We start from the raw sequence: 57,017 nt of genomic DNA on the forward strand, positions 1-57,017 counted from the left end.
TGGCGCGCCTGGCCGATCACATCGTGCTGCTCAGCGACGGCAAGGCCTTGGCCAGCGGTCCCATCGGCGACACGCTGGCACGCCTGGACCTGCCCCTGGCGCGTGGCGATGAAGCGGGTGTGGTGATCGACGGCGTGGTCACTGCCTACGATGCGCACTACCAATTACTCACGTTGCAGTTGCCGGGCAGCGCCTCGACCATGCGCGTGGCCCACGCACCGCTGGGCGTCGGCCAGGCCCTGCGGGTCAAGGTGCAGGCTCGTGACGTGAGCCTCAGCCTGCAGGCCGAAGAACACAGCAGCATCCTCAACCGTTTGCCAGTGACCGTTACCGAGGAAATCGCCGCGGACAATAGCGCCCATGTACTGGTGCGCCTGGACGCCGGTGGCACACCGTTACTGGCGCGCATCACACGGTTTTCCCGCGATCAGTTGCAATTGCATCCCGGCCAGGCTCTGTGGGCGCAGATCAAGGCCGTGGCGGTGCTGGCCTAGCAAACCTTTTGGCACGACCGCACACAGCTGCGGTCCATCAGACATACCGGCCTGATTTTGTTGCCAAGGAACCTGACCCATGCCCGACTCCGCGCTGCCCGCCGACCTGCCTCGCGACTTGCATTACGTTGATGACACCCAACCGGGCATTCGCCGCAAGAAAGTGCGCGGCAAATTCCAGTACTTCGACCCCAAGGGCGAACGCATCACCGATGCCGAAGAGATCCATCGTCTCAACGCCCTGGCAGTGCCACCGGCCTACACCGACGTGTGGATCTGCGCCGACCCGCGCGGCCACCTGCAAGCCACCGGCCGCGACGCCCGTGGGCGCAAGCAATACCGCTACCACACGCGCTGGCGCGAAGTGCGCGACACCGACAAGTACGCGCGCTTGCAAGCCTTCGGCAATGCCCTGCCAAAACTGCGCAAGCAGCTGGAAGCACAACTGGCCGAGCCCGGTTTCACCCGCGAGAAAGTCCTGGCTACCGTGGTGATGTTGCTGGACGCCACCCTGATCCGCGTCGGCAATACCCAATACGCCCGCGACAACAAATCCTATGGCTTGACCACCCTGCGCAACCGTCATGTGGACGTCAAAGGCAGCGAAATCCAATTCCAGTTTCGCGGCAAGAGCGGCGTCGAGCACCAGCTCAGCGTGAAGGACCGCCGCCTGGCAAATGTGGTGAAACGCTGCATGGAATTGCCGGGACAGAACCTGTTCCAGTACTTGGACGAGAACGGCGAGCGCCACACGGTCAGCTCTCATGATGTGAATGCCTATCTGCACAGCCTCACCGGCGAAGACTTCACCGCCAAGGACTACCGCACCTGGGCCGGCACCGCCATGGCGTTGGCGGTGCTGCGCGAGTTGGAGTGGCAGCCCGAATCCGATGCCAAGCGCCATGTGGTGTCGATGGTCAAGGATGTCGCCAAACAGCTGGGCAATACTCCGGCGGTGTGCCGCAAGTGTTACATCCACCCGGCGGTGCTGGAGCATTTCAGCCTTGGCGAGTTGTCGAAATTGCCCAAGCCGCGAGTGCGCAAAGGCTTGAAAGCCGAGGAAGTTGCACTGGCGATGTTCCTGGAACGACTGGCGGCCGACTTGCCGCAAAAGGCCAAGGCAGGGTAGGCTCTGCCGCCCTCCTGTTCTCTAGGACGACCGCCGACGTGAACCACTAAGCCTTCCAAAATGTATCCGCAACCAGCGCCACGCGCGCTAGTTGGCCTGTCCGACATTTTTTTGGAGGTGCTGATGACTCTCGTCAAACGGCTGCCCGCAATGATTTCCCTGCAACACGTTACCTTCCAGTTCGCCAATGGCGAAACCTTGCTGGCTGACGTGAACCTGTCCATCGATCACACCTCCACCGGTATTGTGGGACGCAATGGCCGTGGCAAAAGCGTGCTCGCGCAATTGATCGCCGGGGTGCTTGTGCCTTCATCCGGCTCGATCTCCCGCTCGGCCAGCGCGGTCTATGTGCCGCAACGGGTGGTGGTCAATCCGGGAATGAGCGTTGCCGATCTTAGCGGCACTGCCAACGTGCTGGCAGCGCTGGAACGCATGGCTGCGGGCGCGGCGCACATCGACGATTTTGACCTGATCGACAATCGCTGGGATCTGCCCGAACGTCTGCGCGCGGCCCTGGATGAAGCCGGTCTGGCGTCACTGGCGGCGGATTCATCGGCCGAACAACTCAGTGGCGGCCAACTGGCGCGGGTAGTGCTGATCGGCGCCCTGTTGGCGTCGCCACAGGTGCTGGTACTCGACGAGCCCACCAACCACCTCGACAGCGATGGCCGCGCCTGGCTGATGCGAGCGCTGGGCCAGTGGCGCGGCGGCTTGGTGGTGGTCAGTCACGATCGGCCATTGCTCGATAGCCTGGGGCGCATCGTCGAAGTGTCGCCCCTCGGTCTTCACGTCTATGGCGGTAATTACGAGACTTATCGCCGGCAACGCGACGCCGAGCAACAGGCCGCCGTCGCGGCATTGGAACAGGCGCGCCTGGAGCGCAGTCGCGAACGCCGTCGCCTACAAAAGGACCACGATACACTGCAACGCAATGCCGCCCGTGCTCACCAGCACGCACAAACCGCGAATGTGGACCGGTTTACCCAGGCGCGCTGGAAGCGCACCGCCAGCGAAGTGGTCAGCAGCGTGCGCAGTGAGCAATACGCGCGTAAACAACAACTGGATACTCAAGTCCGCCAAGCCCATGAGCGCGTGGAGGAACAGTCGCCGACATTGATCCCCTTGCCGGCGTCGACGGTGCCTAAGGGGCGGCTGGTGCTGAGGTTGGTGGATGCATGCCTACCATGGTTGCATACACCCGCACTGACGCTCAGTTTGACGGGCCCCGTGCGAGTAATCGTGCAGGGCCCTAACGGTTGCGGCAAATCCACCTTGCTCAAAGTGCTGGCGGGCGATTCCCACCCGGTCAGCGGTGAGTGTTGTGTGCCGGTGCCCACCGCGTACATCGATCAGCAACTGGCCTTTCTGGAGGACCGACGCTCGGTTATCGAGCACCTCAATCTGCTCGAAACGCCGCTGGCCGAAGGCGAGCTGCGTACTCGCCTGGCTTTGCTGCAACTGAACGCCGTGCGTGTGACTCAGCCGGTCGCGCAGCTCAGCGGTGGCGAGCGTTTGAAGGCCGCGATGGCGATTGCCCTGTGGCGTGAAATCCCGGCGCAATTATTGTTGCTGGACGAACCGACCAACCACTTGGACCTGGAGTCGGTGCTTGCCTTCGAACACGCGTTGCAAGGGTTTGCGGGCGCATTGGTGGTGGTATCCCATGACGAGGCGTTTGTCCGGGCCATCGGCCCGACCCATCGGTTGCAGTGGACATCCACAGGATGGTGCCTGGAAGCTGTCTGAGATCATTGCGCGTAAGGTCAAAGCGTCCTACCGTAGTGGCCGGATAATCTCACCGAGGAACCCGCGTCCATGCTGCCTCCGCCCCGCAAACCGTACGCCAACGCTGCACTGGCTCATCGACGCTTATGGCGAGGCCGCATCGGCATGATGCTGGTGGGCAGCTTATCGGTGCTGGCGGGTATGACGGATGCCATTGGCTTTATGGCCAGCGGCGACTTCGTTTCGTTCATGAGCGGTAACACCACCCGCCTGGCGGTGGCTATCGGCGCTGGCGACCACAGCCTGACTCTACGACTACTGTTGCTGGTCGCCACCTTTGTTCTGGGGAACGCGCTGGGGATCGTGGTCAGCCGATTCAGCCGGCGCCACGCCCTGCCGCTGCTGCTGTATATCGCTGCGCTGCTGTGCTGCGGCGCCTTTTGGCCATTCGAAGACATGTTGCCCGCGCTACTGGCTGCCATCGTGGCCATGGGCATGCTTAACGCGGCGGTCGAGGAAGTGAATGGTCTGCCGGTGGGCCTGACCTATGTGACCGGCGCACTTTCGCGTTTCGGTCGCGGGGTGGGCCGTTGGCTGCTGGGCGAACGTCGCAGCGGTTGGAGGGTGCAACTGATTCCATGGGGCGGCATGTTTGTCGGCGCCGTGATCGGTGCAGTGTTGCAGCAGCACATGGGCCTGCGCGCGCTGTGGGTCAGCGCTGCATTGGCGGCGGTGTTGGGGTTGGTGTCGTTGAAGATTCCGCGGCGTTGGCACTTGGGTTACATGCCGCGCTGATCAAGGGAGGATGCTCGCCCGGCGCGACGGCCTTGACGTCCGTGTACTGGTAAAGAGCCATCACCCCGGGCGAGCGAGGTGAATCATAAGCCAATGCCCAACGCCTGTCCCGCCGGGCGTTTCCGAATATGACTAAGGCAAGGGACTACAGACAGGTCGCCAGCGCGGCCAAGCGACGCTTGGCGGGCATCGTGTTTTCGGCGGCGTAGTACTTGACGCTGGAACCTGCGCCTACGCTCTGAATGTCGACGAAGTAATCGCCGCCAGTGGTGTACACGGTGAAACCACCCGCCTCGCTCGGTTCCTTGAAGCCACCGGCGTCCACGCCGAACACACTTTCATCCTGCCAGCCGAACTGAATGCACTCGGCAACCACCAGTGTGGCCTTGTCCGATGCCAGGGTTTTGTAGGGTGCGCCGGTGCGCGCCTCGTTCATCTTCGAACCCGCGCAACCGCTCAGTACCGCCAGTGCCAATGCGCCCAATACCACGTTCCGCATGCCATCGCTTCCTTGGAAAAAACGCGACTCTACCATTTACGGGCACCCGCCAAAGACTATTACGTGGCTCTGGTGGTGCCTGATCGAGGTTGGAGTGGCATCGGCATAAACATGGCACTATGATGCCGCGGTCGGCTTCACTGAAGAGGTCGACCGGTTATTTTCTACAAGGAAGCGTCATGAAAGATTTCGTTATCAGCGTTAACAACACGGTTTTGTACATCGCCCTGGCCTTCGTCTGGTTGATCGGTCTGGTGTCGATGTTCAGCGCCAGCTTCCTGTCGGGCCTGGCGGTGCTGGTCGGGGGAACGTTGACGTGGTGCATCATTTCCGGCTTCTGGTTCGTCCAGTCGGCCACCTACGAAGAGCTGCGCAAGCTCAACGCAAAAAACTGATGCCCTGAAGCGGCCCCGATTGGGGCCGCTTTGCTTTGGCAGGATAAATTTACCTTCACTGTGATACGCGCCGTAGCCACCTACACTGGCCGGGCTCATTTTTATGAAGTCTTCCTTCTGCCCGCTCTCCCGCGGGCTTTTTTTCGCCTGGGTTTTAAAGCCACCAGCGCAGCAAATAGAACACCGCCATGCTCAGCAACACGGTGAGCAGCACATTGCGCGTCCAGACCATCAACCCCACCGCGCAGAGGCCGGCGAGCCAATACGGATTGGTCGGGCTCAAGTTGAGGTGATGGTCGGCCAGGAAAATAATCGGCCCGCAGATCGCCGTCAGCATGCCCGGCACCGCAAACCCTAGAAACTCTCGCGCACCGCGATTAAGGCGCACCGGCAGACGCGGCTCAATAAACAGATAGCGGTTGAAGAACACCACCAGGCCCATGGCCACAATCATCAGGTAAATCATCGTTGCCCTACCCCCAGTCGCTTACAGGCAAACCCGGCGCTCATGCCCAGCAAACCCGACACCACCACGGCCGACTCCCACTGCAAAAAACTCAGCCAGACCGAGCACAGCAACGCCACCGCCACGCACACCACCGTCGGTACATCGCGCACCACCGGGGTTATCAACGCGATGAAGGTCGCGGCAATCGAAAATTCGAGCCCTAGCTGGTCCAGGCCCGGAATGCTCTTGCCCAGCACAATGCCGGCCAGGGTGAACAGGTTCCAGATGATATAGAAGGTCAGCCCCACGCCCAGGGCGTACCAGCGATTGAAGGTCTGGCGGTCGTAGTGGCTGACCAACGCGAAGAACTCATCGGTCAGCAAGAACCCCAGGCTGATACGCCAGCGGGTACTTAAAGGAGAAAGCACTGGCCGCAGGTGCATGCCGTAGAGCAAATGCTGAGAGGTCAGCAGCAAGGTGGTCAGTACGATCGATATCAGGCTGGCGCCACTTTTGACCATACCGATGGCCACCAACTGCGCAGCGCCGGCGAACACGATGGTCGACAGCCCCTGGGCTTGCAACGGGGTGAATTGCGCATCGATGGCCATGGAGCCGGCGAGCAGCCCCCACGGCGCGCAGGCCAGGGATAACGGAATAACGGCGATCGCACCGCGCGCGAACGCATAACGGGGTAAGGCAGCAGGCATAAAAACGGCTCATCGACGGACAGTCGCCAAGCATGCCAGCGCGCCGAGGCGCCTGTCTTGAACGATATTGCTCAGGCGAGTTTCACGGACACTTGTTCCACCGAATCCCGCGCTTCGCGCAACTCGTAGGCATCTTGGTTGAGCCGGTGAATGGTGTTGAGCAAGCGTTGACGCAACACCTCGTCGCCGAGTTTTTCCACGGCGCGCATCAGATCGAACGCCGCGGTTTCGTTATTTTCCGCGACGGAATCCAGGGTTTTGCGCAGGTTGCGAGTGGCTCGGGTCACGCGGGGTCTTCCTTCATCTGCAATGGGGAGGCACTCTAAGACATGAGTGTTTCATTTTAATTTCAAACACTTGTGGTTGATCTTCACGAACTTGATCCACATCAATCGAAACAAGATTTGACCGAAACATATGGAAATACGTATATTCGAATAAACGTATATGCGGATGGAACCATGTCAGACCTCCTGTCTCCTCCCGAACTGTTCAAATGCCTGGCCGACGCTACCCGTGCCCGCCTGACGTTGTTGATCCTGCGCGAAGGCGAACTTTGCGTGTGCGAACTGATCCATGCTCTGGGCGACAGTCAGCCGAAAATTTCCCGCCACCTTGCGCAATTGCGCAGCGGCGGGTTGCTGGTGGACCGTCGCCAAGGCCAGTGGATCTACTACCGTCTCAATCCGGCGCTGCCCGACTGGGTGCATCAGGTGCTGACCACTACGTTGCAAGCCAACCAGCCATGGTTGCACGACGACGCGCAGCGTCTGGGTGCAATGGGCGACAGACCACAACGGGCCAGCAACTGCTGCTGAGCCATCGGAGCGTTAATTCATGCTTGTCGCAATCGCCATTTTTCTGTTCACCATCGTGCTGGTTATCTGGCAACCCAAAGGCCTCGGCGTCGGCTGGAGCGCCAGCCTCGGTGCGATCCTGGCCTTGGCCTGCGGTGTCATCAGCCTGGCGGATATCCCGGTGGTGTGGCACATCATCTGGAACGCCACCGGTACCTTTGTTGCGTTGATCATCATCAGCCTGTTGCTCGATGAGGCCGGCTTCTTCGCCTGGGCCGCCTTGCATGTAGCGCGGTGGGGCCGTGGGCGCGGCCGACGTCTGTTTGCGTATATGGTGCTGCTCGGTGCGCTGGTGTCGGCGCTGTTCGCCAACGACGGCGCGGCGCTGATCCTTACGCCCATCGTGATGTCGATGCTGTTGGCACTGCGCTTTTCGCCGGCGGCGACCCTGGCGTTCGTGATGGGCGCGGGCTTTATTGCCGACACCGCGAGCCTGCCGTTGGTGGTATCGAACCTGGTGAATATCGTTTCGGCCGACTACTTCAAGATCGGTTTCAACCAATACGCGGCGGTGATGGTGCCGGTCAACCTGGTCAGCGTCGCGGCTACGCTGGTGGTGCTGCTGTGGTTTTTCCGCCGGGATATTCCCCAGAGCTACGACCCGGCCGACCTGGATGAGCCCGTCAGCGCGATCCACGACCGCGCCACGTTTCGCGCCGGCTGGTGGGTGCTGGGCATTCTGCTGGTCGGCTGTTTTGCCCTGGAACCGTTGGGCATTCCCATCAGCGCGATTTCCGCCGTGTGCGCCGTGCTCCTGCTGGTAATCGCCGCAAAGGGCCACAAAATCTCCACACGCAAAGTGCTCAAAGAAGCACCGTGGCAGATCGTGATTTTTTCCCTGGGCATGTATCTGGTGGTCTATGGCCTGCGCAATGCCGGTCTCACTACTTACCTGGCCACCTGGCTCGATACCTTCGCCACCTATGGCGTGTGGGGTGCGGCCATGGGCACGGGGGTACTGACGGCACTGCTGTCATCGGCGATGAATAACCTGCCGACGGTGCTGATCGGCGCGCTGTCCATCGAGTCCAGCCATGCGGTGGGCGTGGTCAAGGACGCGATGGTCTACGCCAACGTGATCGGCAGCGATCTCGGCCCGAAAATCACCCCAATCGGCAGCCTGGCCACGTTGCTGTGGCTGCATATCCTGGCGCGCAAAGGCATCACCATCACCTGGGGTTACTACTTCAAAGTCGGCATTGTGCTGACCTTGCCAGTGCTGCTGATCACCCTCGCCGCCCTCGCCTTGCGCTTGAGTGTCTGAAGGAGCCGTTTCATGAAAGTCCTGTTTATGTGTACCGCCAACAGCTGTCGCAGCATCTTGTCCGAAGCCGTGTTCAACCACCTGGCGCCGGCAGGTTTCCAAGCGGTCAGTTCCGGCAGCTTTCCCAAAGGCCAAGTGCTGCCCCGCAGCCTGAGCACGCTGCAAGCAGCCGGTATCAGCACCGAGGGTTTGTACAGCAAGGGCAACGACGCCTTCGAAGACAGCCCGCCGGACCTGGTGATCACCGTGTGCGACAAGGCCGCTGGCGAAGCCTGCCCGGTGTACTTCGGTCCGGTAATGAAAACCCATTGGGGGTTGGAGGACCCGTCCGACGTCGACGGTGATGACGCACGCCTCGATGCCGCCTTCCAGGCCACCCTGGAAACCATCGAAAGCCGTTGCCGGGCCTTTTTTGCATTGCCGTTCGAGCGTTTGTGCCCGGCAGAACTGAAGGCTGAACTGGAGCGCATTGCGCAACTGTGACAGGAGCAAACAATGAGCACGCTGCCGAATCTCGATGCAGGCCTTTCCCCCCTCTTCACACTGGGCCGACCCCCGCGCCGCGTATCTTGCTGCTCTATGGCTCGACGCGGCCACGCTCGTTCAGCCGCTTGCTGGTGGAGGAAGCTGCACGCTTGCTGGAGCATTTCGGCGCTGAGACCCGGATATTCAACCCCAGCGGTTTGCCGCTGCCGGACGATGCTCCCAGCGACCACCCCAAGGTCCAGGAATTGCTGACGCTGATGCAGTGGTCCGAGGGCCAGGTATGGTGCTCGCCCGAGCGGCACGGTTCGATGAGCGCGGTATTCAAGGCGCAAATCGACTGGGTTCCCCTGGCACTGGGCGCCGTGCGCCCCACCCAGGGCAAGACTCTGGCGGTGATGCAAGTGTCCGGCGGTTCGCAGTCGTTCAACACCGTCAACCAACTGCGCGTCCTGGGCCGCTGGATGCGCATGTTCACCATCCCCAATCAATCCTCGGTGCCCAAGGCGTTTCTGGAATTCGATGAACACGACCGCATGAAGCCTTCGGCGTTGTATGACCGCGTTGTGGATGTGATGGAGGAACTGGTGAAGTTCACGGTGCTGCTGCGCGATCGCCCGGACCTCGTCGACCGCTATTCAGAACGCAAGGAAAGTGCCGACGAGTTATCGCAGCGGGTCAATCAACGGTCGATCTGAATGACCGGGCCCGGTTATGCTCAGAAGCTTGCGTTTTCTACCGAGTCGATTGAATGAACGACATGCACCACGCCTGGCTGGGCAGCTACGAAATCAGCAGTACGCACTGCACGGGCTTGAACTTCGCCCGCCACAGCCACGACGAGTGCGTGATCGGCGTGAATCTTATCGGCGAGGAAAACGTGTGGCTCGACCGGCGTGAGTTTGTCGCCGGACCGGGCAGCATCACTCTGTACAACCCCGGACAAATCCAGGGCGGCGGCGCGGCTGACGGTGCGCCTTGGCAATTTGTCAGTCTGTATGCCACGGCGGATCAGCTGGCCCACGACCTGGGGCTGGCGTACGTGGAATTCGATCGCGCCGTGTGCTTTCAGCCAGCCCTTGCCCAGCGCCTGGCGGCTGCGGTGCACGGCGCCTTGAGTACCGATGCGCTGATACGGGAATTGAACGAGGACGCCCTGGTCCTGGCGCTCGCCGAGGTGGTCAGCCTCAGCGGCGTGCGCCTGCCCAGCGCCACGGCCCCCGGTAACAGCCTGATCAGCCGTGCACAGGAATTGCTCGCCGAGCAGTTGCATCAGTCGCTGCCGCTGGAACAGTTGGGCGATGAGCTGGGGCTGTCCAAATTCCATCTGCTGCGCACCTTCCAGAAAGAAACGGGCCTCAGCCCGCGCCAATGGGCCATGCAACTGCGCACCCGTCGTGCCAAAGGTTTACTGCGCAACGGTGTATCGGCCGGCCAGGTCGCCCATGACCTGGGCTTCGCCGATCAGAGCCACCTCAATCGGCATTTTCGCGCCGCCTATGGCATCACGCCGGGGCGCTATCAAAACGTGCTGCAGCGCTGAACAACGCAATCTGATCCAAGACACCTGTGCGACGCGGCGGCACACTGCCGACCATCACTGGATGGGAACGCGGGCATGCTGACGATTTTTCTTTACGCACTGGTATTCGGTTTTGTCTTTTGCCTCTCTCCCGGTGCGGTGCTGGCCGAGACCCTGCGCCGTGGCTTGCTGCACGGATTCACCCCGGCGTTGCTGGTGCAAGTCGGCTCGCTGGTGGGCGATGCGGTATGGGCAGTGATCGGTCTAACCGGCATTGCGCTGTTGATCCAGCATGATGCCGTGCGTGTGCCCCTGACGGTGATCTGCGCGTTGTACCTGGCCTGGCTCGGCGTGCGCAGCCTGCTGGATGCCTGGCGCTTGCCGGCCATGGACAATGCCCCGGCCGGCTCCGGGCAGAGTGCGCTGGCAGTGGGCGCGGCGATCTCGCTGGCCAACCCGAAAAACATTGTGTACTGGGGCGCGCTGGGCAGCGCCTTGTCTGGCATCGTCGGCGCCACGCCGAGCCATGGGCAGACGCTGATGTTCTTTGCCGGGTTTATGCTCGCCTCGGTGTTGTCGTGTTTCTTGACCGCCGCGCTGGTCAACCTGATGCGCAAGCATGCCTCGGCGCGATGGCACCGCATCAGTTATGCCACGTGCGGGCTGGTTTTGATCTATCTGGCCGTACTCGCTGCGCAGGGTATTTGAAGCGGTTGCGTCCAAGCGTCCGATGATGCGGGCACGCTGCTCAAGCACTATGATGGCTCGGTCCTCCACCCCCGGGCATGGCACATGAACCGCATCGAACATTTCACACTCTTGGCCACCTACAACCAGTGGATGAACCGCAAGGTCTACGCCGCCGCCGGCAGGCTGAGCGACGCTGACTTACGCATGGACCGTCACGCGTTCTTCGGTTCGATCTTCGGCACCCTCAACCACCTGATCCTGGGCGACACCGTGTGGCTCAAACGCTTTGCCGAGCACCCTGCCGACTACCCGGCGCTGGCCCCATTGAGCAGCGTCGCCCTGCCCCCGGACCTCAAACAACTGGCCTTCGCCGACCTGCATGAATTGTCCGCACGGCGCGCCTGGCTGGACCAGATGATTATCGACTGGGCTCACAGCCTGACCGAGAGCGACCTCGATCAGCGCCTGCACTACCACAATATGCGCGGCGTTGGCGCCAACAAACCATTCGCCAGTCTCATCGTGCATTTTTTCAATCACCAGACCCACCACCGAGGCCAGGTAACCACCCTGCTGACCCAGGCGGGCCAGGATGTGGGCGACACCGACCTGCTGGCGCTGATCGACTGAGATCAGTGCGAGGTCAGCTCGGCATAGGCCTGCATCAAGCGTGGAAAGTCCTCGGGCGCGGGCAATTGCGCGAAGCTTTCGACCGCCGGCGTGAGCGCCCACGGCAGCTTTTCACAGGTCCAGGTCTCCATGAACGGCGCAAAATCGGCCGCGCTGTCCAACATCGTTGCCCGCACGTTAACGAAGCCGTCGATGCCATGGGGGCGCGTAAATAACCAACTCATACAGTGGGGGCAGCAGTAATGGCGGTCCGCGCCGTGCAGGCCACCGATCACCGGGGAACCTTGGGTGACGGTAAACGCATCCGCGGTGAATAGCGCACTCAAAGAGAACGCACTGGCGCTCATCTTTTGGCAGCCGGTGCAATGACAGGCCATGGTCATCACCGGTGCATGGGCCACGCGCAAACGCACGCGATTACAGCGGCAACCGCCTTCTCGTGGCAGGTCTTCGATACGCATCACACTCTCCTGTTTATGATGGGACGCGCCAGCGTAGCGGTATTCGCGCCACTCTGCAGCCTCGGGTGCGGCGCCCAACCTGGCTGAGTACCGTATACGCAAATAATCCCGCGTCTCCATCATTCCTCCATAAAACCTCCCATGAAAGCGCACGCATGTGATGCACAGTAGGCTTCGTCGCCCCCTGGTAATTGGCCATACTGCGACCATCGAACCGCACCACCGAGCCGACCATGACTGAATCGCACCTGACTTCGACACCAGCGGACTTCGCCACTCAATCCCAGGCTCTGGTATTGATCGCCGAAGACGAGCCGCAAATCGCCGACATCCTCGCCGCTTACCTCAAGCGCAGTGGCTTTCAGACCGTCCATGCCCTGGATGGGCGGCGCGCGCTGGAACTGCATCAAGCCCTCAAGCCCGACCTGGTGCTGCTGGACGTGTTGATGCCACAACTGGATGGCTGGATGGTACTGGCCGAGATCCGCCACCGTGGCAACACCCCGGTGATCATGCTGACCGCACAGGACCAGGACATGGACAAGTTGATGGGGCTACGCATCGGCGCCGACGACTACATCGTCAAACCCTTCAACCCCGCCGAGGTGGTGGCCAGGACCCAGGCAGTCCTGCGCCGCTCCCGCGACCAGGGCTATGGCAGCGGCCAGCGCGTGTTACGGGTGGAGGGTTTTGAAATCGACGTCGACAGCCATGAAGTCAGCGTGCGAATCGGCACACGACAGCACGCATTAAGCCTGACCGCGACGGAATTCCGCTTGTTGGCGCAGTTGGCCAAAGCCCCCAGGCGCGTATTCAGTCGCGCCGAGTTGCTTGCGCTGTGCTCGCCCGAGAGCGATAGCCTGGAGCGTACGGTGGACAGCCATATCAGCAAATTGCGCCGCAAGATCGAAGACCTGGGCCTGCAAGGTGTGCCGGCGAGCATCCGTGGGGTGGGTTACCGGTTCGGGAGCCACCCATGAGGACCGCCAATAGCTTGAGCCGGCAGATTATTCTGTCGATGTCTGCCGTGGTGCTCTGCGTGATCGCCCTCGCGGTCGTCGGCTCCTATGTGTTTTACGCGCTGCTCTGGATGTTCTGGCCACCCACGGATATCGATGTGGACGAGTGGCTGCCAACCGGTGTCGAGTGGCTCTGGATGGGATTGGTTACCGCGATCAGCCTGGCAGTGGGGGCGGTGGTGGCGATCAAATTGTCCCGGCGCATTCTGATGCCGTTGAACTCGGTGGCGGCCAGCCTTCGCCGCCTTGCCGACGGCGACCTGGATGCCCGGGCGACGACGTCCGATCGCGCATTGGCCGAGGCCAGCGTGCTAGTGGATGACTTCAACAGCATGGCCGCACGTTTGAAGCGCATGGCCCAAGAGCAGTCATTCTGGAATGCCGCGATTGCCCATGAACTGCGCACCCCGCTGACCATCCTGCGCGGTCGCCTGCAAGGGTTGGCCGAAGGGGTCTTTCCTCCGGACCAAGCACAGTTCTACAGCCTGCTGGGTCAGGTCGAGGGCCTGACCCGACTGATCGAAGACTTGCGCGTCGTGGGCCTGGCAGACAATGGTTACCTGGATGTGCATATCCAACGGGCCGACTTGGCCGACGAGATCGAGGCTGACGCGCGTCTGTTCGAACCGGGCCTGCAAGCCTGCGGATTCACCCTGCATATGGACCTGCTCAAGCAACCGGTGCATTGCGACCCCGCACGCATACGTCAGGCCCTGCTAGCCATGCTCGACAACCTCAAGCGGCACGCCACTCCAGGCACCGTCACGGTGAGCCTCGGCAGCCTGGACGGCGTCAATACCTTGAGCGTCGCGGATGCAGGGCCGGGCATCGACGAAGCGTTCGCCGCGCATATCTTCGAGCCATTCCAGCGTGGGGAAAGCTCTCGCTCCCGCGCCCAGGGCGGCAGCGGCCTGGGGCTGGCGGTGGTGCGCGCCATTGCCATGGCCCACGAGGGCCGCGTGACCTGCCGCAATCTGGAGAGTGGCGGCAGCCTGTTCGAACTGACGTGGCCAGAACGTCCGGTCGCTATCTGAAACCCAATCTCCCCAGGTGCAGGCATGTGTTTTTTTGTCCTCGGATTCAAGGGCGTTGAACGCTATCGCCATTTCGCCTTGCTGGACACACAAGGACGCTGTATCGCTTTTAAAAGCTGCGAAGGAACGCCCCAGAACGGCAAATGGGTGCAAGTCAAACATATCAATCTGGCCTGGCTGAACCGCGTGTTGCCTGCGCAGGCGCTGACCGGTCCACCTACACCACCGTTGTAATTCACCCACGGATTGCATCCATGTCTAACTCTATTCGCGACCGGACCACGCTTGACCTGACGCAACTGGAAGACTCTATAAAGTGCTGCAGCGCTAAGCTCAGGAAGCTACAGCGCTTCTGGATTCCCCTGCAAAAACACGCGCCGCGCCTGGTGCTCTCGCTTTGGATCATCGGGGTTGTGGCCTCGTTGTTTACCCAGTGCTACTACCACTGGCTGCTGCTGGCGCCGGCCATTTGCATCTTGATCATCCTGGAGATGGTGATCGAAGAAGTGCAAACCGACCTGTTATTGATGACAGCAGAGACGCGCTACCTGCTCGACATCACGCGCGGTCTGTATGCCGGTACATCCCTGCCTCAACCCCGTACGTTACGCACACCAGGTGCCCCATGCCGTCCGTCACACCGCCATTACTGAACGAACCCAGCCGCCAGATCGGCCAACAATCGGCCAGCCAGACGCTCAAAGCCATCGCCAAAGCCTACCCCGGCAAGTTGTTCTGCACCCTGTCCCTGGTGGCGCTGGAAAATGCCTTACTGCTGGCTTACCCCTTGTTCGCGGGGTTTGCCGTGGACGCCATTATTCGTGGCGATGGCAAGAGCGCACTGCTCTATGCCGCCGTGGTCCTGGGTTTCTGGGTAGTCGGCGCGGCGAGACGCGCATTGGATACGCGAACATTTACCCGCATCTATGCTGACCTCGCGGTGCCGGTGATCCTCAATCAGCGCCTGCAACGCCACAGCACCTCCAAGTCTGCCGCGAGGGTGGTACTGGCACGGGAATTTGTGGACTTCTTTGAGAAGCACGTGCCCACGATTGCCACCGCATTGGTCTCCATCGTTGGCGCCGCCGCCATGCTGCTGGCGATCGAACCCTGGGTCGGGCTGGCATGCCTTGGAGCGCTGGGGCTGTGTTTGATGGTGGTGCCAGGCTTTGCGCGGCGCAATCAACGACTGCATGAGCGCCTGAACAACCGACTGGAAAAGGAAATCAGCCTAGTGGAGCAAGTCGGCGCTCATACGCTACGCCGTCATTACCGGGTGCTGTCGCGATTGCGCATTCGCTTGTCAGACCGTGAGGCCGTCGCCTTTCTCACCATCGGGCTGTTGGCGGCCTTGCTGTTCGTGGTCGCGATTACCCAGCTGGCGCTCTCCCCTGCGGTGAAGGCCGGGCATGTGTATGCGGTGATGACTTATCTGTGGACCTTCGTCAGTTGCCTGGACGAAGCGCCCAGCGTAGTAGACCAACTGGCGCGCCTCAAGGATATCGGCGAGCGCGTGGACCCCGGTTTGGGTGAAACGGCGCCTTGACTGCTCTCACGTCGACGCCATGGCGATTGGGTATTTTCAGACTACCCTCATCCCTACCAGTCGTCCGCTGCTGCCCGTGGGTATTCAATTTTGCGGCGTCTGGCCGATAGCTTGTAAGAACTGCTCGCTTTCCTCCTTATGAGTACGCCCCATGCGCCTGAGAAACCTGAACCTTGCCCCCCGTGCCACGTTGTTTTTTTCCGCGATCATCGCCTTAGTGCTGGTACTCGGCGTAATTGCCATTTTGCAAATGGGCAAGTTGCGTGACTCGGAAAAGGATGTGGAACTCAATTGGATGGCGAGCATCCGCCAAACCGCTCTGATGAACTCGACGGTATTGCGCCTGCGCCTGGAAACCCAGCGGGCCGTGGCCGACCCTGAAACGATTCAGAAGACGCTGGCGGATTTTCCGGGCTATCGCAAAGCATTCAGCGATGCGGTATCCAACTATGAACCACTTATTGCAAGCGATCAGGAACGTGCCCTGTTCACCGCCGTGAAAACCTCGGCTGACGGTTATTCCAAACAGCTGGACGCGCTGGAGCCGCTGCTTAAGCAGGGTGACACCGCTGGCGTCGTCAAATTGGTCGCCAGCGGCATCCGCCCGCTGACCAATGCCATGGAAGGCCAGATCAAGGCCCTGACCGACTTCAACAACGAAGGTGCAGCGAAAGCCGGCCAAGTCGCCACGGACACCTTCAACGCCGGCACCTGGCTGGTAATTGGCTTGATCGTACTGGTGATGGCGATGACCGCCGGCCTGGCGTTCCTGTTGACCCGCAGCATCACCTCGCCCATTGGCGATGCTCTGTCGGTGGCCGAACGTATTGCTAACAGTGACCTGTCCAAAGAAGTCAGTGTGCATGGCACGGATGAAGCCGGTCGACTGTTGAAAGCGCTGGCGCAGATGCAGACCAACCTGCGCAACACCATCCTGCAGATTTCCGACTCGTCCGCACAACTGGCCGCGGCCTCCGAAGAAATGACCGCCGTCACCGAACAGTCCAGCCGTGGCCTGGTATCGCAAAACGATGAAGTGAATCAGGCGGCCACCGCTGTTACCGAAATGAGCGCGGCCGTGGATGAAGTGGCGCGCAATGCCGAGTCCGCCGCCCAGGAATCCAAACGCAGCCAGGGCTTCACCGAAGTGGGCCTGGAGCGCGTCACGCAGACGCTGCGCTCCATCGAAAAACTGTCGGGTAATGTGGAAAACACCAGCGAGCAGATCCAGGGCCTGTCCAACCGCGCCCAGAGCATCAGTAAAGTGGTGGAAGTAATCCGCGCCATTGCCGAACAGACCAACCTGCTGGCCCTCAACGCCGCCATCGAAGCCGCGCGTGCCGGTGAGCAAGGCCGTGGTTTCGCGGTGGTTGCCGATGAGGTCCGCGCGCTGGCGCACCGTACCCAGGTGTCGACCCAGGAGATCGAGCAGATGATCGCCGCAATCCAGAACGAATCCGACGACGCGGTCAAGGCCATGGGCACCAGCAAGGAACTGGCCACCGAATCCCTCGGGGTGGCCCAGGAAGCCAGCAGTTCGCTGGATCAGATTGCAGCGGCGATTATCCAGATCAACGAACGCAATATGCTGATCGCCACCGCTTCGGAAGAACAATCCCATGTCGCGCGTGAAGTGGACCGCAACCTGGTGAGCATCCGCGAACTGGCCACCCAAAGCGCCGCCGGTGCCAGCCAGACGGCCAGCGCCTGTGGGGAGATGTCGAAGCTGGCGGCGAACCTGAACCAGTTGGTCAATCGCTTCGTGGTCTGATGCCCTCCGGAAGACCCCATCGGCCCGGCGCCTGCGGGCCCATTGGGCGTTTTTTGTGGTGAGCGGGAATGTGGGAAGGGGCTTGCCCCCGATAGCGCTGGGTCAGTCAGCCTCTCTGCCACTGACACACCGCCATCGGGGGCAAGCTCCCTCCCACTTTTAATACCCATTGCCCGGGCTGGATCAACTGAGCCTTAGCTGACTGGCATTAGGGCTTGCCCCGCACTGAGACGCGAAGCGGCCCTCTCCCCTACATCGGCGTGCTGCTCACCACCCGCAACGCCAGGCCCTCGTAAGCATCCAGAGTGATGGTAAAGGCCCCGTCTTCGGTCAGGTCGCCTTCGACCCGCTCATTAATAATGTCCACCACCGGGCCCGGCGCAATGTTGGGCAGGTGCAAGGTTTCGGTGATGGGCGTGGCGCCGAAGTTCAGCGCGGTGATTTGCGTGCCCTTACCCGCCGGCAGTTCGTGGACCATGATCAGCAACCCTGGATGCTCCACATCCGGGACCAGAGTCTGGCGGCTGGCGGCAATGTCATAAGCGCGGCGCACGGCGAGAATTTTCTGCAGTTGCGAGGCGAACGACTGCGGGTCTTGCAATTGCTGGTTCAGGCTGCCGTATAGACTCTTTGAGCGCGGCATCAGGCCGGCGGACAGTTCCGCTTCCGGGTTCAAGTCCACCAGGTCGTAGGCGCCGCGATGAATCCAGCGCGTGTCGCCGTCCTGCATCAGGTGCGCCACCTCATCCGCCGCCAGCGGCAGCGCCCCCACCAAATCCCAACCGGACAATGCAAACACCCCAGGCTGCATGGCGTTGTACATGACCAGCAACAGGTGGATCTGCTGGATCTGCTGAATATCGGCCGCCGTGATGGCCTCCAGGTCACGAATACCCAGCGCCGCCGTGATGATACTGACGGTGGTGCAGGACACGCCGTTGGTCACGAATTTGAGGTTGTACGGCGCATGTTCGCCGGTCAGGCGCTCGTACATCTGCTCGCGGATGTGCTCGCGCAGGATGTTGCCGGGGAAGGTCTGGCCCTGATAGAGGAAGCTGTCATGGGCATGCAGGGTCCAGAAGTGCACCAGCTCCAGGGTCAGTTCATCGTGGTTTTGCAGGGCGTGGATCAGTGAGCCGGGGTCGATGCCCTGGCGATGCATTTCGCGCAGCATCAAGCGCAGGAATTCGGCATCCCCCATCAACAGGGCGTGCTGGTACGCCGGCCGGGTGATGAAGTCATAGGACAGGTCGGCGCCGCCGTGGGACATGGAGGCGATATCATCCACGGTGAGGTTCAATTCCTGGAAGCTGAAACCGCCGGCCTTGCGAATCGCGCCACCAATCAGTTGGTTACCGGTGATCGACAGCGGGTGGCTTTCGGACCATGCGCCGCCCTCAAGCTTGCGCTCCACACCGAGAAAACCGTTGGCGTCCAGGCGCAGAATCTTCGCGCCCATCACGTCGATGGCATGCAGCGCATCACCGATGATCATTTGCTGCGCGGCAAACGAAGGGTCGAGCCAGTTGAGCGATGGCTGGCCTTCCTTGAAGTAATGCAGGTACACCCAGCGGCGCGGCTTGCCGTCGACGCCGACCACCACCGGGGTGGCGCTCCAATCGGTTTCCTTGACGCCAGGCTCGAAGAAGATCACTCGCTGTAACTGGCCGACGATGTAGTGCTTGTCGCGCAGGGCGTCCACCTGCAATGGGCTGAGGTTCTGCGCGTCGCGCCCCCCGGCAACGTCGGGCAGCAATGGCCAGTCGTCCTCGCGGATTTCCACCATGTGGTAGAGGCCGGGGTAATCCTCATAAGCCATCTCGGCCAGGCGGAAGTCCGCGCCTTTGCCGGTGTGGGACGGGATCACGTCATCGATAATCACCGCGTTGTGGGCAGCGGCCATGCGTGTCAGCGCCTGCAATTGCGCCTCGGTGCCCAGTTGTGGGTCGATCTCGAAACTGATGCGGTCGAAATTGCCGTCGATGGTCGGCGTGTGCCGCGTGCCGTTCAGGCCACCGGACTTTTTCAGCGGGCCGTTATGAATGCCCTGGATACCGATTTTCGACAAGGCGTGCCACAGGCTTTCATCCCCCAGCGCCTCCAGGACCGTGCCGCCGTCGCGGGTCACGATGGACGCCGGGTACGCGGTAAACCACACCGAAGACAGCGCCGACGCATCCCGCGGCCGCGTCTGCGCGTACGGCTGCTGCCACATCCGACCCTGCCCCGAATAGAGCTTGGCGCGCTGACGCGCCGCGTGCAGCATCGATTGTTCCACCAGCCAGTTCACATGGGTGTTGTCCGCCGCCGTCATAAGCTTGATACCTGTCGTCGTAAAAAGTGACTCGTAAGCATATGAGGGGCACGGGCGCCATTCGTTGCATTGCAATCACGCCAACGCGGGCCCTCCCCCCGTCGCCTGCCGGTACTGGCGCGGCGTAAACCCCGTGGACGCCTTGAACTGCCGGGTAAACGCGCTGTGGTCGGTATAGCCGCACTGCAAGGCGACCTCGGTGATCGGCAGTTCGCTGTGCAGCAAGCGGTGGGCGTGCTCCAAGCGTACTTTCTGGATCATTTGGCGCGGCGTCAGGTTGAAGACGCGCTTGCAGTAACGCTCCAACTGCGCCACGGAAATGCCGGCGATGTGCGTCAGCTCACCGAGGGTGACGCGGCGGTTGAAGTGGCGGCGAATATGCTCATCGACGGCGGCCAGGCGCTGATAGGCCGGGTGGGTTTCGCTGGCCGATTGCAGGTCCACCGAGATACCGGCCAGGCCGATAATCGCGCCCCCACGGTTGTACAGCGGCCATTTGTGGGTCAAGCACCACCCCGGTTCGCGGCTGCCGTACAGGTGCAGTTCGAGTTGATCTGCCAGCACCAAGCCCTCCTCCAGCACCCGTCGATCCTGCTCGGTATAGCCCGGCCCCAGTTGGGCGGGGAACACCTCGGCGCTGGTCTTGCCCAGCAGCGGTTGCAGCTGTTTGAGGCCGCAGCGCTGCACCAACGTGCGGTTGGCCAGGGCGTAGCGAGCTTGCATATCCTTGATGAAAATCGCGGCGTTGGGGATCACATCCAACATCGGCAGCAACTGCGCGACGGCGCTTACCAGCTGTTCGAGACTGTCGGGGCGAGCGGCTGCCTCACCCTGGCAAAGGCCCGCAAATACACTGTGCAGCATGATCGTCTCCCCGGTTGAGCCTTTTCGCGTAGCAGATTGCATGATGCCCGCCGCACTGTCGAGCCAGGTAAAACTGTGCCGATTTCGTCATCGATGGCCGCGTAAACCATCAATCGCCTGCGCGCCGGTGAGTTCACTGTAGGGCCGTGGATGGCGCTCCAGTAACTCACAGCGCACCGACCTGATTGCGTTGACTTCTCGGCGCTACTGTCCACCGCCCACTACGTGCTGCTGGGAACCGCGTTCTTTCGGCGGCAACTGATCCCGGCCACTCATTGATTGGAGCGTCTGATGAAACGATTGCATGTGATCGACTCCCACACCGGCGGCGAACCCACGCGCCTGATCCTCAGCGGCTTCCCGGCCCTGAGCGGCGGCAGCATTGCCGAGCAACTGGATGGCTTGCGCAACGAACACGATCAGTGGCGCCGCGCCTGCCTGTTGGAGCCCCGTGGCAACGACGTACTGGTCGGCGCGCTGTACTGCGAGCCGGTCACAGCGGGCGCCACCTGCGGGGTGATCTTCTTCAATAACGCTGGCTACCTGGGCATGTGTGGTCACGGCACCATCGGCTTGGTCGCCTCGCTGCATCATTTGGGGCATATCGCACCGGGAGTGCACATGATTGACACGCCGGTGGGTCCGGTGGCCGCGACGCTGCACGAGGACGGCGCGGTCACCCTGCGCAACGTACCGGCCTACCGCTTTCGCCACCAGGTGGCGGTGGATGTGCCCGGCCACGGCGTGGTCAAGGGCGATATCGCTTGGGGCGGTAACTGGTTTTTCCTGGTCTCCGAGCATGGCAAGTCGTTGGAGATGAACAACGTCGACGCCCTCACCGAGTACACCTGGGCGATGCTCAAGGCCCTGGAAAACCAGGGTGTCCATGGCGCCGATGGCGCGCTGATCGACCATATCGAACTGTTCGCCACCGATCCCGACGCCGATAGCCGCAACTTCGTGATGTGCCCCGGCAAAGCCTACGACCGCTCGCCCTGCGGCACTGGCACCAGCGCCAAACTCGCGTGCCTGGCCGCCGATGGGGCACTCGCTCCCGGCCAGACATGGACCCAGGCCAGCATCACCGGCAGCCAGTTCACGGGCCATTACGAATGGGACGGCGAGCGGGTCATCCCCTTCATTACCGGCCGCGCCTATATGACCGCCGACAGCGTGCTGCTGATCGACGAGCAAGACCCTTTCGCCTGGGGCATTTAAGCCCACCCTCATTTGACTTGAAGGAGTACGACCATGAGCGACAGCGTTTTCGCCGGCTGCATCCCGGCCCTGATGACCCCTTGCACCGCCCAGCGCCAACCGGACTTCGATGCGCTGGTCGCCAAGGGCCGCGAACTGATCGAAGCCGGCATGAGCGCGGTGGTGTACTGCGGTTCCATGGGCGACTGGCCGTTGCTCACCGAAGCCCAACGCCAGGAAGGCGTGGCGCGGTTGGTAGCGGCTGGGGTGCCGACCATTGTCGGTACGGGGGCGGTCAATAGCCGTGAAGCGGTGTCCCACGCCGCCCATGCTGCCAAGGTCGGCGCCCATGGCCTGATGGTGATTCCTCGCGTGCTGTCCCGTGGTGCGTCCGTCACCGCACAAAAAGCGCACTTCGCGGCCATCCTCAATGCCGCGCCGGAGCTGCCGGCGGTGATCTACAACAGCCCCTACTACGGCTTCGCCACCCGCGCCGAGCTGTTCTTCGAACTGCGCCGCGAGCACCCGAATCTCATCGGCTTCAAGGAGTTCGGCGGTGGCGCCGACCTGCGCTACGCCGCCGAACACATCACCTCCCAGGACGATAGCGTGACCCTGATGGTGGGTGTGGACACCCAGGTGGTGCACGGTTTCGTCAACTGCAACGCCACCGGCGCCATCACCGGTGTGGGCAATGCCCTGCCGCGGGAAGTGCTGCACTTGGTGACGCTGAGCCAGCAGGCGGCCAAGGGCGATGCCAAGGCGCGACGCCTGGCCCGCGAACTGGAAAGCGCGCTGGCGGTGTTGTCATCATTCGATGAAGGCTGCGACCTGGTGCTGTACTACAAATACTTGATGGTGCTCAACGGCGACAAAGGCTACGACCTGCACTTCAATGCGACCGACGTGCTCAGTGACGCCCAGCGGCGTTATGCCGAGCAGCAGTTCGCGTTGTTCCGCCAGTGGTACGCCAACTGGTCGGCGGAGCAGCATTGTGCCTGAGTGCGTACGCGCCGCCGTGATCGCCGCGATGGTCAACCGGCGCAACGTGAAAGCCTTGGCCGACGCACAGAGAGAGGCATAGCCGATGAGCCGTAGGGATATCGTGGTGGTCGGCGCCGGTATTATCGGCGTGGCTTGCGCGTTGCAGCTGGCGCGCCAGGGCCGCCAGGTGGTGGTCATCGATCCGCAAGCCCCGGGCATGGGCGCCTCCTATGGCAACGCCGGGCACCTGGCCACCGAGCAGGTATTCCCGATTGCCGACTATTCGATTCTCAAGCGCCTGCCCGCCATGCTGATGGACCCCATGGGCCCGCTACGCCTGGACTGGCGCTACCTGCCCCGCGCCCTGCCCTGGTTTACGCGTCTGCTGCTCAACCTGCGCGCGGCGCCTTACCAGCGCACGGTGGCCGGCCTTCGTGCGCTTAACGAGCAAAGCCTGGGCGCCTGGCAACGCTTGCTGGCCAGCCTGGATCGGCCGCAGCTGATGCGCCAGAACGGCTCACTCCTGGTGTTCGAACGGGCCGAGTCGCGGGCGGATATCCAGAGGTTGCAGCACCGCATGCAGCAGCAAAACGTGCCGGTGGAGTACTGGTCTGCCGAGGCGATTCGCGCGGCAGCGCCGCAGTTGAGCGAACGCCTACAAGGGGGGCTGTTCTTCCCGGCCACCGGGCACTTTGTCGACCCGTTCCACGTGGTGGGCGAACTGGTCTGCGCCGCTGAAGCTGCGGGCGTGCAGTTTCTTCGGCGTCGTGTGGTCAGCGGGCAACCCGATGCGGAGGGCGTCTGCCTGTTCACCGACCACGCGCCGCTACTGGCGCGTCAGGTGCTGATCGCCTGCGGCGCGCATTCGGCGGCACTGACAGCGACCCTGACCGGTAAAGCCATCCCGCTGGACACCGAACGCGGCTACCACCTGATGCTGCCCCATGAGCACCAGCGCCTGCCGTTCGCCGTAACCTCCCTGGAGCGCAAATTCATCATGACCCCCATGACCGGCGGCCTGCGCCTGGCTGGTACGGTGGAGTTCGCCGGGCTCGGACGCCCCGCCAATATGCAGCGCGCGTGGCAGTTGCAGCGGTTAAGCCATGGGCTGTTCCGCGAAGAACTGGACGCCAGGGACGCCACGCCGTGGATGGGCTTTCGACCGTCGCTACCCGACTCGCTACCGATCATCGATCGGGTGGCCGACGGCAAGGTATTCCTGGCCTTCGGACATCAGCACCTGGGCTTGACCCAGGCAGCGATCACGGCAGAGATGGTCGCCGGGTTGGCGGCAGACGGGCCAATGCCAGCAGGGTTGCCGGCACTGGCGCCTTATCGGCTGGAGCGTTTTTAGCGACGTGTGTCAGGCGGCATGACCTGCGGCGTTGAACAATCCGTCGGCCATCCCCTGGATCTCATCCACCATCCATAACCGTCCCAGCCATTCGGAGGGAATCGCCGCTGCCCCGTAATAAGCACCGGCCAATTGACCGACTATGGCGGCGGTGGTGTCGGCGTCATCGCCCAGGTTGGCCGCCGCCAGTACCGCATCGGCAAAGCTATCGGTGTGATCAAAGCACCACAGCGCAGCTTCCAGAGAGGCCACCGAATAGCCCGAGCCGACAATCTCGGCGCAGGGTTTGTCACGGTACCCGCCTGCCGCAATGGGCTTCACCTTGGGTGCCATCAACGGTACATCGGCCAACTCCAGCACTTGCGCTTTCGACGCGCCGCCGAGGGCATTACAGATGGCCTGTGCCAGCACCAGGCAGCAGTCAATGGCTTCCTGGGCGGCGTGGGTGGTGCGGGAACTGTCGACGCTGAAGGTGCGGACGTTTTGCAGGTCCGGGTAATAAAACAACACCACGGGCGCCAGGCGCATCATCGAGCCGTTGCCGGCCGAATAGGGATCGGTTGAGCCGGCGAACGGGTTGTCGGTGTTCTGGAACAGCGTCAGCGCCTCGCGCACGGTCATGCCGATATCGAAACAGTCGCCGGTCGAACTCAAATAGCCCCACTGCCACCAGTTGAGGTAGCGCCCCATCTGGTCACGGGCATCGAACCCACCTTTTTGCAGCAGGCTCTCGGCCAGGCACAGAGCCATGGATGTATCGTCCGTCCACTGCCCCGGCTTGAGATTGAACGGCCCGCCGCCGACCATATCGGTGATCGGCGCAAAACTGCCCCGGCGCTTGAATTCCAGGGTTGTCCCCACAGCATCGCCGCAGGCCAGGCCCAGCAAGCTGCCACGGTAACGGTCCTTCAAGGTGATCGACATCGGCACTCCTCGGAAAAATTCCAGACGGTGCCCATGCTACTTGACCAGGCGCTTCTCTTTCGAGGGGCGGTAGCCGAAGTAGGCGCTGTAGCACTTGCTGAAATGGCTCGGCGATACGAACCCGCAGGCCACCAGCACCTCCACTTGGGACAGCTCGGTGTGCTGTAGCAGTCGGCGCGCTTCGGTCACACGCAGCTCCATGTAATAGCGCTGCGGCGTGGTGCCCAGTTGCTCCTTGAACAGGCGCTCCAACTGCCGCCGCGAGCGGCCGGCGTAGACCGCCAACTGGTCGAGTTCCAGCGGTTCTTCGAGGTTGGCGTCCATCAGCTTGACCACTTCCCGCAGCGGGGCGCTGACGCTGATGTTTTCAGTCGGTTTGATACGCCGGTAGCGTGATTCCTCAAATGCGAGGATGTCTTCGATGCCTTCCACCAACGCCTTGCCATGCAGGCTCTTGATCCAGTCCAACGCCATATGGAACGCGCCCGAGGGACTCGATGCAGTCAGGCGGTCGCGGTCAATCACAAAGGGTTCGCTGGTGACCTTGGCGGCCTTGGACACCTCGGCCAGGGCCGGGCGATGTTCCGGGTGAATGGCGCACTGATAGCCCTGCAACAACCCGGCCCGCCCAAGAAACCAAGACCCATTCCACAACCCGGCCAAGCCCACGCCCATCTCGGCGGCGCTGCGCAACAGGTGGATGAAGTCTTCGCTGGCCTTGAGCTCAGTGCGAAAGCCACCGCAGATCACCAGCAGGTCCAGTTCGTGCAGCACGGACGCGTCCAAGCATGCGTCAGGGCGAATCACCAGGCCCAGGTCACTGATAACCTCGCCATCGTCACAGCCAAAGGTGCGCGTGGCGAACAGCTCGGGGCGCAGCAGGTTGGCGGTGACCAGGGTGTCGAGGGTTTGGGTGAAAGCCGGCAAGGAGAAATGTTCGAGCAACAGAAAACCGACGCGGGTGACCGACGCCAGTTGCTGGGAGGTTTCGTTAAGGTAGCGCAGGTTCTTGCCCTTCATGCCACCGCTGAATTGACGTCTTTCCATCGAGGGTTGGCCCACTCTTATTGTGTTGATGCCGTGGGCGCCATCTTAGGGGCAAAAGCGTCGTCTGTCTCAAGCACTGATCTGGAAAAACCCGACGCCCTGCAAAGCCCGGTGCAGAAGCGCGACTGGTGCATCTGATACGGTTTTTTCTTTGTTATCTGCGTCTGTACCGAAAACCTGCCCGGGCGGACAATGGCCAGCGTTCCCACTCCCCTTCCCTTCGGAGGTCCAATGACCAAGATGGCACTCTTTCTGTTCGGTTTTCTGGTACTGACCATCGGCATTGGCCTGTTGGCGACCATCTCGCCGGTCTGAACGCCTACCCTGCCAAGAACATCGGGTACAGCGACAACACCAACAAACCGGCCATCACCCCGTTGAACACACGCACCCAACGCGGTTCACGCAACAAGTTGCGCAGCCCCGTGCCGCAGCCCAACCAGACACACACGCTGGGCAGGTTGACCACGGCGAACACCAATGCAATCACCAGCACGTTGGTCACATAGCCTTCGGCGGGGGTATAGGTGGTGATCGCGCCCAACGCCATGATCCAGGCCTTGGGGTTCACCCACTGGAACGCGGCGGCAGCGAGGAACGTCATGGGTTTGCCGCGCTCGTCCATGCTGTCGGACATGCCGCCTGCCGTGGCGATCTTCCACGCCAAATACAGCAGATACGTCGCTCCCACGTAGCGCAGCAGGGTGTAGGCCCAGGGCAATAGTTTGAACACCTCGCCCAACCCCAACCCGACTGAAATCACCAGCAGCATAAAGCCGATGCTGATGCCCAGCGCATGGGGTATGGAGCGGCGAAAACCAAAATTCACCCCCGAAGCCAGCAACATCGTGTTATTCGGGCCGGGGGTGATCGAAGAGACAAAGGCAAACAGCACAAAGGCTGACAACAAACTGCTAGACATGACCATCGCGAGGTATCCGGACAAAGGTGGGGCAAGCCTGGAACACTAGTGTTTTTCCCGGCGAATGCCCCGTACAGCCAGGCGCGGATCGAGGCATACACTTTTGGCGCACATTGCCATGCAGTTTCACAAACCTTTCACAGATGATCGCCTAAGGTGAATCCAGCAGCTCCTAATGAACATCCCTTTTAGCCCGCACTCCCCATCGCGGGCTTTTCTTTGCCTGAGTTTTACCGACGGTTTAATGCGCAACAGCGGAGAAGCAGATGGCGGAATTAATAAATGATCTGGATGGCCCTCGAACCGCTCAGCAGGAACTGTTCTATGACCTGGAAGATGCAGCGGCGGTGATCGGCTGGTCGGTAGTGGAGCTAGCGACGCTGGCGGCAGATGGCGCATTGCCTAAACAGGCAGCGGCGCTGAAGAAGGTCTGTGAGTTGCTCGCGGCCCAGCAGGGCAAGCTCACGGGTTATGCGCAGGAGGTGAAACAGGATCGCATCAGCCGGTCCGAAGTCAAATCCAAACTGTGAAATCGATCACATTTAGAGAGGCCCAGCGTTGAAGCTCAAAATTTGAGCAAATAGTATTTCGCCGCACCTGGGCGCTCATCTATAGGGAAATTGCCATGCGCCAGCCCGGGGCCACTGACCTGCGCAGGCAATCAAACATTGAGGTTTGCCATGCGCCTGTCCACTCTCGCACCTACCGCCGTTCTGCTCAGCCTGTTCACCCTGCCCGCCCACGCCGCAGACTTATCGGCCCTCACCGGCGCCCTGTCGACCGCACTGGGTGGCGCAAATAACAGCAACGCCGGCAACACCAACAACGCCGCCTCCTGCCAGCAACAAATCCGCGACCTTCAAGCCAACATCAACGCCGCCAACGCCAAAGGCGACACCCTGCGCGCGACCGCTTACCAAGCGGCACTGACCCAAACCAATAAAAGCTGCACCAACTCCACCTACAACACCCAAGCTCAAGTGGACACCAGCTCACAACGCCAGCAGAACGTGAACAAGGCGGCGGACGCGATCAATGCGATTGGTGGGTTGTTTAAATAACGGAGGCAGACGCATTAGCGGTTTTGCCAGGGAACCCAGCCTGAGGCGGCCGCGCTCCACACCGGTCCACGAAAGAAAATTGGGGTCAGATCACCATTGTTTAAATGTGGTCTCACCCCATTATTTTTTCCCTATTTGGTCAGGGCAAGACCGAAAACGTCTCCGTCTTCGCTTGGAGGATGGCAGAATCAAATCCGTTATCGATGGAACGGCGCACGAGAGAAGGCAGCAATCAAAGCGTCAGCTGATGATGGTCCCTTGCTGGCAACGAGCATTCGCCAGTTCCATTCAAGGGCATGCGGCCCAAAGCTGCTAGCGAGATCGAGCTAACGCACGCGAGCCGCCTACTAGGTCACTCCACAGAGGAAATGACCAAGAAGGTATATCGACGAGTCGGTGAAATTGTGAAGCCTACGAAATGACCCGTTGCCAATTGTAAGATAGGCAGAAATCGGCCAAAAGCGGACCGCCAGCGCGGTTCTGATTCAGCCCGATAGTCGAAGCTCACAGCATGCGACTGCATATCTAAAGTCATTCTGGCTTATTGCTTACACCCATATCCCTATTGGCTCCCTCTCGCCGTCCAGTTTACTGGGGGGGATTGAAGACCCTCTAAGCCCAGCGGGAGCATGCTCCCTCGCCACAGGGGAACATTAAAGTCATAAGACTTGTATTGGCCACTGGGTAATTGGCATAGTGCTGCCACTCCCCAACTGACCCTGCGCCAAGGACTAAATCAGCCAGAAGCTGACGGAAGTTCAGGGCCTTGCCAGGTTGCTTGTTCCAAGGATATGGACATTTACCCCATGAAAACATACGCAGCGCTGGCCCTTGCGCTCACCACTCTGTGCAGCACCGTCCACGCGGCGAGCTGGCAGATTTGCCGGCTGGACTTACAGATCGTCAACGTCTTGAAACAACCGTACCCACAGCTGCAGGGGCGGATCCTCAAGGTCACCCCGACCTCAACCACCACGCAATGTCCCCAGCAAGGCTCGACGGTCACCTTCACCCCGGAAACCACCGATTACCAGAACACCCTCCCGCGTCGGCAATGGCCTCGAAAAGGCCAGTCCGTGCAGATTGACTACCGGTATCTGGATGGGGTTTGCAAGGGCGACGGCCACCCGCATCCGTGTCTCATCGACCACTACCCACTCATGGGACGCTAATCGGGCGTCACTCGCTCACGCAACTTCGCAGCAACCCATCGCATGGATATGCCCAGCACGCCTTCGCGCGAAATGCGTGGCGCTGTAGCATCATGAATTCTGCCAGCAATCCAGCCCTAAGGGCGATTGATGGCTATTAACTTTGAACCCAAGATAGGGCAGATCTTGGAGTGTAATTATGGCGGCTACCAGTACGATGAGAACGCATGGCTATCATTAGAGGGACTCAAGCGTACTAGCTGCCTATCAGCCATTCCAGCTCGGCCTTTCCACTTAGAAAGTCAGTTATTGGCCGATTTCTGCCCGTCACCAGCGCAGAAATCGGCCAATTGCAGACCTTGGATGTGTCTGAAAAACTGAGGGCGATTCACCTTGCGCAAGGTGTTGCCACAGGAACGCCATCGCAGAAGACACTAAAGTGAGGGCCTTACTCGGAGTATTTCCCCACATGGTTTTTCCACGGTAAGTAGTCCACGAAAACCACGCGATGGGTTACCCCGTTTTCCCCTACACGAAACCCAGGCATTTGTTGCAAATCCAGCTGCAAGCACTGAGTTGCAAGTACCTTTTGTAACGCAGGATCCGGATGAAAATATTCAGGACGGAAATAGTGTTTTTTAAGCGTCACATCGCAACTTGCGACTTGGCCCTTTACGTTGGCAGTGAATTCGAAGCGAGCTCTGCCGAACGCATTTATTGATTGCTTGGCCACCACGTTGTCCCAGAAAAAACGGCTTTCAGCATCAGTTCTCTGGTGCCCCCGTTCGTAATCAGAAATAGGTGAGGTATTACCAGAAGCTATCAAAGGTGCGATGACCTCGAGCGTGCCATCAGCTGGATTCTGGAGACCTTCCGGGATGCTATTCCAGCTACTGCTCCAGCACACATCCATGACGAGATTCGTAAAGCCTGGTGGAGCTCCAGCGTCACTTGGCTGCGCCTCGCAGAGCAATACGTCACCTTGCTGATTGAGCTTCATCCGCAACTTCACGCTGCCTTGCATCCCCTCGCCATTTGCCCAGAACACACTTCGAGCCAAGGTAGAGCGCAAAACCCTGAGATAACGTCTTGCTTCGAGACGTTTAATTTCTTCTGGGGTTAGGTAACTTGGAGCGGATTTACCATCGCTATCGATCCAGGAATCTATTCGCTGCTCAGGTGTTAACTGGCGGCAACCAGAGAGAGCCACTAAGCCTGTTAATAACAGCAGCGCGGAGGTTAGCCGACAATCGGCCCGGGATGTCATTTTAATGGTCGACACTCTTTCGTTCCTTGATATGACAAAAATCGCCATTTTACCTTGCATGCCAGACCACCGGACATTGCAACTCGATTTTTCGCCGGCAGATTGCTGCCTGTCGTGAAAGGCTCCATTCGACCCATTGCAGTCCATCGCGATCAGCGGCAGTTGGATCACGAGTCGAACGGTGAAACTGAACAACGCTATTTTTTACAACCGGCTGAGTTGCCCGCTTGAAGTATCAGAGCTCTGAGCCGCTGAATTTTCCTGATGCAATACATTCTAAAAAAATTCTTTGTTCTGGTTTAAGAAGTTTGCGTGGCGTATAGACGTGCTCATCAGGCTCCCTTAGCCACCTTGCCAAACCTCGGCTCGCGGATTCCTTGAGATTGTCCGCACGGATTGAGTCATAAAGGGAAAAGGTCTGGACTGATGGGAAAGCCCTCATCCTACGCCCGCATGGCCCCTACTGACAGCAATCGGCCCAGAGTGTGTAAAATCGCTTCGCCAAAATTGAAGTGTGCGCGTCTACGTTAAATCTGAAATTTATCAGCACATCTGTAGATATGGATTTCGCGTAGAAACGCGATTTGCGGTGCGGTTTGGAGTACCTGACGCGCTCAAAAACGTTTTTACACAGCCTGGGCCAGAAGCGGACGCTCGCCCGAGCCTTCTCTGCAAGGACCTGGTGGTCAGAATGAGTGGAAGCTATAACAAGTAGATATATGATCTTCCTACAAAATGAGATTCGATTCAGACCTATGATTCTTCAATATCCACCGGTGTGACCAGAGTACGGAAAGATGATAAGTGATTCAGATTTGGCCGAAATGGTTCCTTCAGCGCTAACGGGTGTAACTGTCGGGATCGGTTCGCAGATCCTGCTTTTTGGTGATATGGCTAGCGGGTTAATTCAGTGTCCATTCGTCAGTGATATGCTCTCGCCGGTACCTTCAATGCAGGCTACCTAGCTTATGATTTGGAGTCACTTAATCACCGCTCATTTAATCGCTGAAACAAGAGAACTTTCAGCGTCACCGCGTTGGCAAAATCCAGACGCCCCTGGATCCGCGCAAGTAGTAGAGTTGAGCACGCGCCTTAGTTCTCCAAAGGAGTACAGTGCCTTCCGAGATACCCCTGAAGGCGACTATTTGCTGTATGTAATCGAGGCATACGAGGATGCCATGAATAATGATTGGCTTCCTTATGAAATCATCGGCCTTCCACTTGAGCGGGCACGGGAATTTATCACGCAAGTCGCAAGTGAGTTGGCGTCGGGCCCGACACCTCACTTCATTCCAAACATTAGGGCAGTTTATTCAATACTCTCTGCTCTCTAAATCGACGCGACATATCTGATCTAAAGAGCTGCTTCTGGCCGATTTATGCCGTTCGTGACGGGCAGCAACCGGCCAAAAGCGGTCTCTCGCGGGCAATGACGCTTACACCAGCAGAGGCGAGATACACGTTGGTAACGACTTCGTAACCTTCAGTCTACTGCCGCCGCTTTTTTCTCAGCCCATTACCTACAGCTATGCGCCCGTAAGCATACAGGTACAGGCGGCGTAATACCTGAGGACAGCAGCTTGCTCAAGGAGTTGGGCAATGTCTTTCACCGGTGATACGACCATGCACAGCTGTTATGGCAATGGTGCGCAAGCCTGTGCAAGGTATTGGCCGCAAGGCAAGCCGGTACTGGTGCCTGTCAGCCCGAGAAAATAAGGAGATTGATCATGTGGCTTAAACCTGTGGCATTGGCGCTGCTGCTTGCTCCCCTCGTCACCGCCTGTTTCAGCGAGCCCTTTCAGCCCCCGGCGGCTGACGCGGACTTATGGGAGAAACCCGGCGCGAGCAGCAAGGATGTCTTGGCCTCCATGTTGGCTTGCGGTGAGAAGAATGGCTCCGGCATCGATCCCAATGCCAGCTTCCAGGAGCGGGCGCAGCGCTTTGTGTGTATGAAGGCGCGGGCTACACCCGGCGTGATGGTTTTGACGTCTGTGCATTGCGCACCCAAAAACCGTTGAAGGCTTGCGAGTCGGCGCAATGAAACTCCAAAAGAACCGTCCTGTTTTTAAGGGCTCGTCACTCAACACGATAGGGACATCACCTGTGAAATATGCAATCTGCGCCACCTTGCTGCTGTCGCTCAGCGGCTGCCTGACCATGTCGGGTGAATACACCGTGACGGCTCAGGACGCCTCCGGCGCCCCGTTAACCAAGCTTGGCACCTTCACCGCCGAGGGCCATAACATCTACCCCATACGCAATGCGTTCTGCCTCAATGCGCCGGAGGCGACGGTCATCATTCGCGATGCCCGCACCGGCGAGGAACTGCGCAGCGAAAGCCCTTATCACTGCCGTTAAGCCTCAAAAAAAGGATTTCCATGAGAGCATTTCTGATCGCAGGCCTGGCTCTGGCCGTGAGTGGCTGCGGCAATATTTCCAATATCCGTGCTTACAATACGGCCTATGTTGAACCCACATCCGGGGATACCGCACGCTTGCGTGTGATCACCAATGGCATGGCGCGCGGCGTGCCGGGCCGTGACTGCATCGACTGGCGTGTGCCTGGCGCCGGGGTGATGGCCGTGTCCGAATCTGGCTTTGCGGGTCAGAATAATGGCCGCAGCCTGGGCATGCCCGAGAGCAACCGCCGGGTGGAGGCGCAAGGCTCGGCGCGTAGCGAACTGAAGGTGCCGGCGAACAAGCCTTTTGCCATGAACTTCCAGAGTGAGGGTTATGTTTCCGGCGGCAATTCCTATAGCTGCAGGCAAAGCTTTCACTTCACCCCCAAGGCCGGGCAAGATTACGAACTGATCCTGCTGGACGGTGGCCAGTGCCTGGTCGCGTTGCAGCGCTTAAACCCAGCTGGAAAACCTGAAAACGAGCCTGTTGAGAAGGCAGGGCTGTGTAGAGCATTGGATGCCTTTTAGCTTGGCGTATTCAGAATTCCAGCGATAGGTGGCTATCCGGACATTGCGGATAGTTCAAACCTAAACGTGAGCCGAATCAATGCGCATCGGGGGCGTGGCCTTTAGCCGACTTGACATACCAGCCGTATCCAAGAGGCAGAGAAGTGAGCCAGCTTGCACTTGCGGAGGAGGCAAGCTGGGCGAAACCAGAACCGAGTTGGTCGTCCGCTTTTGAGGTAGACATCCAGACAAAGGCCAAGCGTTTTCTTGCGCTGTCACGAGATGGAGATAGATGGCATCACCGACCACAATTTTTCTGACATGTCCGCTTATGGCCGATTGTGTTGAAAAAGTCAGTTTTCCCAAAACACTCGAATATTAATGTATGAAAACACCTCTGTTGCCCGCTGCTACGTGAGCTCCGAGTACTGAACCTTCTGCCAAAAATTCAGATTTCAATCTCAGGCGCGTACTTTTCTGGCGTGGAATTCGAAGCCGACTGTTTTCAACAGAATCGGCCAAAAGCGGTCCTGTGGGGGCTCAAGTCGAACCTACTTCGAAAGCCCGTTTGCGCCGTCGTCGACCTCCCACAAAATTCTCTCGAGCTCAGGCCGCGTCCACCTCTCCCAAGGAAATACGTCCCGGTCGTCGTCGCTGTGCCAATACTCGCCTGCATCAAATGCCTGGTAGATAGAGAATGCCGGCTGGGGCATATCCGCATGCATGGACAAGCCGACGATATCGCTGACGACAGTATTCATCACCTCATCACAGTAATGAAAATCGCGGGTGCCTGTAAAAAACAGTCTTGCTACTGAGATCGCCAACTGATTCAAAAGATCGCGACTGTCGATCTGTAGGTGCTCACACATCACACCTAACTCGGTGTTTGGGGCACTTTCAATAACCGCAAGTACGTAATTAAGGTTGGCATCACTCAGACCTTTGTCCATGGGATGAAAGTACTCTTCAATTCAGTTACTCGATGGATTCAGCGCAGGCCTGTTAGAAAACATATTGCCAGGTGTGCTGCCGAGCGTCCGCCTTTTGTAATCCCCTTTTGTACGATCACCTAGCGATGTCACGTGGTATGGAGGGGCATTTGAATTGCATTTTCACCCCAGCACACCGCCGAACCGAGGCCTGCTCCAATCCCTGTCATGAGTGATGTCTGTTTGATATCATAGGTTATCCGTCAATCCGGGGGCCGCTATCGCGGTTACCGCCGGTATGCGGACGATCTTTTATCATTCATTTGTTGGCAGGAGAAAGACGTTGAGTGAAGGAAATGGGAGCGGAAAGGCGCCATTGTCGAAGGGAGTCATCATCACTCGGTCATCGGTTTGGGCTACGTATGAGGTGCTTCTGACGTTGATGCCTGTGCTTATTTGGCTTTTCATCATCTATTTTTCGAAGCCCGAGTTTGAGATTTCCCTGCAGTTTCCGGCGTTCTCTTTTTTCTGTGTTTCTATCTGGGCGGCTTGCATTAGGGAAATTCCGAGAACACTCGTCGGGGGGGATCCGGTTCAAGACAAATTTGAACGGGAGTGCTCGTTGGCCATTGCGATTCTAGGATTCGTGATTTCGCTTTTGTGTCTCGTCTTCGCTGCGCTCAGGAGCACCGGCAGCATTCCTAATATTTGGGGGGCTTTTTCCGTGGTTGTGGCGACTGCCGGAGGGCTCGGTATCCTCATGCTTTTCGTGATGATCTCGATAAAAATCCAGCGAGTGGAATATGGGCGCTACAACATCCGTCCTGCGATCAAAGAAAAGTGGACTGATTTAGTTTCTGAGAAATAAATCAGTCCCTTTTTTTTCCAAAGCTCGTGTTTATGCACGTTGTTGTGCGGCAAAGGCATTTTTATTTCCGTTTTAGGTGTTGCTTGCAGCACAATTTGAATTTTTAGAACCTCTGGAGGGATGCAGTGGTTACTTATACACAGAGTGTAAAAGAAAAAAGCAGAGTAGAAGTATGGACTAGGGCTGTTAGAAAACTGACTACTGACAGGGAAAAACATAGGGTTTTAAAGCCGAATTATATAAGACGCCTTTGGGATTACGCTTTTGACGAAGTTCTACAAGATGAGAGTCCTAACGAGGATTTTATTGAGTCCTGGACTAGATTTTCAAACAATCTTTACGAGACCAAGCAACCGCAAAACTTGAAAATTGCATACTTTTGCGGGCCGGAGCCTGAAAATGATTTGCGAATTATAGTGGCGCTAGGTGTTCAGATTGAGAATGTTTGGGCTATTGAGTCAGATAGAAAAATGTACTCTTCAGCACTGATTAAGGCACAAAAAAAATATCCAACCTTAAAGATATTCAATGGTGCAATATCTGAGCTCATGCGGGTCACTTCTTTTAAGTTTGATATAATTTACCTTGATTTCACTGGTCCTCTTTTTAGTCAGCAGTCAAAGCCGCTTCTCACTATAAATGCTGTCTTTGAAAACAGCTCTCTGAGTGATTTGGGGATTCTGGTAATAAATAGCTCTCTCCCCGAAAAAACCGAAGAAAATATTGAGTTCTTGTCTTCTTATTTTCGTAGTCATCCATTTCTAGAGAACTGTATCCGTTCAGGTGACCCTAAAGATACTGGCTTTTGGGAAGGGGTCGATTGCTATGGGTTTGTTGACAAGGCCTACCAAGAGGAGCTTAAGGCGCTCGGCGAGCCTTGCGAGCAACGTTTGTTTGAGGACTTGATAAGCTCGCACTTCGACTCTGCATACAGTGCATTTTCAACGCATTATCCAACAATCTTTGCTAGCTACATAAGTCCGATGCTTAAGGTTGGTAGTAGCCCAGCCTTAAAACGCATGTTTTTGAAAATGGATGAAGCTCAAATAAAATCCATTATTAAAAAAATGTCTACCCCCAAAAACTATGATTTCGAAGATGGACAGGTTGATGAGGCCACCCTCGAAGATTTGGATTTGTCAGGAGGTGAAATTTTCGAGCCGCATGAAGACTTTCCAATTTGGAATTTCTTGCTAAGGCTGAAGGAGTCTAAAAGTAAGCTGGGTCAGTACTGGTACGAGCAGTTTTCAAAAAAGAATGGGGCTCTGTCATATCTAGATAGCGTGCAACTTTATGATTTGCTTAGATACGCACAGTACTCATATAAAAGCACTCTGTCGGAAAGCTTGTCTCGGTCGATAAAGGAAATAATTAAATCTCTTCCTGATCCGCGCGGAGGCGTTTTTTGTGATGTACCGATGCCGCATTTATGGATAGAGCTTGCTTTAAATCACCTTGGGAATACGCACCACATAAACACGGACGCGCATTGGCGAGCTAGGTATAAAGCAAAAGAGCGGGAGATGTATCTTGATATGTTTGTTTTTGATAACTGCAGATCCCTGTATGACTGGCTTCCGATGGTGGATCTTTATGGAAAAGACACTGCGACCATAGAGAGGCAGATAATTATTCGTGCTTGCATGGATGCTATCACTAAGCAGAACCATTATTCGTCATTTTTTAGCTACTATGGCGCCAATCTAATTGGAGTCAATACAAAGAGATGGTCAGATTTTGGTGAGCTGAAAGAGCGATTTGATTTGAATGACTAGTATTGAAGCTAAGCATCAGAAAAATTATGGCCGAAAGCCGCCAATTATGAGCAGCAGCTTTCGGCCAGAAACCGATTTTGAATGAGTCGAGGAAACTAGTGGCGATTCACTCAGTTCAGTAAAGCTCAATCAGTTGAGATTCAATTTTTGCATCTGGCATCATCTGCTGAAGTCCTCTACTCAGCTCATCCCCAGCAGCCCTTAAGGCATCCATGGGCATTTCTGGAAGACTCTCCAGAATGAACCACATCCGCTTTGCGTTTGAGTACAGACGCGTTCGGGTGCCCTGGCGCCAGTTCCATCGCCGGCAGGTCACACCTTGTTCATCTCGCCAAATGACTTCTCCTTTTTCTGGGGACTCATTAGCTGCATCGCCATCTTTAGTGGTGTCGAACAGTTCAGTGCCATCAGCGATGGTCAAGCGTGGCACACCTATGTAAGCGTCAAAATTTTCTCCGCCAACCGGTATGGCGTACTTGATGCTAATTGCGTTGTACAAGTCGACAATGGGATCGATATTGGGAAGACTCCCATCTCGTAACACCCGCTTACGCAACGCTTCGGCTGAGCAAGGGGTGCGCTGTGGTTTAGCGCCGAATAGCCTGAACGTATTGGCCCACGCAGCCAAGTGGCTCTGAGCCCAAGCCGGAGTTTCAGCGCCTAATGAATCGCAAGCCTTTTTAAGAGCGTCTGTAGAAACCTGAGGGTGCTCAATCAGCGAAGCTTTCACGCTGATACTCAGCGCTCGGAAACCTGGTGCAATCTCAGCTATTTGGGGGTCAAGGAACGGAGCAACAAACGACATGCTGTCCTCCATGGCGACTAATACTGAAGGTTTCTCATGGTGTAGCTATCCGATGCCAAGCTAAGGATATTAAGGGTGTGGACGAGCAATTTCAGTTTAGATTTCAACGTAGCTATCTCCGTGAAGGTGATCAATGAATGGAGTTTTAACCCGCTCTGCTGATTAGATCTAATGATTTACCATCATGGCGTATAAGCTTTCCTTATTCGGAAGATCAACGAACGCGAACGCACAGACACGCACGATGAAATGTGAAGAGAGATACTCTTTGGGCGGATCTGAATCGACACTAGATTCGTAGTCACCTTGGGAATGACCGCTTCTGGCCGTTAGTGGACATTTAGACCCCTTAGTCTCGAGCACAATCCCACGTTCCATCAAGGAGAGCCGTACCGATAACGGCCTCTTAAGCTTCCCGAAAAAGGTAGAGTTGCGGAAACGATCCCAAATCGCAGGCAATAAAAAACCCCGTAGACGTTAATCTACGGGGTTTTTAAGAGTGGAGGCCGAGGTCGGAATCGAACCGGCGTAGGCGGATTTGCAATCCGCTGCATAACCATTTTGCTACTCGGCCTCAGACGATCAATGCCCTGATTGCTGGCACTCACCGTATGATAACTTGAGTGGGCTGTGTAAAGCCTGCCTCTACTCTAACTCATTGAATACATTGAAGTTTTTAAAGCTTCGATGCGTTCGATGGGCGCCATTATGTACTCATTTGCCGGGGCCTGCAACCCCTTGATTTCAAAAATATTTCGCATTGGCATCAAGGGCTTGCAGGTTGGGTTCACTCCTTGATGACTTGCTGGCGGTAGTGTGGGTCGGCCTGGATTTGGTCGTCTGTGAACGGGAGCGGGCTGAGTGTTTTCTTGGAAAACGCTTGGGTTTGGTCCTTGGAATAGGGGGAGGCAGGGTTGCTGGATTGGGAGAATGCCAACACACCTTCAGCATGGGGGCCGTGGTCGTCGAAGGTGACGATCTGCAGGTAACTGCTGCCGCTGATCACTTCGCGTTTAGCATCGCTGCGGGGCACGCTTTGCATGGCGTTGTAGATGCCCAGTTCTTGAGGGCCGCCGTGGATCGGGGTTTGGCCGGATACTTGAACATCCCCCCAAGTACTTGTGGACGTCAGCCCGCGCTTGGCAACGTCGGCGGCGGAGGCCAGCATCGCTTCGCGCACAGCCTTAGCTACCGCTGGACGCTCGATAGCCACGCCCCGTGGGGTGGTCAGGGGTTGGCTCGGATCGAAGGCGACGCGCCAGGCATCGGGGATTTGTTGCAGGTGCTCCATCAGATTGATGAAGTGCACCAGGCCCACGCCGCTGTCGAGGTTGGCGTGGCGGTCCCAGGTTTTAAGGCTGTCGCACAGCGGTTGCAGGGTCTGCGCGTCAGTCGCGAGGTGGTTGGCGCAGAATTCCAGCAGGTCCGGCATGACCTGCCCGGCCAGGTACACCTCGTTATCCATCACCATATTGCGTAAGTCAGCGGCGTTGATCGGCCGGCTGCCGAGGCTGTGCAAGCGCTGCAAGGCGAAGCGCGCGCGCGGACCGAGGCCGATGCGGTCCTGGCTGATCACCGGCGAGAAGCCGCTTAACGGCGCTTGCGGATTGGCCAGCCAGGCCGAGTCGTTGGAATGCTGCACGTAGTCGCTGCGTAGCAACTGCGGCAGTTGATCGGCCGCAAATATACCCGGCTGAGCGGCCTTCGGATCGATATCCCAGGCGCAGGCGCTATGGGCGCCGTCCAGCACAATCATCTGCAAACCGGCGCGCGGGTCGCTGCACTGGGCCAATTTGGCCGCGCTGACGTTGGGCACCACCGACAGATTCATGTATAGGCTCTGGCCCTGGTCATCGGCGGCCAGGGTGTTGACCCACGGGATGCCTTGCAAGCTCTGCACCGAGGTTTGCAGCGCCTTGACGCTACCGGCCTGGTTCATGGCGTACCACTGTTGCAGCACGCGGTCGTTGCCCAAGTTGGCGTCGCGCAGGCTGAACGCATAGTGCCGGTCCCAATCGAGCTTGCCGGGCCATTGCACCACAGGGCCGAACTGGGAGCTGTACAGCGTGTGGTTCACTTCTTTGAGGCTGCCATCGGCTTGCTTGACCTGGACCGCCACCGAGGTTTTATCCAGCGCGATGGATTTGCCGTCGAGCAGGTAGCGCGTGGCATCGTTCGGGTCCAGGGTCAGGCGGTACAAGGTAAAGTGCTTGGACGTATCGACCGTGTGGGTCCACGCCACACGCCGGTTGAAACCGATATTGATCACCGGCAACCCTGGCAACGCAGCGCCCATGACATCCAACTGGCCGGGAATGGTCAGGTGCATCTCGTAAAAACGCATACCGCCCACCCACGGAAAATGCGGGTTGGCCAACAACATGCCGCGCCCGTTGAACGAGCGCTCCTGCCCCACCGCCACGGCGTTGCTGCCGCGATCCAGGCTGAAGCGTTGCTGCTGCGCGGCGGCCAGTGCGAAAGCCTTGACGTCGGGCTGCACACTGGCGCTCGCCTGGGGCGGTGTTGCGCCCACCAAGGCTTCGGCGAATTGGCCGACACCGCCTTCCACCAGCAGCCTGCGGGTCAGTTTGACCAGGTCCTCGGCCACCAGCGGCCGGACCCACGCACCTTGGCACTGGGCCGGCGCGCCCCGCTCTTGCAGATAACGGTTATAGCCGGCCACGTAGCCTTCGATGCGTTGCTGGATCTGCGGGCTCTGCGCCTTCCAGAACGCAGCAACCGCCTGAGGCGTGTTCAGCCAATGAAAGAACACATCGCTGGCCAGGTTGTTGCGCTCCTCCAGCGTGGCCTGCTCGGGCCCGAAGTAACGCGCGCGCTCGCCGTTGACGGTCACCACTTCGTTAGCCAGCAGGCACATATTGTCCTGGGCATAGGCGTATCCAATGCCATAGCCCAGACCGCGCTCGTCACTGGCCCGGATATGCGGCACGCCGAAACCGGTGCGCCGGATCTCGGCAGAGGCTTGCGTGGCCTGCTCGCGCGCCGATGCGGCCAGGCTGACGCCCAGCAATACTCCGAGCGCACATACCCTGGACAACCTGTTGTTAATAATCACACCGACTCCGCCGTCAAATGGAACGTCTTTACGCGGGGCGACCACCCCACCGTAAGAACGCACATCGGCCCGCGGAATTTAGCGCGCAGGTTGTGACAAAACCGATACCGACGAAATTTCTACATTCGGCGCTTCATGATTTCGCTCGCTCGTTCGTCTTATTGAATAAGAGCGCCATCATTTTCCTGATCAGGCTCTGATAAGGAGTTTTCTGCATGTACAACCCGCAAGTGCCCACGGAAGGACATCTCTCGGCCGCCGATGCCAACTTCGGCAGCGGCACAACCGCCTTCGGCAAGACGCCGGAGCAAGGCAACCAGCGTATTCGTCATTTGCTCAAATGTTTCGGTCTGCGCACCAGCCTGATCCGGCTGAAGGTCATCGACGCCCTGCTCACCGCCGCCGACAACCAGCGCACCCTCGGGGTACGCGGCGTGCACAGCCACCTGCTGGCGCTGGGCATTCCATTGTCGTTTCTCAGCGTGCGCGAAGTACTCAAACGGCTGTGCAGCGAGGGCGTGATCACCCTCAATGCGGACAAAAGCTACAGCCTCCACGAAGAGGCTGCCAAGGTGCTCGACAACAGCGCCTGACTTACGGCTTGACCTTGCGCCGCATGATGCCGTTGAGCACCACCACGACCACCGCGACGGCAATGGCGATGGTCTGGAACGTTTTTTCACTGATAGACCCGATGCTCTGCAGGTAAGACAGGCCAAACATCGTCGCCAGCACCACCAAGACAATCAGTATCGAATATTTCAAACGTTGCTTTCGCGTCATCACGACTTCCTGAATCTGAAGATTGTATTTACGGCCTTGCGCCGAACAGGGCGCGGTGGGCGTCTATGTTACAGACGATGAGAGGCTTTGGCTTGTTCGAGGCGGTGACCTCTGGCATTACGTGGGGCCGGGTAACTTTTCCATGCGCTACGGACACGAAGGCATACACAGTGCAAGCAGCACAGCCGGAACTTGCGCGGGCGTTTTCCGCAACCAACGGGGGTGCCTGGGGAACAGGGAACCTCCCAAAGACAGGCGCTTTTTCTTGATATGTCTGGAAAAGGTACCCGCATATGAACAGTCTTGCATCCGCTCCTGCACTGCACCTCAACCCTCAGGGTATTTCACCGCCCCTCTATCCTCAGACAACTCCATTGCAGCCGCTGGCCAGGGTTCAATCCGCAGCCATCGCACACCAGGCCCCAGCGAGCGCCGCGCCTGCCGGAGGTGCCCTGGCGAACGCGTTGGCAGACCGGCACAACCTCAGGACGCTGGGCCAACAGCTCAACGAAACCGCGAAGGGCCTTGGGCCGCAGGCGACGCCCCAGGCCGTGCGCACGGCGCTGAAAACCAGCACGATGCAAGCACATCCTGCATCCGCCTTTCCCCCACCGGGAGACTCCCCTCTCACCCTTGAAGCCTTCATCACCGCATATGGCTTGAGCCTACCCACTGACCACTTCAGCCTCGTCGCCCTAGCCGATGCGGTGCTCGACCGGGCTCGGGAGCATCCCTTGGGCAACTTCGGCGGCGGTTTGTCGTGGCCGCTTGAACTCAGCGTACAGGCGCAGCGCACCGTGCTGGCGAGCGCCAGGGACTACGCCATGCGCCACCCAAACCCGCCGCGCATGGGGCCGAGTCTGGGAATTCTGGAATACCTGAACAGCAACCAGCCGCTCAGCGCCCAGGCCATGGATGATCCGGCCACTGCGCTGGAAACCCTGCTGAGCACGCCACGCGCTCAAGCCATGGGGCAAGCGCTGCAGACCCAGCTCAACGGCATCGCCACCGCCACCAGCGCAAGCGACTATGTGTTGGCAGCCATAAATCTGGTACTGGACCCGCAATCCCTCGACGCACCCGCGTGGAACAAAGTGGCCGATTTCGACCTGACGCAAACCGAGCATTGGGGCAAACCGGCGTCGGCGATACGCGATGGGTTGAGCGCCCATCTGGTCGAGCAAGGCGATGCCACACCTGCCATGGCAACAGTTGCCGCTCACCTGTTACTGGCCAGGAAGGCCCCCGAGTTGTTGATCAAAGACCTCCCCGACAGCGTCACCTACGGCAGCCCGGCCTGGGTCAGCCTGTCGGTCGCGGCGGCCACGATTGAAGCGCAGACACCGGGCAAGGTGCCCAACATGACCTTTGCCCAAGTCATGATGGAGGCCGAAAGCGCCGGTCTGCAGGACCTGACCGTCACCCAACAGGCCCAATCCGATGCCTTGCGGGTCTGGGGTCTGGTCAGCGGCACACTGTCGGCGCAAGAAGCTGACCGTTACGGCCCCGCGGATAAGCAGAAGGTCCGCAGTGCGTTCAATGCCCAGGCCAACGAACGCCTAGAAGCCTCGGTGCAAATCGACACCGAAATCCCAAGCCGTCGCGCGATTGCCCTGGCCAAGCTCAAGGAGCGGTTTGGTGAAGACGTGCCATTTGAAGAAAAACTGCTGACGGTCAAAGCCACTACCCAGCCCCATGACGAGCCGCTGTATAACCCCAATCGCGCCCCGGCCGGCCGCCATTCGCTGCTGGATATCGCCATGAGCGGGCTGCACGCCTACCAGTGGGAAAGCCAAGACCCGCGTGTGATCGAGGCCACACGGGGCAAATCCATGGCGTTTGACGTCAACAGTGTGTTCAACGAGCAGTTCGCCCACGCCGTCGATCTGCGCAAAAAGGGCATTGCCACAACGGTCAAGCAGCTGATCGCTCGGCTGCCTTTAGAAGACAGGCAAACTCTGGAATACGCAAAACTGGAGTTCTACCAGAACCCGACCTATAGGCTGAGTACCGGTTTTACCGCCCGAACCCTTGAGCGCAAAAACCCCAAGCTGCTGATGAAAGCCACAGGCGCTGATGGAGAAAAGGTCTACGAAATTGACTTGAAACAGGGCGCCATCAGCCGGGTCCGCGACACGGTGTTGACCCAACCAAGGCCGCGTAACGGCAGCCTGGTGTATCCGATAGAGCGTTTCACCCCCGCCCACGTCAGCCAATCGGCTCTGGACTTGAACAAGGGCGTGAGCATTCCTCTGCCCATCCCCGCCAGCTTTTCAAGCGCGCGAACCCAGGCCATTGCGGATGTATTCGTCGAGCATCTGGACATCGATGGCGAGGATGCGGTCAAGCGCGCCAAAGGCACCACCCGCCACGATCAGCACGTGGAAAACGAGTGGAAGCTGGCCGATTTTTTTCTCGACCTGGTGCCGCTGCGCTCGGCCATCGTGAACTTTCGTGACGGCAATTACCTGGAAGGGACGTTCGATCTGGGCATGGATATATTCGGTTTCGTCACCGGCGCTGCCGGGGCCGCCGCCAGGGTCACCAAGGTCGCGGCCAGCGCGGTGAACACGACCCGTAAAGCTGCGAAGGTGGCAAAGATTCTCGGAACCACCGTCGTCAGTGAATTGAACCCATTGAGCGGGCTGGGCAGCCTGGTTGAGGAAGGCTCGCGGCTGATCGGCGATGGGGTCAAACGCGTCAGGGGCGCAAGCGGCGGGTACGACTTGACCAAGCGGGTCAGCGCCGAACACGGGCCGGTCACGTATGGCACTTTCAAAATCGACGACCAAGCCTATGAAGCCGATACCATTGTGTCCAACGGTCAGCGCTACGCGTACGACCCGGCCAAAGCCATGCCTTACGGCCCTCCCCTGGAAGGCTTCAACCCCCTGGACACCCTGGCCCCCGTGCACCCGCCCAAACATTTCCAAGGCCATCGGAATAACCTGGTGGGCACCGATGGGCGCCCTGTGCGGCCGCGAAAACCTTTGCCTTCGGGTGACTATGTGGAAAGCATGCGGGGCAGGCTGGAAGCCGACCATTTCAAGCCGGACACCAAGGCAGAGACCGTGCGACGGTTCAACCAGCAGATGTCGGAGTATTACGAGGCCATCGACCAAAATGGCCTACCACCCCGCCCTGCCATTCCACAGGTGCCCAAGCAGGTCCCCGCATCCGAGCTGCTGACGGAAACCCTCAAGGTCTCGCCCGGCGTGGTATTAGGTGAGTCCCACAGTCAGATGGCAAGTTTCAGGGTGCTTTACGACAACGTCACTACCCTCAAGAGCGCCGGTGTCACGAAGGTTTATTTCGAAGGATTGATCGATATGCCCCAAGGGTTGATGGACGACGGCATCGGTCTCCTCGGTCGATCCCGGCAACCGCGTACCCACCCGACCTTCGAGCAACTGTGCAAAAAACTGAAGGCCCACGGCATCGAAGTCTTGCCCCTTGATCACTACTACCTGACGCGCCACAAGGATCTACGCGGCGTTAACCTGCCCACCACGGCGGGCAACGGCTCAACAACCCGGCTACGTGAGTTCAACTATTACGCCGCAGAAACCATCCAGGCCAACTCCGGGACGGAAAAGTGGGTGGCGCTGGTCGGCAATGCGCACATGAACACCAGCGAAGGCATCCCGGGTCTCGCGGAGTTAACGGGCAGCATCGGCGTTGGTGTTTCTAACAACTCCCACGTGAAGTCACAGATCGGCTTGAAGGTCAAAGGCCATACCCCCGACCCCGCCCTTCCCTTGCGCCCCGAGGATGCGCCCGGCGACTTGCAGATTTTCGTCAACCCGTAGAAACGCATACGCCCCAGCCTGCCGAACAGTCAGGCTGGGGGCCCATCGATCACCCCAGCCCCAGAGGCTGACGCTGCAAACCGGTGCCAGGCGCAGCGCACAGTTCCACCAGCCAATCCACAAAGACCCGTACCCGCAACGACAACTGGCGATGGGGCGGGTACAGCGCGGTCAGGGCCATTTTCGGCACTGGCCAATGGGGCAGCACTTCTACCAGGCATCCCTCGGCCAGTTGTCGCATCGCGTGGTAATGGGGCGCCTGAATCAAGCCGTAACCGGCCTCGCACGCGGCGAAGTAGCCGTCGGAACTGTTGACCGCGACGCGCTTGGGCAGGTCGAACGGGCGCACTTGGCCGTCAATCAGAAATTCCAGACCGAAGCGCTTGCCGCTGGCGCTGGAGACGTACTCGACCATGTGATGGCGCGCCAGGTCGTCCAGATCAGCGGGCATGCCCATGCGTTCAAGGTAGGCAGGGCTTGCCAGAGTCAACTGATCCATCAGCGCCAGGGGCCGTGCCACCAGGGATTCGTCCAGGGCCAGGCCACCGCGCAGCACGCAGTCCACGCCTTCGCGGATCAAGTCTACCGGGCGGTCGTTCAAGCCGATGTCCAGTTCGATCTGCGGGTAACGCGCGGTAAAGGCCGGTAGTGCGGGGATCACGATCAAGCGGCCGATGCCCGAGGGCATGTCCACGCTCAAGGTGCCGCGCGGGTTCTGACGGCGCGTGGAAAACACCGCTTCGGTTTCTTCCAGGTCTGACAGCAACTGCACACAGCGCTGGTAGTACGCGGTGCCGTCCGGGGTGGGACTGACCTGCCGCGTGGTGCGCTGCAACAGTTGCACCCCCAGGTGCGCTTCCAGTTGTTTGATCAGGATGGTCACCGAGGCGCGGGGCAGTTGCAGGCTGTCGGCGGCTTTGGCGAAGCCGCCCAGTTCGACGATACGGGTGAACACACGCATAGCGTTGAAACGATCCAAGGGCTGGCTCCGTGTGGATTATTTAGAAAATACAAACAGTGATAGTGCTTTTAGCCGCTTTATCTCGGTTTTGTCGAGGATAACAATGAAGTCCTTCCCAACTCAGGAGTCCCACAGATGCAAACTCGTCAACTTGGCACACACGGTCCCCTCGTCTCTGCCATCGGCCTTGGCTGCATGGGCATGAGCGATTTCTACAGCCCCGGCAGCGACACCCGCGAAGCCGTCGCCACCCTGCACCGCGCCTTGGAGCTGGGGATCAACTTCTTCGATACCGCCGATATGTACGGCCCGCACACCAACGAGCAATTACTGGGCAAGGCATTCGCCGGTAAGCGCGACCAGGTGTTCCTGGCCAGCAAATTCGGCATTATCCGCGACCCGGCCACCCCCGCTTCGCGCGGTGTGGACGGCAGCCCCGAGTACATCCGCGCGTCCATCGACGGCACTTTGCAACGCCTGGGCGTCGACACCCTGGACCTCTACTACCAGCACCGCATCGACCCGCAGGTGAGCATCGAGGAAAGCGTCGGCGCCATGGCCGAGCTGGTCAAACAGGGCAAGGTGCGTTACCTGGGCCTGAGCGAAGCGTCGGCCACCACTCTGGAGCGTGCGCATAAGGTCCACCCGATCAGCGCCCTGCAAAGCGAGTACTCGCTGTGGAGCCGCGACCAGGAAAGCAACGGCTGTCTCGCCGCCTGCCAGCGCCTGGGGGTTGCCTTCGTGCCTTATAGCCCGCTGGGCCGCGGCTTTCTCACCGGCACGCTGCAAAGCCCGGATGACTTCAGCGCCGATGACTACCGCCGCTCCAACCCGCGTTTCCAAGGGGATAACTTCGCGAAGAATCTGCAATTGGTCGAGCACGTGCGCAGCCTGGCCGCCGATAAGGGCGTAAGCGCCGGGCAACTGGCCTTGGCCTGGGTATTGGCCCAAGGGGACTACATCATCCCGATCCCAGGCACCAAACAGCGCAAATACCTGGAAGAAAACGCGGCGGCGGTGTCCATCGCGCTCAGCCCATCCGAGCTGTCGGCCCTGGATGGGATTTTCCCCGCCGACGCCACTGCCGGTCTGCGCTACCCCGAGGCGGTGATGGCGATGTTGGAGATCTGACACAGAGCAAGCAACATCTTGCGGCGAGTACGTGGCCTATCAGCCGGAACGTTTGCGAGGCAACGTCCACGTATCGGCAAACCTGGTATCCCATCAGGTTCGCCAATTCGTGCTTAAAGGACGGACATGCCATGAAAGTTGCTGCTAACGCACAGCCAACTTGTGTAACAACACCCCCCACCCCACTTCGCTCGCCCGAAAACAACGATCCTTATGCACCTCCGGTCGATTTGACGCTTGGTATCGTCAACCGCAAAACCTACCCGTTGCACAGCGACGGCGACATTAAGATCAATAGGATCATTGACTGGTTTATGGACAGCGAGGGAAAACCGTTGATGCTCACTAATATGCTGGATGTTGAAACTGGAGGTCACCCCGACCACATCCATGTGCGCCGCTGGTCACACGACACGCTGCAATTCCTGATCAACGGCAAGCCGTTTTTAATCGACATGAAAGAGAATCGAGACCCGAGGCAAGAGCTTTGGATTACCGCCAATGGCGGCGACGACACCATCATCATCGACGATGACCTCGGGATTGGTGTGAGCATTGATTCAGGTGACGGCGACGACTACATCCAAGCCGGTGCCGGACGAACCCGGTTGTTTGGTGGCAAAGGCGACGATTTCATACGCCTGGGCAGCGGCCTTGGGTACGCCGCTGGCGGCGACGGCGACGACACAATAATCGGTGGCACTGGAAATAACGTCATCTATGGCAACAATGGCAATGACCGCCTCTATGCCGGGTTCGGCCCCTCGACCAAGCAAAATTACTTGGACGGTGGCAACGGAAACGACGAACTCCTCGCCGGCAGCGGCCACAGTGTGCTGCACGGCGGTAACGGTGACGATCATTTGACGGGCTATGACAGCACTACCTTTTACACGGGTAAAGGCCACGATCACCTTTGGCTTAACCAGCGCGATGACCGTATCTACGCAAAAGCCACCGACCATTTCGCGCGTGACAGAGGTTCAGCTTTCACCGAGGTCAAGCCCAGCAATGCCGGCAGCCAGGGATTCACGCTCAGCGTTCCGGAGAATACCTCCACGGATGAGCATATACAGCAGTTAGAACAAGGGCTCGCCGACGACTTCGAGTTCCTGCGCAGTTCACCAGCGGGCCAGTCTTTGCTCAAAAAAATGGACGAACTGGCCGTGGTCAATCGCGGGCCCGTCACGATCACTCCCGCTGTCCTCGCAGAGAACCTTTATGCCTTCGGCAGCACTGAGCTGAACGAATTGACCGATGAACAACGCCAAAACAGCGACGAGTCTATCGCAGGCTTCATAACGAAAGAAGGTACGCCCGGTGCCCACGCCGACCGGGCCACGATTGATTACGGTCCGGTCTCTATCCTCGAAAACATCGAGCGCAACAACACCGTTGTGCCTGTAACCGCACTCTTCCATGAGATGGTACATGCCTACAATGGCGCAACCGGCACTCGTCTACGAGGGCATACCCAGGAGTCGCCGGGGGAAAATGGGTTGGTCGAGAATATTGAACTTCAGGCCATTGGTTTGCCAAACGACGGCAACCCGTTTGACTTCGATAACGATCCGTCGACCCCACCGAACACAGTCAATCCTGCACCGTTTACTGAAAATGCATTGAATGCGGAAATGGGTAAACCGTTGCGGCGCAAATATGATTGGCCGGCCAGCCCACAAGGAGACGGCCAGTAGCCCTGCCTGCTTGCTGGCAATCCTGAAGACCCTAAAAGCAGCGATGCGCGCAGAGCGCATCGCTGCTGCAGTACTCAGATATTGGCACCATGGTACCTAAAGCTAATCGTACTCAAGCCGATACCCCTACGAAGCTCCAACAAAGCCGCGTCGACAATAAACGCTTCGTAAGGACGATCCCATGCCCCCACTGCGCTCCATCCAAGCCCGCTATACCCTGTTTCTGGTGTTGTTCGTCCTGGTGTTATTCGTGTTGACCATCGTCGGCATCGGCCAGTTGGTCGCGCCGACATTGCGCCACACCGAAGAGCAGGTGGTGCTCAACCGCATCGACGAGGTGGCGAAAACCATCCAGGGCGAGCTGAACAAGGTTCAGGCCCAGCAACGCAGCATCACCCAGACCATCCCGCTGCTGGACAGCGATGCCATCGACAAGGTCTTGCCTGGCCTGGTCGACCAGTACGGTGAGCTGAAGGTGTTCGGCGGCGGTATCTGGCCACTGCCAAACCAGCGCACCCCAGGGCGCAACAAGCACAGCACGTTCTGGCACCGTGATGCCTCGGGCAAGCTGATGGTCAATACCTTCTGGAACAGCGACCCGGCCCCCAACTATTACGACCAGAGCTGGTACAAGGGCGGCCTGGCCTCGCCGCGTGGCCAATGCGCCTGGGCCGCCGCCTACAAGGACGACGCCAGCCAAGAGCCACGCACCAACTGCGCCATGGCGATCCAGCGCGATGGCGCGGCCTATGGCGTGGCCACGATTGACGTCACCCTCGGTTTTTTCAACGAACTGGTGGCCAGCAAGGAAAAAGACATCGGCGGGCAGATGCTGATCGTCGAAGGCGACGGCAAGATCATCAGCAACAGCACGCGCCTGAACAGCCCGGTGGTGTTGAAAAACATCAGCGAACTGACCGCTTCCTCAGCCTTCGCCACCCAGGTCAGCAAAGCCCTGGCCCATCGCGACCAAGGCTTGCAGCGCAGCGAGTTCGATAACGGCGGCGTGGCCAGCACCTTCTATATGCGCCCGATCGAGGGTACGCCGTGGTTCCTCGCCACCGCCCTGCCCACCTCGTTGATCACCGCGCAGCGCGATGACGTACTCGGCACTTTGGCCCTGCTGCAAATCCCCATGGTATTGCTGCTGGTGCTGCTGGCCGCGTATGCGATCCGCAAACTGGTGCAGCGCATGAAGACGCTGAAAGCCAATATCGACGCACTGTCCACCGGCGATGCCGACCTGACGCGGCGCATCACCATCCGCGCTGAAGACGAACTGGGCGCCATCGGCCATTCCGTCAACCGCTTTATCGTCTACCTGCAAAACATGATCGGCGAAGTGACCCAAGCCACCGCGGCCATGTCCACGGGGCTTGAGCAATTGCAGCAGACTTCGGCACAGACCAACCAGATCCTGGTGCGTCATGCCTCGGAAACCGATCAGACCGTCACGGCCATCACTGAGATGAGTTCCACTGCCGAGACCGTGGCACAGAACGCCGCCGAAACCGCCGCGTTCACCCAGCGCGCCAACGAACACGCCGACCGCTCGCGCGTGGTGGTGGGAGAAGCGTCCAGCAGCGTCGGCGCGTTGATCGGCGAGGTCGCCAGCGCCACCCACACGGTGGAAAACATGCGCCAGGACGCCGCGCGCATCACCGAAACCCTTGAAGTGATCGGTGCGATTGCCGGCCAGACCAACCTGCTGGCGCTCAACGCGGCCATCGAAGCAGCACGGGCCGGCGAGCAAGGCCGTGGTTTTGCGGTCGTGGCCGACGAAGTGCGGGCCCTGGCCGCGCGCACCCAGGCCAGCACCTCCCAGATCAACGAGATGCTCGCTCGATTGACCACGGGGGTGAGTTCCTCGGTGACCGCGATGGAAAATACCCAGTCCAGTTGCCAATCGGCGGCGGACGCCACGGCGCGGGTCAACACCGGCCTGGATGAAATGGCCGGTTCCGTCGGCCATATCCACAGCCTCAGCACTCAGATCGCCACCGCCGCCGAACAGCAAAGCGCGGTGACCGAGGAGATCAACCGCAGCATGGTGCAGATCCGACAAATGGTCGAAGACCTGGTGCAGAGCGGCCACGCCACCGAAAACAATACTCAGAGCCTGCTGGAAGCCAATGGCCGGGTTATCAGCCTGATGAGTCGCTTCAAAGTCCGTTGAGCAGCGTTTGAGAACTCCCGTGCAAAGCACGGGAGTCAGACTATTCTGACAGTTCGAGATACTTCTTCCCGCCACACAGGAGGTGTGTCATGCGCGCTGTCGAGCAGTCGGTCCGCTTGGAGCGGATCAGTCAGGAACGCTTTATCAATGCCCCCCTTGAAACTGTCTATGACTACGTAACCCAACCGGACCGCTGGCACGAATGGCACCCCACTTCCCTCGGTGCAGAGACCGGCACCAGCGGCTCTTTGGGTGCCGGTTCACGCTTTACCGAGATGATCGACCTGCTTGGCGTACGCGTCCCCATGAGCTACCGCGTGCAGATCGCCCGGCGCCCCGACGAATTCAAATGCGTGTTCACCTCCCTGGCCGTTGACGGCTCGATCCACTACTTCCTGCAACCGTTTCGCGACGGCACGCTGTTTAAACGGGTACTGACCTACGAAACCGAATTGCAACTGGCGACCTTGCACGAGCGCATGCACGAACTGTCGGCCATCGCCCTGGACCGTCTGAAGCAGCGCCTGGAACATCCGCCCTTTGTATAATTTAGAAACATTACACTGTCGTCCCGTCCGTAAAAGCGCGGAGAATGCCGGGCTTATCGCCCCGATTGGATGAGACTCCGATGAAAACCCCACTGCGATTGGCCCTGCTGTCCGCCCTCTTCACCACTACCCTGGCCCAAGCCGCCGACCTGATCCCCATCGATGTACACCGTGACGCCAACTGCGGCTGTTGCAAAAAGTGGATCAGCCATCTGGAAAACAATGGGTTCAAAGTCAATGACCATGTCGAAACCGATATGAGCGCCGTCAAACAACGCCTCGGCGTGGCGCCGCGCCTGAACTCCTGCCATACCGCCGTGATCGACGGCAAGTTCGTTGAGGGCCATGTGCCCGCCGAGCAGGTGCTGGCGCTGCGCAAGCGCGACGACCTGCTGGGCGTTGCCGCACCGGGCATGCCCATGGGCTCGCCGGGCATGGAAATGGACGGACATGCCGATGCCTACCAGGTCATCGGACTGCGCCGTGACGGCACGGATGAGGTGGTGGCCGATTACCCGGCACACTGATCGGTGCTGATGGGTTACCTGGGGCTGTTCGTCGCCGCGTTCGGTGCGGCGACGCTGCTGCCCCTGCAATCGGAAGCCGTACTGGTGGGCCTGCTGCTCAGCGGCCACTACAACGTGTGGTGGTTGTTGGCGGTCGCCACCCTGGGCAATGTGCTGGGCTCGCTGGTCAATTGGTGGCTGGGCCGCTGGGTGGAGCATTTCAAACAGCGGCGCTGGTTTCCGGTCAACGAGCGGCAACTGCAAACGGCCCGTCGCCACTACGCACGCTGGGGGCACTGGACCCTGCTGCTCAGTTGGGTGCCGATCATCGGCGACCCGCTGACCCTGGTGGCCGGTGTGATGCGCGAACCACTGTGGCGTTTTCTGGTGGTGGTCACGTTGGCCAAAGGTCTGCGCTATGGCGTGCTGGCGGTAATTACCTTGCAGTGGGTGTTAATCCCGCGTTAATCCTCTCGCAACAGCATCCCAACACCTGTTTCAGGAGATGACACCATGCCGCCAAACCGCGTCCTTTATATCGCCGGCCTGTTCATGGCCAGCAGTGTCCCCGCCCTCGCCGCGACTTACGGCCCCGAGTTACAGGGCTTTCAATACCCCTATCCGCTTGCGCATTTCAGCTTTGAGTCCCAAGGCAAAACCCTGCAAATGGGCTACATGGACGTGCCGGCCAGCGGCAAGCCCAACGGGCGCAGCGTCGTGCTGATGCACGGCAAGAACTTCTGCGCGGCCACTTGGGAGGGCTCGATCAAGGCCCTGAGCGACGCGGGTTACCGCGTGATCGCCCCGGACCAGATCGGCTTTTGTACCTCCAGCAAGCCGGAGCATTACCAGTACAGCTTCCAGCAGTTGGCGCTCAACACCCATCAACTGCTGGAAAAACTCGGCATCCCCAAGGCCACCCTGCTCGGCCACTCCACTGGCGGCATGCTCGCCACCCGGTATGCGCTAATGTACCCCGCGCAGACCGAGCAACTGGCGCTGGTCAACCCCATCGGCCTGGAAGACTGGAAAGCCCTCGGCGTGCCGTACCTGAGTGTTGATCAGTGGTACCAACGTGAGCTGAAAGTCAGCGCCGAAAGCATCCGCCAGTACCAGCTCAACACTTATTACGTCGGGCGCTGGAAGCCGGAATACGAGCGTTGGGTCGATATGTACGCCGGCTTGAGCAACGGCCCCGGGCATAAACGGGTCGCGTGGAACTCGGCGCTGATCTACGACATGATTTATTCCCAGCCGGTGTATTACGAATTCAAAGACGTACAGGTGCCGACCTTGCTACTGATCGGCACCGCCGATAACACCGCGATCAATAAGGCGATGGCGCCGCCCGAGGTCAAGGCCAAACTCGGCAACTACGCCGTGCTGGGCAAGCAGGTCGCCAAGCTGATTCCCCACGCTACTCTGGTCGAATTCCCTGGCTTGGGGCACGCGCCGCAAATGGAAGAACCGGCGCGGTTTCATCAAGCGTTGTTGCAGGGCTTGAACGCCCTTTAACCCAACATTCGGAGGCACGCGTAAATGGCGCTACAGATCGCTGTGATTGATGACTGGCAGCAAGTCGCCGCTGACGTGGTGGATTGGTCGGCCCTGGCAACCGTGGGCCAGGTGCATTTCCTCCACGATTACCCAGCGGATACCACGACCCTGATCGAGCGCTTGCAAGGGTTCGAAGTGATTTGCGTAATGCGCGAACGCACAGTGTTCGACAAAGCCCTGCTGCAAGGCCTGCCGCGCCTCAAGCTGCTGGTGACCGGCGGCATGCGCAATGCCGCCCTTGATATCGGCGCCGCCCAGGCACTGGGAATTCAGGTGTGCGGCACCGACAGCTATAAACATGCCGCGCCGGAACTGACCTGGGCGCTGATCATGGCCTGCACCCGCAACCTGCTGGCCGAAGCCAATGCCCTACGCGCCGGTGGTTGGCAGTTGAGTCTGGGTGGCGACCTGCACGGTAAAACCCTGGGGATTCTCGGGCTGGGCAGCATCGGCCAGAAGGTCGCCGGGTTCGGCCAGGCGTTTGGCATGCGCGTGATCGCCTGGAGCCAGAACCTCACGCCGGAACGCGCCGCTGCGGCGGGAGTGACCTGGGTCAGCAAGCAGCAGTTGTTTGAGCAGGCCGATATCCTCAGCGTCCATCTGGTGCTCAGCGAACGTAGCCGGGGGCTGGTGGATGCCCAAGCCTTGGCCTGGATGAAGCCGAGCGCGCGCCTCGTTAACACCGCTCGCGGGCCGATCGTCGATGAACAGGCCCTGGTCCAGGCATTGCAATCCGGCCGCTTAGCCGGCGCAGCACTGGATGTATATGGCCAAGAGCCACTTCCCCTCGATCATCCTTTCCGGCACCTGCCCAATGTGCTGGCCACGCCTCATGTGGGTTATGTCAGCGAGCAGAATTACCGGCAGTTCTATGGGCAAATGATTGAAGACATCATCGCCTGGGCGGGGGGCGCGCCGATTCGGTTGCTGGGTTGATTGCGTCATGGAGCGGGCAGGCGAGCGCCGCGCTCCTCAATGGTGCACAGGGTGCATCAGATAGGTCGCAGGTCCTTTCTTGGGGCGACAATGTCGCCCAGCGCAGGGCAAGCCTGCTCAACCACCGAATGAATGCGGTCTTGCCTGGGGCAAATAGGTGCAAAGTGCCATCACACTCCCGCCCGCCAGCGGTTTTCCCGCATCGCATAAGGTTACAAGTTTTTTGTCCTACAAAATTCATGTAGAAACCCTACGCTGTCTGGGATCTGTCCTAGACTGATGACCGATGGGTCCCTTCCAAAACAAAAACCCCGCGAAAAAAATCTAAACTTTCCAACTCTGCCATTGGTCAGGTTTAGGTAAGGCGCGCCAGTGCGGTTTACGCCGGTTGCCGTCTATCCAACTTTTTAACGCTAACCGTGCAACTGGCATACGCCTTGCCAGATTTGTCATGCGCTTGTGCGCCTGGCCGCAGGACGCGGTCATCGGAGCTAATGGCAGCGGGCCATTAGCCGACCAACACGTGGAGAGAACTATGATCAGTGCCGCAGTAAGTATTCAGGGAGAGCGTGTTAGTCAGCCAGTTGGCGGGTCGACCTCTTTGGTCGACCTCAACACGGTGCGGCCGGTGTCCAGTTTCAACCCCAACCGAAAGAAAGTACTGTTTGTTACCTCGGAATTCGCCGATCTGGTGAAGACCGGCGGCCTGGGCGACGTATCCGCCGCCCTGCCTCGCGCCATGGCGCATCTGCATGATGTGCGCGTGTTGATCCCTGGTTACCCGCAGGTGATGGAAAGCGATAACCCGATCCATATCATCGGCGAACTGGGTGGCCACGCCGCGCTGCCGCCGTGCAAGATCGGGCGCATGGACCTCAAGGATGGCCTGGTCATCTACGTGTTGATCTGCCCCGAGCTCTATGAGCGCGAGGGCACGCCTTACGGCGCCAACAACGGTCGCGACTGGCCGGACAACCATATCCGTTTCGCCCGCCTGGGCCTGGCCGCCGCCGATATCGCCGCCAACCTGGCGCAGATCCACTGGTGCCCGGACCTGGTGCACGCCCACGACTGGCCCGCTGGCCTGGCCCCGGCGTACATGCACTGGCGTGGTTCACGCACGCCGACGTTGTTCACCATTCATAACCTGGCCTACCAGGGCGTGGTCAGCCTGGCTTCCACGCCGGAGCTGGGGATTCCGCCCCACGCACTGCAGCAGGAAGGCATGGAGTTCTACGGCAAGATGTCGTTCCTCAAGGCCGGCATGGCGTACTCCAGCCACATCACCACGGTGAGTGCCACTTACGCTCAGGAAATCACCACCCCCGAATTCGGCTGCGGCCTCGACGGTTTCCTCGCCGCCAAGACCCAGCAAGGCTTGCTCAGCGGCATTCCCAACGGCATTGATGAGAGCTGGGAAACGTCCACCGACACGCACCTGACCCACAACTTCAATATCGGTGACTGGGAAGGCAAAGCGATCAACGCCGCCCATGTGCGCAATCTGTTCGGGCTGCACGACTCCACCGGCCCGCTGTTCGCCGTGGTCTCGCGCTTGGTGTACCAGAAGGGTCTGGACCTTACCGAAGCGGTTGCCAGCTTTATCGTCGAGAACGGTGGCCAGATCGCAATTATCGGGCGCGGCGAGCCGGAAGAAGAACAGGCCATGCGCGAGCTGGCCCTGCGTTTCCCCGGCCAGATCGGCGTGCGCATCGGCTTTAACGAAACCGACGCACGGCGCATGTTCGCCGGCAGCGATTTCCTGCTGATGCCATCGCGTTACGAGCCATGCGGCCTGAGCCAGATGTACGCGCAGCGCTTCGGCTCATTGCCAGTGGCGCGCAACACCGGCGGGCTGGCGGACACCATCGAAGACGGCGTCACTGGGTTCCTGTTCAACGAATCCACGGTGGACAGCTACAAAGCCGCCCTCACCCGCGCCTTCAATGTGTTCGCCTACCCCGGCCTGCTCAACGCCATGCGCTGCCGCGCCA

The 57,017-nt window shown here is 59.3% G+C and carries 55 protein-coding genes, 1 tRNA gene and 1 pseudogene (2 of these 57 cut by a window edge); 40 read left to right on the top strand and 17 right to left on the bottom strand.

The window, feature by feature from the left end; translation table 11 throughout:
* The 4 genes from modC to QRN41_RS05085 form a co-directional block, all read left to right on the top strand.
* Positions 1-494, top strand: partial view of a molybdenum ABC transporter ATP-binding protein gene (gene modC, locus QRN41_RS05070; protein ID WP_167417129.1) — the 3' portion only. It extends 586 nt beyond the left edge of the window; 494 of the gene's 1,080 nt are visible here — the last part of the coding sequence; its start codon lies off the left edge, out of view; it ends in the stop codon at positions 492-494.
* Positions 495-573: 79 nt separating this feature from the next.
* A complete protein-coding gene (locus tag QRN41_RS05075; protein ID WP_167417128.1) occupies positions 574-1,623 on the top strand; it encodes a DNA topoisomerase IB in 1,050 nt (349 codons plus the stop codon).
* A 123-nt stretch (positions 1,624-1,746) separates the two neighbouring features.
* Positions 1,747-3,369, top strand: coding sequence for an ATP-binding cassette domain-containing protein (locus QRN41_RS05080; RefSeq protein WP_285421248.1), 1,623 nt, complete (start codon positions 1,747-1,749; stop codon positions 3,367-3,369).
* Between the two features lie 69 nt (positions 3,370-3,438).
* Entirely contained in the window at positions 3,439-4,143 is a 705-nt protein-coding gene (locus QRN41_RS05085) for a YoaK family protein (protein WP_285421249.1), read from the top strand.
* A 145-nt stretch (positions 4,144-4,288) separates the two neighbouring features.
* On the opposite strand, the gene QRN41_RS05090 is transcribed toward QRN41_RS05085, so the two are convergent.
* On the bottom strand, positions 4,289-4,642 hold the full coding sequence (locus QRN41_RS05090; protein ID WP_285421250.1) for a hypothetical protein: 354 nt from the start codon (positions 4,640-4,642) through the stop codon (positions 4,289-4,291).
* Positions 4,643-4,821: 179 nt separating this feature from the next.
* On the opposite strand from QRN41_RS05090, the gene QRN41_RS05095 reads away from it, so the two are divergent.
* Complete coding sequence (locus QRN41_RS05095; protein WP_034098026.1) at positions 4,822-5,037, top strand: hypothetical protein; 216 nt, start codon at positions 4,822-4,824, stop codon at positions 5,035-5,037.
* A gap of 154 nt (positions 5,038-5,191) precedes the next feature.
* Here QRN41_RS05095 and QRN41_RS05100 read toward each other — a convergent pair whose 3' ends face one another.
* The 3 genes from QRN41_RS05100 to QRN41_RS05110 all read right to left on the bottom strand — a co-directional run bounded on the left by QRN41_RS05100 (position 5,192) and on the right by QRN41_RS05110 (position 6,482).
* Positions 5,192-5,503 carry an AzlD domain-containing protein gene (locus QRN41_RS05100; protein ID WP_034138036.1) on the bottom strand — a complete coding sequence of 104 codons (312 nt, stop codon included), beginning with the start codon at positions 5,501-5,503 and terminating at the stop codon, positions 5,192-5,194.
* Positions 5,500-6,195: an AzlC family ABC transporter permease gene (locus tag QRN41_RS05105; protein WP_047882167.1), complete on the bottom strand. Its 696-nt coding sequence runs from the start codon at positions 6,193-6,195 to the stop codon at positions 5,500-5,502. Before QRN41_RS05105 ends, QRN41_RS05100 begins: the two co-directional genes overlap by 4 nt.
* A gap of 71 nt (positions 6,196-6,266) precedes the next feature.
* The gene (locus tag QRN41_RS05110; protein WP_003191339.1) at positions 6,267-6,482 is read right to left on the bottom strand and encodes a hypothetical protein; all 216 of its coding nucleotides are present in this window, start codon (positions 6,480-6,482) and stop codon (positions 6,267-6,269) included.
* Between the two features lie 174 nt (positions 6,483-6,656).
* Between QRN41_RS05110 and QRN41_RS05115 the strand changes: the two genes are divergently transcribed.
* From QRN41_RS05115 to QRN41_RS05145, 7 genes and pseudogenes are all read left to right on the top strand, one after another.
* Positions 6,657-7,013 (top strand): metalloregulator ArsR/SmtB family transcription factor, encoded by a 357-nt coding sequence (locus tag QRN41_RS05115; protein ID WP_034098032.1) that lies wholly within the window; start codon positions 6,657-6,659, stop codon positions 7,011-7,013.
* A gap of 19 nt (positions 7,014-7,032) precedes the next feature.
* Positions 7,033-8,316, top strand: coding sequence for an arsenic transporter (locus tag QRN41_RS05120; RefSeq protein WP_285421251.1), 1,284 nt, complete (start codon positions 7,033-7,035; stop codon positions 8,314-8,316).
* 12 nt (positions 8,317-8,328) lie between these two features.
* Positions 8,329-8,799 (top strand): arsenate reductase ArsC, encoded by a 471-nt coding sequence (locus QRN41_RS05125; RefSeq protein ID WP_285421252.1) that lies wholly within the window; start codon positions 8,329-8,331, stop codon positions 8,797-8,799.
* A 77-nt stretch (positions 8,800-8,876) separates the two neighbouring features.
* Positions 8,877-9,497, top strand: a pseudogene (arsH, locus tag QRN41_RS05130) (arsenical resistance protein ArsH); the annotation flags it as partial.
* A 53-nt stretch (positions 9,498-9,550) separates the two neighbouring features.
* On the top strand, positions 9,551-10,342 hold the full coding sequence (locus QRN41_RS05135) for an AraC family transcriptional regulator (RefSeq protein WP_094065774.1): 792 nt from the start codon (positions 9,551-9,553) through the stop codon (positions 10,340-10,342).
* A gap of 75 nt (positions 10,343-10,417) precedes the next feature.
* Positions 10,418-11,029: a LysE family transporter gene (locus QRN41_RS05140; RefSeq protein WP_034098042.1), complete on the top strand. Its 612-nt coding sequence runs from the start codon at positions 10,418-10,420 to the stop codon at positions 11,027-11,029.
* A gap of 84 nt (positions 11,030-11,113) precedes the next feature.
* Complete coding sequence (locus QRN41_RS05145) at positions 11,114-11,641, top strand: DinB family protein (RefSeq protein WP_123479835.1); 528 nt, start codon at positions 11,114-11,116, stop codon at positions 11,639-11,641.
* 2 nt (positions 11,642-11,643) lie between these two features.
* Here QRN41_RS05145 and QRN41_RS05150 read toward each other — a convergent pair whose 3' ends face one another.
* On the bottom strand, positions 11,644-12,102 hold the full coding sequence (locus QRN41_RS05150; RefSeq protein WP_123479836.1) for a GFA family protein: 459 nt from the start codon (positions 12,100-12,102) through the stop codon (positions 11,644-11,646).
* Positions 12,103-12,335: 233 nt separating this feature from the next.
* On the opposite strand from QRN41_RS05150, the gene QRN41_RS05155 reads away from it, so the two are divergent.
* From QRN41_RS05155 to QRN41_RS05180, 6 genes are all read left to right on the top strand, one after another.
* Positions 12,336-13,082: a response regulator gene (locus QRN41_RS05155; protein WP_083377870.1), complete on the top strand. Its 747-nt coding sequence runs from the start codon at positions 12,336-12,338 to the stop codon at positions 13,080-13,082.
* Positions 13,079-14,155, top strand: a complete 1,077-nt coding sequence (locus QRN41_RS05160; RefSeq protein WP_285421253.1) for an ATP-binding protein — start codon at positions 13,079-13,081, stop codon at positions 14,153-14,155. The genes QRN41_RS05155 and QRN41_RS05160 overlap by 4 nt, the downstream gene beginning before the upstream one ends.
* A 24-nt stretch (positions 14,156-14,179) precedes the next feature.
* The gene (locus tag QRN41_RS05165; protein ID WP_034138025.1) at positions 14,180-14,389 is read left to right on the top strand and encodes a hypothetical protein; all 210 of its coding nucleotides are present in this window, start codon (positions 14,180-14,182) and stop codon (positions 14,387-14,389) included.
* A 20-nt stretch (positions 14,390-14,409) separates the two neighbouring features.
* Complete coding sequence (locus tag QRN41_RS05170) at positions 14,410-14,808, top strand: hypothetical protein (protein WP_167417121.1); 399 nt, start codon at positions 14,410-14,412, stop codon at positions 14,806-14,808.
* Positions 14,781-15,701 (top strand): ABC transporter six-transmembrane domain-containing protein, encoded by a 921-nt coding sequence (locus QRN41_RS05175; RefSeq protein WP_285421254.1) that lies wholly within the window; start codon positions 14,781-14,783, stop codon positions 15,699-15,701. The genes QRN41_RS05170 and QRN41_RS05175 overlap by 28 nt, the downstream gene beginning before the upstream one ends.
* Positions 15,702-15,852: 151 nt before the next feature.
* A complete protein-coding gene (locus QRN41_RS05180; RefSeq protein ID WP_285421255.1) occupies positions 15,853-17,472 on the top strand; it encodes a methyl-accepting chemotaxis protein in 1,620 nt (539 codons plus the stop codon).
* Positions 17,473-17,722: 250 nt separating this feature from the next.
* Here QRN41_RS05180 and treS read toward each other — a convergent pair whose 3' ends face one another.
* Positions 17,723-19,786, bottom strand: a complete 2,064-nt coding sequence (gene treS, locus QRN41_RS05185) for a maltose alpha-D-glucosyltransferase (protein WP_285421256.1) — start codon at positions 19,784-19,786, stop codon at positions 17,723-17,725.
* Between the two features lie 75 nt (positions 19,787-19,861).
* Positions 19,862-20,650, bottom strand: a complete 789-nt coding sequence (locus QRN41_RS05190) for an AraC family transcriptional regulator (protein ID WP_034113813.1) — start codon at positions 20,648-20,650, stop codon at positions 19,862-19,864.
* Between the two features lie 291 nt (positions 20,651-20,941).
* On the opposite strand from QRN41_RS05190, the gene QRN41_RS05195 reads away from it, so the two are divergent.
* The 3 genes from QRN41_RS05195 (at position 20,942) to QRN41_RS05205 (ending at position 24,185) form a co-directional block, all read left to right on the top strand.
* Positions 20,942-21,868 carry a 4-hydroxyproline epimerase gene (locus tag QRN41_RS05195; RefSeq protein ID WP_285421257.1) on the top strand — a complete coding sequence of 309 codons (927 nt, stop codon included), beginning with the start codon at positions 20,942-20,944 and terminating at the stop codon, positions 21,866-21,868.
* A gap of 33 nt (positions 21,869-21,901) precedes the next feature.
* The gene (locus QRN41_RS05200; RefSeq protein WP_034138019.1) at positions 21,902-22,849 is read left to right on the top strand and encodes a dihydrodipicolinate synthase family protein; all 948 of its coding nucleotides are present in this window, start codon (positions 21,902-21,904) and stop codon (positions 22,847-22,849) included.
* Between the two features lie 85 nt (positions 22,850-22,934).
* The gene (locus QRN41_RS05205) at positions 22,935-24,185 is read left to right on the top strand and encodes an NAD(P)/FAD-dependent oxidoreductase (protein WP_285421258.1); all 1,251 of its coding nucleotides are present in this window, start codon (positions 22,935-22,937) and stop codon (positions 24,183-24,185) included.
* Positions 24,186-24,194: 9 nt separating this feature from the next.
* Here the strand turns inward: QRN41_RS05205 and QRN41_RS05210 are convergent, their stop codons facing one another.
* The 3 genes from QRN41_RS05210 to QRN41_RS05220 form a co-directional block, all read right to left on the bottom strand.
* Positions 24,195-25,109 (bottom strand): ADP-ribosylglycohydrolase family protein, encoded by a 915-nt coding sequence (locus QRN41_RS05210; RefSeq protein WP_285421259.1) that lies wholly within the window; start codon positions 25,107-25,109, stop codon positions 24,195-24,197.
* A gap of 36 nt (positions 25,110-25,145) precedes the next feature.
* Complete coding sequence (souR, locus tag QRN41_RS05215) at positions 25,146-26,129, bottom strand: transcriptional regulator SouR (protein WP_047882161.1); 984 nt, start codon at positions 26,127-26,129, stop codon at positions 25,146-25,148.
* Positions 26,130-26,475: 346 nt separating this feature from the next.
* The gene (locus QRN41_RS05220; protein WP_094065786.1) at positions 26,476-27,084 is read right to left on the bottom strand and encodes a LysE family translocator; all 609 of its coding nucleotides are present in this window, start codon (positions 27,082-27,084) and stop codon (positions 26,476-26,478) included.
* Between the two features lie 260 nt (positions 27,085-27,344).
* On the opposite strand from QRN41_RS05220, the gene QRN41_RS05225 reads away from it, so the two are divergent.
* The 3 genes from QRN41_RS05225 to QRN41_RS05235 all read left to right on the top strand — a co-directional run bounded on the left by QRN41_RS05225 (position 27,345) and on the right by QRN41_RS05235 (position 29,311).
* A complete protein-coding gene (locus QRN41_RS05225; protein ID WP_285421260.1) occupies positions 27,345-27,608 on the top strand; it encodes a hypothetical protein in 264 nt (87 codons plus the stop codon).
* Positions 27,609-27,758: 150 nt separating this feature from the next.
* The gene (locus tag QRN41_RS05230; protein ID WP_034138014.1) at positions 27,759-28,139 is read left to right on the top strand and encodes a DUF1090 family protein; all 381 of its coding nucleotides are present in this window, start codon (positions 27,759-27,761) and stop codon (positions 28,137-28,139) included.
* Positions 28,140-28,945: 806 nt separating this feature from the next.
* Positions 28,946-29,311, top strand: coding sequence for a hypothetical protein (locus QRN41_RS05235; RefSeq protein WP_285421261.1), 366 nt, complete (start codon positions 28,946-28,948; stop codon positions 29,309-29,311).
* Between the two features lie 427 nt (positions 29,312-29,738).
* Here the strand turns inward: QRN41_RS05235 and QRN41_RS05240 are convergent, their stop codons facing one another.
* Positions 29,739-30,617, bottom strand: coding sequence for a hypothetical protein (locus QRN41_RS05240; protein ID WP_143506432.1), 879 nt, complete (start codon positions 30,615-30,617; stop codon positions 29,739-29,741).
* A 1,667-nt stretch (positions 30,618-32,284) separates the two neighbouring features.
* Here QRN41_RS05240 and QRN41_RS05245 point away from each other — a divergent pair.
* The 3 genes from QRN41_RS05245 to QRN41_RS05255 all read left to right on the top strand — a co-directional run bounded on the left by QRN41_RS05245 (position 32,285) and on the right by QRN41_RS05255 (position 33,484).
* The gene (locus QRN41_RS05245; protein WP_285421262.1) at positions 32,285-32,575 is read left to right on the top strand and encodes a hypothetical protein; all 291 of its coding nucleotides are present in this window, start codon (positions 32,285-32,287) and stop codon (positions 32,573-32,575) included.
* 85 nt (positions 32,576-32,660) lie between these two features.
* On the top strand, positions 32,661-32,915 hold the full coding sequence (locus QRN41_RS05250; RefSeq protein ID WP_278407277.1) for a hypothetical protein: 255 nt from the start codon (positions 32,661-32,663) through the stop codon (positions 32,913-32,915).
* A gap of 20 nt (positions 32,916-32,935) precedes the next feature.
* Positions 32,936-33,484, top strand: coding sequence for a hypothetical protein (locus tag QRN41_RS05255; RefSeq protein ID WP_123718012.1), 549 nt, complete (start codon positions 32,936-32,938; stop codon positions 33,482-33,484).
* Between the two features lie 530 nt (positions 33,485-34,014).
* On the opposite strand, the gene QRN41_RS05260 is transcribed toward QRN41_RS05255, so the two are convergent.
* Complete coding sequence (locus QRN41_RS05260) at positions 34,015-34,416, bottom strand: hypothetical protein (RefSeq protein WP_285421263.1); 402 nt, start codon at positions 34,414-34,416, stop codon at positions 34,015-34,017.
* A 322-nt stretch (positions 34,417-34,738) separates the two neighbouring features.
* Between QRN41_RS05260 and QRN41_RS05265 the strand changes: the two genes are divergently transcribed.
* The gene (locus tag QRN41_RS05265; RefSeq protein ID WP_285421264.1) at positions 34,739-35,263 is read left to right on the top strand and encodes a hypothetical protein; all 525 of its coding nucleotides are present in this window, start codon (positions 34,739-34,741) and stop codon (positions 35,261-35,263) included.
* A gap of 125 nt (positions 35,264-35,388) precedes the next feature.
* On the top strand, positions 35,389-37,038 hold the full coding sequence (locus QRN41_RS05270) for an SEN1985 family protein (protein WP_285421265.1): 1,650 nt from the start codon (positions 35,389-35,391) through the stop codon (positions 37,036-37,038).
* Between the two features lie 115 nt (positions 37,039-37,153).
* On the opposite strand, the gene QRN41_RS05275 is transcribed toward QRN41_RS05270, so the two are convergent.
* The 3 genes from QRN41_RS05275 to pvdQ form a co-directional block, all read right to left on the bottom strand.
* Entirely contained in the window at positions 37,154-37,843 is a 690-nt protein-coding gene (locus QRN41_RS05275) for a B3/B4 domain-containing protein (RefSeq protein WP_285421266.1), read from the bottom strand.
* A gap of 500 nt (positions 37,844-38,343) precedes the next feature.
* Positions 38,344-38,417, bottom strand: a tRNA-Cys gene (locus QRN41_RS05280).
* Positions 38,418-38,630: 213 nt separating this feature from the next.
* Positions 38,631-40,919: a bifunctional acylase PvdQ gene (gene pvdQ / locus QRN41_RS05285; RefSeq protein ID WP_285421267.1), complete on the bottom strand. Its 2,289-nt coding sequence runs from the start codon at positions 40,917-40,919 to the stop codon at positions 38,631-38,633.
* 215 nt (positions 40,920-41,134) lie between these two features.
* Here pvdQ and QRN41_RS05290 point away from each other — a divergent pair, with 215 nt between their 5' ends.
* Positions 41,135-41,512 carry a hypothetical protein gene (locus QRN41_RS05290; RefSeq protein WP_034138242.1) on the top strand — a complete coding sequence of 126 codons (378 nt, stop codon included), beginning with the start codon at positions 41,135-41,137 and terminating at the stop codon, positions 41,510-41,512.
* A gap of 1 nt (position 41,513) precedes the next feature.
* Here QRN41_RS05290 and QRN41_RS05295 read toward each other — a convergent pair whose 3' ends face one another.
* A complete protein-coding gene (locus QRN41_RS05295) occupies positions 41,514-41,702 on the bottom strand; it encodes a hypothetical protein (protein WP_285421268.1) in 189 nt (62 codons plus the stop codon).
* A 293-nt stretch (positions 41,703-41,995) separates the two neighbouring features.
* Here QRN41_RS05295 and QRN41_RS05300 point away from each other — a divergent pair, with 293 nt between their 5' ends.
* A complete protein-coding gene (locus QRN41_RS05300) occupies positions 41,996-45,511 on the top strand; it encodes a membrane-targeted effector domain-containing toxin (RefSeq protein WP_285421269.1) in 3,516 nt (1,171 codons plus the stop codon).
* A gap of 49 nt (positions 45,512-45,560) precedes the next feature.
* Here the strand turns inward: QRN41_RS05300 and QRN41_RS05305 are convergent, their stop codons facing one another.
* On the bottom strand, positions 45,561-46,490 hold the full coding sequence (locus tag QRN41_RS05305; protein ID WP_285421270.1) for a LysR family transcriptional regulator: 930 nt from the start codon (positions 46,488-46,490) through the stop codon (positions 45,561-45,563).
* Between the two features lie 117 nt (positions 46,491-46,607).
* On the opposite strand from QRN41_RS05305, the gene QRN41_RS05310 reads away from it, so the two are divergent.
* From QRN41_RS05310 to glgA, 9 genes are all read left to right on the top strand, one after another.
* Positions 46,608-47,603 carry an aldo/keto reductase gene (locus QRN41_RS05310; protein ID WP_285421271.1) on the top strand — a complete coding sequence of 332 codons (996 nt, stop codon included), beginning with the start codon at positions 46,608-46,610 and terminating at the stop codon, positions 47,601-47,603.
* 131 nt (positions 47,604-47,734) lie between these two features.
* Positions 47,735-49,300, top strand: a complete 1,566-nt coding sequence (locus tag QRN41_RS05315; protein WP_285421272.1) for a M91 family zinc metallopeptidase — start codon at positions 47,735-47,737, stop codon at positions 49,298-49,300.
* Between the two features lie 181 nt (positions 49,301-49,481).
* Positions 49,482-51,476: a methyl-accepting chemotaxis protein gene (locus tag QRN41_RS05320; RefSeq protein WP_167417069.1), complete on the top strand. Its 1,995-nt coding sequence runs from the start codon at positions 49,482-49,484 to the stop codon at positions 51,474-51,476.
* An 89-nt stretch (positions 51,477-51,565) separates the two neighbouring features.
* Complete coding sequence (locus tag QRN41_RS05325; protein ID WP_040268434.1) at positions 51,566-52,024, top strand: SRPBCC family protein; 459 nt, start codon at positions 51,566-51,568, stop codon at positions 52,022-52,024.
* 80 nt (positions 52,025-52,104) lie between these two features.
* Positions 52,105-52,551 (top strand): DUF411 domain-containing protein, encoded by a 447-nt coding sequence (locus tag QRN41_RS05330; protein ID WP_034138247.1) that lies wholly within the window; start codon positions 52,105-52,107, stop codon positions 52,549-52,551.
* 3 nt (positions 52,552-52,554) lie between these two features.
* Positions 52,555-52,998, top strand: a complete 444-nt coding sequence (locus tag QRN41_RS05335; protein WP_285421273.1) for a YqaA family protein — start codon at positions 52,555-52,557, stop codon at positions 52,996-52,998.
* 45 nt (positions 52,999-53,043) lie between these two features.
* Positions 53,044-54,045 carry an alpha/beta fold hydrolase gene (locus QRN41_RS05340; protein WP_167417068.1) on the top strand — a complete coding sequence of 334 codons (1,002 nt, stop codon included), beginning with the start codon at positions 53,044-53,046 and terminating at the stop codon, positions 54,043-54,045.
* 24 nt (positions 54,046-54,069) lie between these two features.
* Entirely contained in the window at positions 54,070-55,023 is a 954-nt protein-coding gene (locus QRN41_RS05345) for a D-2-hydroxyacid dehydrogenase family protein (protein WP_285421274.1), read from the top strand.
* Positions 55,024-55,558: 535 nt separating this feature from the next.
* Positions 55,559-57,017 carry the 5' portion of a glycogen synthase GlgA gene (gene glgA, locus QRN41_RS05350; protein ID WP_080758739.1) on the top strand. Its footprint extends 95 nt past the window's final position, so 1,459 of the gene's 1,554 nt are visible here — the first part of the coding sequence; its start codon is at positions 55,559-55,561; its stop codon lies beyond the right edge, outside the window.

Source organism: Pseudomonas sp. efr-133-TYG-23 (assembly GCF_030209215.1).
GTDB classification, from domain to species: domain Bacteria; phylum Pseudomonadota; class Gammaproteobacteria; order Pseudomonadales; family Pseudomonadaceae; genus Aquipseudomonas; species Aquipseudomonas rhodesiae.

Bases quoted from the DNA above. Each gene is read 5' to 3' on its own strand.
- QRN41_RS05320 (WP_167417069.1), top strand. From the start codon at position 49,482: ATGCCCCCACTGCGCTCCATCCAAGCCCGCTATACCCTGTTTCTGGTG.
- QRN41_RS05210 (WP_285421259.1), bottom strand. From the start codon at position 25,109: ATGTCGATCACCTTGAAGGACCGTTACCGTGGCAGCTTGCTGGGCCTG.
- QRN41_RS05160 (WP_285421253.1), top strand. From the start codon at position 13,079: ATGAGGACCGCCAATAGCTTGAGCCGGCAGATTATTCTGTCGATGTCT.
- QRN41_RS05220 (WP_094065786.1), bottom strand. From the start codon at position 27,084: ATGGTCATGTCTAGCAGTTTGTTGTCAGCCTTTGTGCTGTTTGCCTTT.
- QRN41_RS05325 (WP_040268434.1), top strand. From the start codon at position 51,566: ATGCGCGCTGTCGAGCAGTCGGTCCGCTTGGAGCGGATCAGTCAGGAA.
- QRN41_RS05180 (WP_285421255.1), top strand. From the start codon at position 15,853: ATGCGCCTGAGAAACCTGAACCTTGCCCCCCGTGCCACGTTGTTTTTT.
- QRN41_RS05120 (WP_285421251.1), top strand. From the start codon at position 7,033: ATGCTTGTCGCAATCGCCATTTTTCTGTTCACCATCGTGCTGGTTATC.
- QRN41_RS05205 (WP_285421258.1), top strand. From the start codon at position 22,935: ATGAGCCGTAGGGATATCGTGGTGGTCGGCGCCGGTATTATCGGCGTG.
- QRN41_RS05165 (WP_034138025.1), top strand. From the start codon at position 14,180: ATGTGTTTTTTTGTCCTCGGATTCAAGGGCGTTGAACGCTATCGCCAT.
- QRN41_RS05300 (WP_285421269.1), top strand. From the start codon at position 41,996: ATGAACAGTCTTGCATCCGCTCCTGCACTGCACCTCAACCCTCAGGGT.
- QRN41_RS05100 (WP_034138036.1), bottom strand. From the start codon at position 5,503: ATGATTTACCTGATGATTGTGGCCATGGGCCTGGTGGTGTTCTTCAAC.
- QRN41_RS05195 (WP_285421257.1), top strand. From the start codon at position 20,942: ATGAAACGATTGCATGTGATCGACTCCCACACCGGCGGCGAACCCACG.
- QRN41_RS05105 (WP_047882167.1), bottom strand. From the start codon at position 6,195: ATGCCTGCTGCCTTACCCCGTTATGCGTTCGCGCGCGGTGCGATCGCC.
- QRN41_RS05260 (WP_285421263.1), bottom strand. From the start codon at position 34,416: ATGGACAAAGGTCTGAGTGATGCCAACCTTAATTACGTACTTGCGGTT.
- QRN41_RS05095 (WP_034098026.1), top strand. From the start codon at position 4,822: ATGAAAGATTTCGTTATCAGCGTTAACAACACGGTTTTGTACATCGCC.
- QRN41_RS05235 (WP_285421261.1), top strand. From the start codon at position 28,946: ATGAAAACATACGCAGCGCTGGCCCTTGCGCTCACCACTCTGTGCAGC.
- QRN41_RS05345 (WP_285421274.1), top strand. From the start codon at position 54,070: ATGGCGCTACAGATCGCTGTGATTGATGACTGGCAGCAAGTCGCCGCT.
- QRN41_RS05255 (WP_123718012.1), top strand. From the start codon at position 32,936: ATGAGAGCATTTCTGATCGCAGGCCTGGCTCTGGCCGTGAGTGGCTGC.
- QRN41_RS05330 (WP_034138247.1), top strand. From the start codon at position 52,105: ATGAAAACCCCACTGCGATTGGCCCTGCTGTCCGCCCTCTTCACCACT.
- QRN41_RS05200 (WP_034138019.1), top strand. From the start codon at position 21,902: ATGAGCGACAGCGTTTTCGCCGGCTGCATCCCGGCCCTGATGACCCCT.
- QRN41_RS05085 (WP_285421249.1), top strand. From the start codon at position 3,439: ATGCTGCCTCCGCCCCGCAAACCGTACGCCAACGCTGCACTGGCTCAT.
- QRN41_RS05135 (WP_094065774.1), top strand. From the start codon at position 9,551: ATGAACGACATGCACCACGCCTGGCTGGGCAGCTACGAAATCAGCAGT.
- QRN41_RS05150 (WP_123479836.1), bottom strand. From the start codon at position 12,102: ATGCGTATCGAAGACCTGCCACGAGAAGGCGGTTGCCGCTGTAATCGC.
- QRN41_RS05290 (WP_034138242.1), top strand. From the start codon at position 41,135: ATGTACAACCCGCAAGTGCCCACGGAAGGACATCTCTCGGCCGCCGAT.
- QRN41_RS05295 (WP_285421268.1), bottom strand. From the start codon at position 41,702: ATGACGCGAAAGCAACGTTTGAAATATTCGATACTGATTGTCTTGGTG.
- QRN41_RS05240 (WP_143506432.1), bottom strand. From the start codon at position 30,617: ATGCAAGGTAAAATGGCGATTTTTGTCATATCAAGGAACGAAAGAGTG.
- QRN41_RS05175 (WP_285421254.1), top strand. From the start codon at position 14,781: ATGCCGTCCGTCACACCGCCATTACTGAACGAACCCAGCCGCCAGATC.
- QRN41_RS05315 (WP_285421272.1), top strand. From the start codon at position 47,735: ATGAAAGTTGCTGCTAACGCACAGCCAACTTGTGTAACAACACCCCCC.
- QRN41_RS05140 (WP_034098042.1), top strand. From the start codon at position 10,418: ATGCTGACGATTTTTCTTTACGCACTGGTATTCGGTTTTGTCTTTTGC.
- QRN41_RS05125 (WP_285421252.1), top strand. From the start codon at position 8,329: ATGAAAGTCCTGTTTATGTGTACCGCCAACAGCTGTCGCAGCATCTTG.
- QRN41_RS05080 (WP_285421248.1), top strand. From the start codon at position 1,747: ATGACTCTCGTCAAACGGCTGCCCGCAATGATTTCCCTGCAACACGTT.
- QRN41_RS05245 (WP_285421262.1), top strand. From the start codon at position 32,285: ATGTGGCTTAAACCTGTGGCATTGGCGCTGCTGCTTGCTCCCCTCGTC.
- QRN41_RS05075 (WP_167417128.1), top strand. From the start codon at position 574: ATGCCCGACTCCGCGCTGCCCGCCGACCTGCCTCGCGACTTGCATTAC.
- QRN41_RS05115 (WP_034098032.1), top strand. From the start codon at position 6,657: ATGTCAGACCTCCTGTCTCCTCCCGAACTGTTCAAATGCCTGGCCGAC.
- QRN41_RS05190 (WP_034113813.1), bottom strand. From the start codon at position 20,650: ATGCTGCACAGTGTATTTGCGGGCCTTTGCCAGGGTGAGGCAGCCGCT.
- QRN41_RS05230 (WP_034138014.1), top strand. From the start codon at position 27,759: ATGCGCCTGTCCACTCTCGCACCTACCGCCGTTCTGCTCAGCCTGTTC.
- QRN41_RS05310 (WP_285421271.1), top strand. From the start codon at position 46,608: ATGCAAACTCGTCAACTTGGCACACACGGTCCCCTCGTCTCTGCCATC.
- QRN41_RS05155 (WP_083377870.1), top strand. From the start codon at position 12,336: ATGACTGAATCGCACCTGACTTCGACACCAGCGGACTTCGCCACTCAA.
- QRN41_RS05170 (WP_167417121.1), top strand. From the start codon at position 14,410: ATGTCTAACTCTATTCGCGACCGGACCACGCTTGACCTGACGCAACTG.
- treS (WP_285421256.1), bottom strand. From the start codon at position 19,786: ATGACGGCGGCGGACAACACCCATGTGAACTGGCTGGTGGAACAATCG.
- QRN41_RS05225 (WP_285421260.1), top strand. From the start codon at position 27,345: ATGGCGGAATTAATAAATGATCTGGATGGCCCTCGAACCGCTCAGCAG.
- QRN41_RS05275 (WP_285421266.1), bottom strand. From the start codon at position 37,843: ATGTCGTTTGTTGCTCCGTTCCTTGACCCCCAAATAGCTGAGATTGCA.
- souR (WP_047882161.1), bottom strand. From the start codon at position 26,129: ATGAAGGGCAAGAACCTGCGCTACCTTAACGAAACCTCCCAGCAACTG.
- QRN41_RS05090 (WP_285421250.1), bottom strand. From the start codon at position 4,642: ATGCGGAACGTGGTATTGGGCGCATTGGCACTGGCGGTACTGAGCGGT.
- QRN41_RS05340 (WP_167417068.1), top strand. From the start codon at position 53,044: ATGCCGCCAAACCGCGTCCTTTATATCGCCGGCCTGTTCATGGCCAGC.
- QRN41_RS05145 (WP_123479835.1), top strand. From the start codon at position 11,114: ATGAACCGCATCGAACATTTCACACTCTTGGCCACCTACAACCAGTGG.